General features: G+C 60.4%; 43 protein-coding genes (1 of these 43 only partly in view). 25 read left to right on the top strand and 18 right to left on the bottom strand.

What is annotated here, in order from left to right:
• The 4 genes from QSK43_RS21460 to QSK43_RS21475 all read left to right on the top strand — a co-directional run.
• Positions 1-845 carry the 3' portion of a choline ABC transporter substrate-binding protein gene (locus QSK43_RS21460; protein WP_045019123.1) on the top strand. The gene continues 106 nt to the left of window position 1, outside the view, so the window shows 845 of its 951 coding nt (coding positions 107-951); the start codon falls outside the window, past its left edge; the stop codon is at positions 843-845.
• A 289-nt stretch (positions 846-1,134) separates the two neighbouring features.
• Positions 1,135-1,986 (top strand): choline ABC transporter permease subunit, encoded by an 852-nt coding sequence (gene choW, locus QSK43_RS21465; protein ID WP_045019121.1) that lies wholly within the window; start codon positions 1,135-1,137, stop codon positions 1,984-1,986.
• Positions 1,983-3,029: a choline ABC transporter ATP-binding protein gene (choV, locus tag QSK43_RS21470; protein WP_045019119.1), complete on the top strand. Its 1,047-nt coding sequence runs from the start codon at positions 1,983-1,985 to the stop codon at positions 3,027-3,029. The genes choW and choV overlap by 4 nt, the downstream gene beginning before the upstream one ends.
• 531 nt (positions 3,030-3,560) lie before the next feature.
• Entirely contained in the window at positions 3,561-3,881 is a 321-nt protein-coding gene (locus QSK43_RS21475) for an ArsR/SmtB family transcription factor (RefSeq protein ID WP_045019117.1), read from the top strand.
• A gap of 120 nt (positions 3,882-4,001) precedes the next feature.
• Here QSK43_RS21475 and QSK43_RS21480 read toward each other — a convergent pair whose 3' ends face one another.
• Positions 4,002-5,177 carry a DUF3095 domain-containing protein gene (locus QSK43_RS21480; protein ID WP_332305184.1) on the bottom strand — a complete coding sequence of 392 codons (1,176 nt, stop codon included), beginning with the start codon at positions 5,175-5,177 and terminating at the stop codon, positions 4,002-4,004.
• Between the two features lie 288 nt (positions 5,178-5,465).
• On the opposite strand from QSK43_RS21480, the gene QSK43_RS21485 reads away from it, so the two are divergent.
• From QSK43_RS21485 to queF, 4 genes are all read left to right on the top strand, one after another.
• A complete protein-coding gene (locus QSK43_RS21485; protein ID WP_045019113.1) occupies positions 5,466-6,572 on the top strand; it encodes a branched-chain amino acid ABC transporter substrate-binding protein in 1,107 nt (368 codons plus the stop codon).
• Between the two features lie 68 nt (positions 6,573-6,640).
• The gene (locus tag QSK43_RS21490) at positions 6,641-7,069 is read left to right on the top strand and encodes a glyoxalase superfamily protein (RefSeq protein WP_332305185.1); all 429 of its coding nucleotides are present in this window, start codon (positions 6,641-6,643) and stop codon (positions 7,067-7,069) included.
• Positions 7,070-7,224: 155 nt separating this feature from the next.
• The gene (locus tag QSK43_RS21495) at positions 7,225-8,127 is read left to right on the top strand and encodes a cation diffusion facilitator family transporter (protein WP_332305186.1); all 903 of its coding nucleotides are present in this window, start codon (positions 7,225-7,227) and stop codon (positions 8,125-8,127) included.
• 16 nt (positions 8,128-8,143) lie between these two features.
• Positions 8,144-8,608: a preQ(1) synthase gene (gene queF, locus QSK43_RS21500; protein WP_003494539.1), complete on the top strand. Its 465-nt coding sequence runs from the start codon at positions 8,144-8,146 to the stop codon at positions 8,606-8,608.
• Between the two features lie 25 nt (positions 8,609-8,633).
• Here the strand turns inward: queF and QSK43_RS21505 are convergent, their stop codons facing one another.
• Together QSK43_RS21505 and QSK43_RS21510 are read right to left on the bottom strand one after the other, a co-directional pair.
• Complete coding sequence (locus QSK43_RS21505) at positions 8,634-9,395, bottom strand: DUF2076 domain-containing protein (RefSeq protein ID WP_045019105.1); 762 nt, start codon at positions 9,393-9,395, stop codon at positions 8,634-8,636.
• A gap of 100 nt (positions 9,396-9,495) precedes the next feature.
• On the bottom strand, positions 9,496-10,086 hold the full coding sequence (locus QSK43_RS21510; protein WP_045019103.1) for a HupE/UreJ family protein: 591 nt from the start codon (positions 10,084-10,086) through the stop codon (positions 9,496-9,498).
• Between the two features lie 233 nt (positions 10,087-10,319).
• Here QSK43_RS21510 and QSK43_RS21515 point away from each other — a divergent pair, with 233 nt between their 5' ends.
• The gene (locus tag QSK43_RS21515; RefSeq protein ID WP_045019101.1) at positions 10,320-10,901 is read left to right on the top strand and encodes an ATP-dependent Clp protease proteolytic subunit; all 582 of its coding nucleotides are present in this window, start codon (positions 10,320-10,322) and stop codon (positions 10,899-10,901) included.
• 71 nt (positions 10,902-10,972) lie between these two features.
• On the opposite strand, the gene QSK43_RS27215 is transcribed toward QSK43_RS21515, so the two are convergent.
• The gene (locus QSK43_RS27215) at positions 10,973-11,170 is read right to left on the bottom strand and encodes a hypothetical protein (protein ID WP_234704235.1); all 198 of its coding nucleotides are present in this window, start codon (positions 11,168-11,170) and stop codon (positions 10,973-10,975) included.
• A 178-nt stretch (positions 11,171-11,348) separates the two neighbouring features.
• Between QSK43_RS27215 and QSK43_RS21525 the strand changes: the two genes are divergently transcribed.
• Entirely contained in the window at positions 11,349-11,864 is a 516-nt protein-coding gene (locus QSK43_RS21525) for a sigma-70 family RNA polymerase sigma factor (RefSeq protein ID WP_045019097.1), read from the top strand.
• On the top strand, positions 11,861-12,505 hold the full coding sequence (locus QSK43_RS21530) for an NrsF family protein (RefSeq protein ID WP_332305187.1): 645 nt from the start codon (positions 11,861-11,863) through the stop codon (positions 12,503-12,505). Before QSK43_RS21525 ends, QSK43_RS21530 begins: the two co-directional genes overlap by 4 nt.
• An 83-nt stretch (positions 12,506-12,588) precedes the next feature.
• Here QSK43_RS21530 and QSK43_RS21535 read toward each other — a convergent pair whose 3' ends face one another.
• Entirely contained in the window at positions 12,589-13,671 is a 1,083-nt protein-coding gene (locus QSK43_RS21535) for an esterase-like activity of phytase family protein (protein ID WP_332305188.1), read from the bottom strand.
• A 287-nt stretch (positions 13,672-13,958) separates the two neighbouring features.
• Here QSK43_RS21535 and QSK43_RS21540 point away from each other — a divergent pair, with 287 nt between their 5' ends.
• The 4 genes from QSK43_RS21540 (at position 13,959) to leuA (ending at position 17,687) form a co-directional block, all read left to right on the top strand.
• On the top strand, positions 13,959-15,137 hold the full coding sequence (locus QSK43_RS21540; RefSeq protein ID WP_332305189.1) for a benzoate/H(+) symporter BenE family transporter: 1,179 nt from the start codon (positions 13,959-13,961) through the stop codon (positions 15,135-15,137).
• Between the two features lie 34 nt (positions 15,138-15,171).
• Complete coding sequence (locus QSK43_RS21545; protein WP_332305190.1) at positions 15,172-15,438, top strand: BrnT family toxin; 267 nt, start codon at positions 15,172-15,174, stop codon at positions 15,436-15,438.
• Positions 15,419-15,661 carry a type II toxin-antitoxin system BrnA family antitoxin gene (gene brnA / locus QSK43_RS21550; protein WP_332305191.1) on the top strand — a complete coding sequence of 81 codons (243 nt, stop codon included), beginning with the start codon at positions 15,419-15,421 and terminating at the stop codon, positions 15,659-15,661. The genes QSK43_RS21545 and brnA overlap by 20 nt, the downstream gene beginning before the upstream one ends.
• Before the next feature lie 316 nt (positions 15,662-15,977).
• Entirely contained in the window at positions 15,978-17,687 is a 1,710-nt protein-coding gene (gene leuA, locus QSK43_RS21555) for a 2-isopropylmalate synthase (protein ID WP_332305192.1), read from the top strand.
• 207 nt (positions 17,688-17,894) lie between these two features.
• Here leuA and QSK43_RS21560 read toward each other — a convergent pair whose 3' ends face one another.
• Entirely contained in the window at positions 17,895-18,845 is a 951-nt protein-coding gene (locus QSK43_RS21560; RefSeq protein ID WP_332305193.1) for a metallophosphoesterase family protein, read from the bottom strand.
• Positions 18,846-18,911: 66 nt separating this feature from the next.
• On the opposite strand from QSK43_RS21560, the gene QSK43_RS21565 reads away from it, so the two are divergent.
• Complete coding sequence (locus QSK43_RS21565; RefSeq protein WP_332305194.1) at positions 18,912-19,403, top strand: NUDIX domain-containing protein; 492 nt, start codon at positions 18,912-18,914, stop codon at positions 19,401-19,403.
• A 17-nt stretch (positions 19,404-19,420) separates the two neighbouring features.
• Here QSK43_RS21565 and QSK43_RS21570 read toward each other — a convergent pair whose 3' ends face one another.
• The gene (locus QSK43_RS21570) at positions 19,421-20,413 is read right to left on the bottom strand and encodes a glutathione S-transferase family protein (protein WP_332305216.1); all 993 of its coding nucleotides are present in this window, start codon (positions 20,411-20,413) and stop codon (positions 19,421-19,423) included.
• Between the two features lie 298 nt (positions 20,414-20,711).
• Between QSK43_RS21570 and QSK43_RS21575 the strand changes: the two genes are divergently transcribed.
• Both QSK43_RS21575 and QSK43_RS21580 read left to right on the top strand, forming a co-directional pair.
• Positions 20,712-21,284, top strand: coding sequence for a GNAT family N-acetyltransferase (locus tag QSK43_RS21575; RefSeq protein WP_332305195.1), 573 nt, complete (start codon positions 20,712-20,714; stop codon positions 21,282-21,284).
• A gap of 246 nt (positions 21,285-21,530) precedes the next feature.
• Positions 21,531-22,844 carry an MFS transporter gene (locus QSK43_RS21580; protein ID WP_332305196.1) on the top strand — a complete coding sequence of 438 codons (1,314 nt, stop codon included), beginning with the start codon at positions 21,531-21,533 and terminating at the stop codon, positions 22,842-22,844.
• 58 nt (positions 22,845-22,902) lie between these two features.
• On the opposite strand, the gene QSK43_RS21585 is transcribed toward QSK43_RS21580, so the two are convergent.
• Complete coding sequence (locus QSK43_RS21585) at positions 22,903-23,868, bottom strand: MBL fold metallo-hydrolase (protein ID WP_332305197.1); 966 nt, start codon at positions 23,866-23,868, stop codon at positions 22,903-22,905.
• Positions 23,869-23,955: 87 nt separating this feature from the next.
• Between QSK43_RS21585 and QSK43_RS21590 the strand changes: the two genes are divergently transcribed.
• Positions 23,956-24,915, top strand: a complete 960-nt coding sequence (locus QSK43_RS21590) for a LysR substrate-binding domain-containing protein (RefSeq protein WP_332305198.1) — start codon at positions 23,956-23,958, stop codon at positions 24,913-24,915.
• Here the strand turns inward: QSK43_RS21590 and QSK43_RS21595 are convergent.
• The 5 genes from QSK43_RS21595 to QSK43_RS21615 all read right to left on the bottom strand — a co-directional run bounded on the left by QSK43_RS21595 (position 24,912) and on the right by QSK43_RS21615 (position 32,270).
• Positions 24,912-25,325: a GNAT family N-acetyltransferase gene (locus QSK43_RS21595; RefSeq protein WP_332305199.1), complete on the bottom strand. Its 414-nt coding sequence runs from the start codon at positions 25,323-25,325 to the stop codon at positions 24,912-24,914. The two genes, QSK43_RS21590 and QSK43_RS21595, sit on opposite strands and share 4 nt — an antisense overlap.
• Positions 25,326-25,415: 90 nt before the next feature.
• Positions 25,416-27,500: a hypothetical protein gene (locus QSK43_RS21600; RefSeq protein ID WP_332305200.1), complete on the bottom strand. Its 2,085-nt coding sequence runs from the start codon at positions 27,498-27,500 to the stop codon at positions 25,416-25,418.
• Position 27,501: 1 nt separating this feature from the next.
• A complete protein-coding gene (locus tag QSK43_RS21605) occupies positions 27,502-30,312 on the bottom strand; it encodes a DUF4159 domain-containing protein (protein ID WP_332305201.1) in 2,811 nt (936 codons plus the stop codon).
• Positions 30,309-31,223 (bottom strand): DUF58 domain-containing protein, encoded by a 915-nt coding sequence (locus tag QSK43_RS21610; RefSeq protein WP_045019062.1) that lies wholly within the window; start codon positions 31,221-31,223, stop codon positions 30,309-30,311. The genes QSK43_RS21605 and QSK43_RS21610 overlap by 4 nt, the downstream gene beginning before the upstream one ends.
• Before the next feature lie 36 nt (positions 31,224-31,259).
• Positions 31,260-32,270, bottom strand: a complete 1,011-nt coding sequence (locus tag QSK43_RS21615; RefSeq protein WP_332305202.1) for an AAA family ATPase — start codon at positions 32,268-32,270, stop codon at positions 31,260-31,262.
• A gap of 175 nt (positions 32,271-32,445) precedes the next feature.
• Between QSK43_RS21615 and QSK43_RS21620 the strand changes: the two genes are divergently transcribed.
• The 3 genes from QSK43_RS21620 to QSK43_RS21630 are packed head-to-tail and all read left to right on the top strand — an operon-like array spanning position 32,446 to position 34,963.
• Complete coding sequence (locus QSK43_RS21620) at positions 32,446-33,075, top strand: DUF1285 domain-containing protein (protein WP_045019058.1); 630 nt, start codon at positions 32,446-32,448, stop codon at positions 33,073-33,075.
• A complete protein-coding gene (locus QSK43_RS21625) occupies positions 33,072-33,710 on the top strand; it encodes an NUDIX hydrolase (RefSeq protein WP_332305203.1) in 639 nt (212 codons plus the stop codon). The genes QSK43_RS21620 and QSK43_RS21625 overlap by 4 nt, the downstream gene beginning before the upstream one ends.
• On the top strand, positions 33,707-34,963 hold the full coding sequence (locus QSK43_RS21630; protein WP_332305204.1) for a CCA tRNA nucleotidyltransferase: 1,257 nt from the start codon (positions 33,707-33,709) through the stop codon (positions 34,961-34,963). Before QSK43_RS21625 ends, QSK43_RS21630 begins: the two co-directional genes overlap by 4 nt.
• Positions 34,964-34,989: 26 nt before the next feature.
• On the opposite strand, the gene QSK43_RS21635 is transcribed toward QSK43_RS21630, so the two are convergent.
• The 3 genes from QSK43_RS21635 to hemF form a co-directional block, all read right to left on the bottom strand.
• Positions 34,990-35,175: a DUF1059 domain-containing protein gene (locus QSK43_RS21635; RefSeq protein ID WP_332305205.1), complete on the bottom strand. Its 186-nt coding sequence runs from the start codon at positions 35,173-35,175 to the stop codon at positions 34,990-34,992.
• A gap of 120 nt (positions 35,176-35,295) precedes the next feature.
• Positions 35,296-35,562 carry a hypothetical protein gene (locus tag QSK43_RS21640; RefSeq protein ID WP_332305206.1) on the bottom strand — a complete coding sequence of 89 codons (267 nt, stop codon included), beginning with the start codon at positions 35,560-35,562 and terminating at the stop codon, positions 35,296-35,298.
• A 122-nt stretch (positions 35,563-35,684) separates the two neighbouring features.
• Entirely contained in the window at positions 35,685-36,596 is a 912-nt protein-coding gene (hemF, locus tag QSK43_RS21645; protein ID WP_332305207.1) for an oxygen-dependent coproporphyrinogen oxidase, read from the bottom strand.
• A 129-nt stretch (positions 36,597-36,725) separates the two neighbouring features.
• On the opposite strand from hemF, the gene QSK43_RS21650 reads away from it, so the two are divergent.
• The gene (locus QSK43_RS21650) at positions 36,726-37,001 is read left to right on the top strand and encodes a hypothetical protein (protein WP_045019198.1); all 276 of its coding nucleotides are present in this window, start codon (positions 36,726-36,728) and stop codon (positions 36,999-37,001) included.
• A 3-nt stretch (positions 37,002-37,004) separates the two neighbouring features.
• Here QSK43_RS21650 and QSK43_RS21655 read toward each other — a convergent pair whose 3' ends face one another.
• Both QSK43_RS21655 and QSK43_RS21660 read right to left on the bottom strand, forming a co-directional pair.
• Entirely contained in the window at positions 37,005-38,657 is a 1,653-nt protein-coding gene (locus tag QSK43_RS21655) for a Na/Pi cotransporter family protein (protein ID WP_332305208.1), read from the bottom strand.
• Between the two features lie 172 nt (positions 38,658-38,829).
• On the bottom strand, positions 38,830-39,303 hold the full coding sequence (locus tag QSK43_RS21660) for a tRNA (cytidine(34)-2'-O)-methyltransferase (RefSeq protein ID WP_332305209.1): 474 nt from the start codon (positions 39,301-39,303) through the stop codon (positions 38,830-38,832).
• Positions 39,304-39,529: 226 nt separating this feature from the next.
• Between QSK43_RS21660 and QSK43_RS21665 the strand changes: the two genes are divergently transcribed.
• Entirely contained in the window at positions 39,530-40,405 is an 876-nt protein-coding gene (locus QSK43_RS21665; protein WP_332305210.1) for a phosphodiesterase, read from the top strand.
• A 381-nt stretch (positions 40,406-40,786) separates the two neighbouring features.
• Positions 40,787-42,637 carry an ABC transporter ATP-binding protein gene (locus QSK43_RS21670; protein WP_045019041.1) on the top strand — a complete coding sequence of 617 codons (1,851 nt, stop codon included), beginning with the start codon at positions 40,787-40,789 and terminating at the stop codon, positions 42,635-42,637.
• Positions 42,638-42,827: the final 190 nt, after the last annotated feature.

Raw genomic sequence — 42,827 nt, forward strand, 5'->3', positions numbered from 1 at the left:
TCTCCGACGTGGGCTGGACCGACATCACCGCCACGACGGCCACCGCCACAGTGTTGCTGAAGAGCCTCGGTTACGAAACCGACGTCAAGCTTCTTTCGGTGCCAGTTACCTATACATCGCTGAAAAACAAGGACATCGATGTCTTCCTTGGCAACTGGATGCCGACAATGGAAGGCGACCTCGCGCCTTACCGCGACGACAAGTCGGTTGAAACCCTGCGTGCAAACCTGACCGGTGCGAAATATACACTGGCGACCAATGCCAAGGGCGCCGAACTCGGCATCAAGGACTTCAAGGATATCGCGGCCCATAGCGACGATCTCGGCGGCAAGATCTACGGCATCGAACCCGGCAATGACGGCAACCGCCTGATCCTCGACATGGTAGCGAAGGACACCTTCGGGCTGAAGAGTTTCGAAGTGGTCGAGTCTTCCGAGCAGGGCATGCTGTCGCAGGTCGCCCGCGCGGGGAAATCCGGCGAACCGATCGTCTTCCTTGGCTGGGAACCGCATCCCATGAATGCGAATTTCAAGCTGACCTATCTGACCGGCGGCGACGAGGTCTTCGGCCCCAATCTCGGCGGCGCGACGATCTACACCAATGTCCGCAAGGGTTACACCGAGGAATGCCCGAATGTCGGCGTTCTTCTCAAGAACCTGGAATTTACCCTGCCCATGGAAAACGAAATCATGGGCAAGATCCTGAATGACGGCATGGAAGGCGAGGCGGCCGCGACCGCCTGGCTGAAGGCCAACCCGGCTGCGATCGAGCCCTGGCTCGCCAACGTCAAGACCAAGGACGGCACTGACGCCTTGCCCGCCGCCAAGAAGGCGCTGGGCCTCTAAACCGCAAACAGTGCATGACTGCACCCGGCCTGTCGTTGGCAGACCGGGTGCAGCGGAAATTTACGATGCCCCGCATGCCCCGGTCAGCGAATTTTTCTCGCATCCGGGTCGCGCGCCATCCCGGTGTCCGGCAATTCCTTGCCGGCCGTCGTTTCTGCATCAGCGGCATTTGCGGTGAAACGGGATCACCGTGAATGCTTCATCTCCTTGTTTTTTTGCAATTCCGGACCCCAAACCGCTACGCATTTTTACTGGAATTGCTCTCGTTCACGAAAGGTCTTGTCTTACCGTGGAATGGCTCAGCGCTCCTGAAAACCGCCTGCCCGTCGGCCGATATGCCAAGGAGGCCATCGACTGGCTGACCGGCAATCTTGCTTTTTTCTTCGATTGGCTTTCCTTCATTTTCCAAAGCGTCATCAACGCCCTACTTTATGTTTTGCAGGCGCCGCATCCGCTGATCATCGTCGCGATCCTGACGGCTCTTTCGGCCTGGACGCGCCGCTCCGTCGGCATGCCCGTCTTCACGGCGCTCGGTCTCCTGTTCATCATCAATCTGGGGTACTGGAAGGCGACCACGGAAACGCTGGCGCTTGTTCTCGCCTCCAGCGCGGTGTGCATGATCATCGGCATACCGCTTGGAATATTGGCGGCACGGCGCAGGTGGATCTATGCCGGCATGCGCCCGGTGCTGGATCTGATGCAGACGATCCCGACTTTCGTTTATCTCATTCCGGCGCTGGTGCTTTTCGGCCTCGGCATGGTTCCGGGGCTGATCGCCACCGTCATTTTCGCCATTCCAGCGCCCGTGCGCCTGACGCGCCTCGGCATCGTCTCGACGCCGCCGGCGCTGGTGGAGGCGGCCATTGCCTTCGGTGCGACGCCGTCGCAGGTTTTGCGCAAGGTGGAGCTTCCCTTCGCCGCGCCGCAGATCATGGCGGGTCTCACCCAGACGATCATGCTTTCGCTGTCGATGGTGGTCATTTCCGCCCTCGTCGGCGCAAATGGCCTCGGTGTGCCGGTGGTGCGCGCATTGAATACCGTCAACATCGCCATGGGCTTCGAAGCGGGGTTGTGCATCGTCATCCTGGCGATCGTTCTCGACCGGCTTTTCCGCCTTCCCGGCACGGAGCATGATCTATGAGTGACGCAATCATCTTCGGAAATGTCGATATCGTCTTCGGCGACCGGCCTGACGCTGCGCTGGCGCTGATCGACAAGGGCAGCACGCGCGACGAGATCAACGAGCAGACCGGACTGGTCCTCGGCGTTGCGAATGCCTCGCTGTCGGTCAATGAGGGCGAGATACTCGTGCTCATGGGGCTTTCCGGCTCCGGCAAGTCGACGCTGCTCAGGGCCGTCAATGGTCTGGCGCCCGTGGTGCGCGGCAATGTCAGCGTGAAGACGGCGACCGGATTTGTCGATCCCTATCGGGCGACGGCGAAATCGCTGCGCGACCTGCGCATGCACACGGTTTCGATGGTCTTCCAGCAATTCGGCCTTTTGCCCTGGCGCAACGTGGCCGACAATGTCGGTTTCGGACTGGAGCTTTCCGGCACCCCGGAAGTCGAGCGCAAGCGCATGGTGGCCGAGCAGCTGGAGCTGGTAAACCTGTCCGCCTGGGCCGACCGCAAGGTGGGAGAGCTTTCCGGTGGCATGCAGCAGCGCGTGGGGCTGGCACGGGCTTTCGCCACCGGCGCGCCGATTCTTTTGATGGACGAGCCGTTCTCCGCGCTCGACCCCCTCATCAGAAGCCGCCTTCAGGACGAACTTCTGGAGTTCCAGAGCCGGCTGAAGAAAACCATTCTCTTCGTCAGTCACGATCTGGACGAGGCGTTCCGCATCGGCAACCGCATCGCCATGATGGAAGGCGGACGCATCATCCAGTGCGGCACGCCACAGCAGATCGTCAAACAGCCGGCCACGCAATATGTTGCGGATTTCGTGCAGAACATGAATCCGATCTCCATGCTGACGGCCGCCGACGTGATGAAGCAGGGCGTGGACGAACGGAACGGCCGGTTAACGGTTGCCGCCACCGCCCGTCCGTCATCGCCGCTGATCGACATCCTAGATGCGCTTGCGAAACATTCCGGCGCGATCGGCATCGTCGAGAATGGCGCGATTATAGGCACTATTTCCGCAGATGAAATCGTGACCGGACTGACACGCCACCGAAAAAGATAAGAAACGCCCGAATTAGAAAACGAAAGGCCTTCCTCTCCGGAAGGCCTTTTCACATGAGTTTTAGCTGGAAGTCATGGCTGGTATAATAAAAAAGAATATTCTTATTATTATAAGTTATGCATTAAAATAATTACGTATAAAAATTATATTGCAAACTTAGAAAAAATTGCGCAAGGTTAAACTAGATTCTGTACCTCCCTGCGAAATTTAAGGTGGCGGAAGATTACGGTCATCGAGCCGGACATTGAAAAGCGAAATTTTGGTGCTCAATTTTTGATTGTTTATTTGTGAGAATACTCCTGCGAATACATGAGTTTATTGCGGAAATGATAAAAAACAGGCAGAAAGCTGAAAAATTGATCAAGGTGTCTTAAGCTAATGATCAATGAAGAATAGTCTTTGAAAGGGCCACGATATAAGCAAGATTTAGGTATATACAACGTAGCAACAGAATTATAAAAACACCTTTTTAGAACACCTATAATAGCCACCATGACCGTCTTTCCGACTGTCATCAGGAGACTTGAGCGTATGGATAACCAATCTCTGTCGGAACATAGCATCGCCGCTGCAGACTTGCTGTCAGCGATGGCGAATCCCAAGCGCCTGATGATCTTGTGCACGCTGGTGGATACGGAAGTGCCGGTCGGTGTTCTCGCCTCCCAAGTTGGTCTCAGCCAGTCCGCGCTCTCGCAGCATCTTTCGAAATTGCGTGCCCAGCGGCTGGTGAAGACACGAAGGGATGCACAGACCATCTATTATTCCAGCAATTCCGAATCCGTCAAAAAGATCCTCGCTTCTCTCGAGGAAATTTATTGCCAGGTGCAGAAGAGCAGCAAGACCGCCGCCTGATCCCACGGCCCCCCCACAGGCCCGGCGGTACCATTCCATTAAAACCGGCGCACGACGCCGGTTTTTCTTTGTCCGGTGCCTTGCCGATATCTGTTCCGGCAAAGGCGCATGGGCTCGGTTTCAGGGCGATGACGCGGCCTGCATCTGCTGCTTGAGCCGACTTGCCGCAGCCGCATATCCGCCATCGGCGCCATCCACGAAATGCATATGGTCCTTCGAGAGCGGGGAGGGCACGATACAGGTCATCAATGCGGCGTCCTGCTCGTGCAGACCGAAATAACAGGTTTTGGAGGCACGACCCAATTCCAGCCGCACGCGGATCTTTTCGAGCCTCCCGGCATCGATATCCACCGTCATCTTCAGGCCGTCGTCGAATTTCCTGAAATCGGTGTTGCTGGCGACTGCGCGCCGGTAGCGCTCGGCATTGAAGCGTCCGAGCGACAATCCCGTTATGCCGAGAAGAGTGATGAGCAGGCTTTCGCCGAGGATGCGCAGGGAACGGCGCATTTTGCCCCAGCTGTCGCGATATGCTGCGCCGGCCCGGGCTTCGAGACCAAGCCCTTCCTGCACGAAGCCGAGTTGCGGTCCATCCTCCGGCACGGGGTGGCCGTGTCTTGTGTCCTGCGCAGCCAGATCGACGAGATCGATGACGAGCTGGCGGAATGCCGGCATATCCCGCGAAGGTCCCGGCACGGCGATGATCGACACTACCTTGCCGTGGGTTGTGGGAATGGGGTTCCAACGGCACGACAGGCCAGTCAGATCCGGCCGCCCGCCTGTCGCGACTGCGGGCAGGGCGTATTGCCCCTCCTTCATCCGCGCTTCCGCCCAGCTGTTGCCGCCGCCAGAAAACATGGCGTAGGAAACATCCTCGCTCGCCTGAAAGCGCGCGACGCGAATATCGAAGCCGTTCTCGCGGATGTCCTCTATCGGAACCAGCGCCACGCGCATCGACAGGTCGAGATCATCCTTTACCCAGCACTGCACGTTCGAAAGGGCGACGCCCGCAAGAGGCAGTCCGCCTGGCGGCACGGCGACGGCGGCGCCATCGCCACCGAACACGAAGGGCAAATCGTGACGCCCGAGACTGTTCGATATGCCTGATATGACCGCAGCGCCCGCCATGTTGACGGCCTTGTATCTGCCGGCCCCGATCGCCCCCGTCGAATCGACGATATCGGCGATGGCCAGCCCCCATCCCGGCGGCAGGGCGCGATAGAGCGCCGGGTCGGCCACATCCTCAAAATGCCGGAAGACGGGCAGGCCCGTCAGAAACTCGTCGTCTGCTGTGTTCATGCCCGCTATTATCCTCCAGCGGCACCCAAACGCCAAGCATTTACGCCGTATCTTCGCCGGTTGAGATGAATGCAATCATCGCCAGCCTGACGGTTGATTTACCGGGAATAGACCTTATCCAGCAAAGGTGACTTGCATAAGTCATCAAACCTTCCGTATGAGTTGAATTGGAGGCTCGGAATTCAAACATGGAACGAGTTTTCGCCGGGAGGCGTCCGATAAGTTTCATTCGGTCGACGCCCAAGGCGCTCACCGGGTCTGCGACCCTCTTTTAAAGGAGACACCAGGATGAAACTGAAGACATTGACCAGCGTGACGCTCGCAGCGTCCTTCGCATTCGCACCGCTTGCCCACGCCGAAATCATCATCGGCCTGATTGCGCCGCTTACCGGTCCGGTCGCCGCCTATGGCGATCAGGTCAAGAACGGCGCGCAGACGGCAGTGAATGAAATCAACAAAAAGGGCGGCATCCTCGGAGAGCAGGTCGTGCTCAAGCTTGCCGACGATGGCGGCGAACCGAAGCAGGGCGTTTCTGCGGCAAACCAGCTCGTTGCCGAAGGCATCCATTTCGTCGTCGGTCCGGTGACATCCGGCGTCGCCATTCCGGCATCGGATGTTTTTGCTGAAAACGGCGTTCTGATGATCACGCCAACGGCGACCGCGCCTGATCTGACCAACCGTGGCCTTTCCAACGTCTTCCGCACCTGCGGTCGTGACGACCAGCAGGCCGAGGTTGCGGCGAAATACGTTCTTGGCAACCTCAAGGACAAGAAGATCGCCATCATTCATGACAAGGGCGCTTACGGCAAGGGGCTGGCGGATTCCTTCAAGACGACGCTGAATGCCGGCGGCGTTACCGAAGTTCTCTACGATGCGCTGACACCAGGCGAAAAGGATCTCGGCGCGCTGACGGCCCGCCTGAAATCCGAAAATGTCGACATCGTCTATTTCGGCGGTTACCATCCCGAGGCCGGTCTTCTGGTGCGCCAGCTGAACGACGTCGGCGCCAAGGCTGCGGTTATCGGCGGTGACGGCCTTTCGAACAGCGAGTTCTGGAACATCGGTGCGAAGGCCGGCGAAGGCACGATCTTCACCAACGCTTCCGACGCCCTGAAGAACGACGATTCCAAGGCTGCTGCCGAAGCGCTGAAGGCCGCCAACATCCCGGCGGAAGCCTTCACCCTTAACGCTTATGCCGCCGTCGAAGTGCTGAAAGCCGGCATCGAGAAGGCTGGAAGCGCCAAGGATTCGGAAGCCGTCGTCAAGGCTCTGAAGAGCGGCGATGCTTTCGCCACCGCAATCGGCAAGGTCACCTATGGCGAGAATGGCGACCTGACGTCGCAGGCCTTCTCGCTCTACAAGTGGCAGGACGGCAAGATCGTCGCAGCCGAATAAGATCGAGCGTACCGGCCGCATCCGTTGCGGCCGGTACCATTTCCATCGCCTGAAAAGGGGCATGCAGAATGGGCAACGACCTCGATGCCCGGGATGCGCACGCGGACGGACAGGAAAACCTTCCTGAAATCGGCTTTGCGCGGATATTCCCGATCCTCAGAATTTTCGATGAGGCCAAGGCGCGAGAATTCTACGTCGATTTTCTCGGTTTCGAGATCGACTGGGAACATCGCTTCGGCGAAAATTTCCCGCTCTACATGCAGGTTTCGCGGGCCGGAATGGGGCTTCACCTCAGCGGTCATCACGGCGATGCGACGCCGGGTTCCAATATCTTCGCCACCATGCATGGTGTTCACGCCTATCAGAGAGAGCTGGCGGGCAAAGACTACCGGTTCCTGAAGCCGGGCGTTGAAGAATTGCCCTGGGGCGATGTCATGGAAGTCACCGATCCGTTCGGCAACCGTATCCGTTTCTGCGAGCAGAAAAGCGAGAGGTGACGTTTTGCCGTGACCTTGCGGGGTCTTGACCTCGGCTGCGGTTTGAACGATAGAAAACGGAAATAGTGAACCGCGTGCAGGGAACCCCCCTGCGCGCGGTTCATGCGTTTTGGCAGTCGGTTCTGCAATTGGTTCGCATCCGCACGGGGGCAAAAATGAACAGTGAAGGCAATGCACTGGTAAGGAAGCTTGCATTCTGGGGCATTCCGCTTTCTTTCGGCGTGCTGGGCCTGAAGCTTGTGGCCTGGTGGGTCACGGGGTCGGTAGCGCTGCTGTCGGACGGTCTGGAATCGACCGTCAATGTGGTTGCGGCCTTCATTGCCTATTTCGTCATCCGGTATGCGCAAAAGCCCGCCGATGACGACCACCAGTTCGGCCACCACAAGGCGGAATACATTTCCGCTGTCGTGGAAGGCGTGCTGATCGTCGTTGCCGCGCTCCTCATCGTGCAGGAGGCCTGGGGCGGTCTTTTCAATCCGAGGTTGCCGGAAGCGCCGGTTCTGGGTCTCGCCATCAACGCGGCGGCGGGCCTCGTCAACGCCGTCTGGGCGACGATCCTGATCCGTACCGGCAAGAAATACGCGTCGCCGGCGCTTGCGGCCGATGGTCATCACATCATGTCGGATGTCGTGACATCCGTGGGCGTTCTCGTCGGTCTCGTTCTGGCGCTTCTGACGGGTTACGCCATCCTCGATCCGCTGCTTGCCATTCTGGTGGCCATCAACATCCTGTTTCAGGGATCGAAGGTCATTTTGAATTCGCTCGGCGGGCTGATGGACCGGGCCGTGGAGCCGGAGGAAGAGGAGGCGATCAAGAAGGCGATCGCCGACCATTCGGGTGGCGTGATCGGGGTGCATGACCTGCGGACCCGCCGCGCCGGTTCGGCCGCCTTCATCGATTTCCACGTTGTCGTTCCCGCTCCGATGACGGTGCGGGAGGCGCATGATATTTGCGACCGCCTTGAAGATGCCATAAGGGACGTCATACCGGGCGCCAGCCTTGCCATTCACGTCGAGCCGGAAGGCGAAAAGGCGCATGGCGTCAAAGTGATTGTTTGAATAACAGGAGTTTTCCATGTCCGTGACGGATGTTTCCGGCCTGTCGCAGCTGGGCACGAAGGTCGATACGCCCGAGAGCCCGGAAAAGGCCATTCTCGAAAAGGTGCCGAACGGCAATGCTGGCACCGATTACGTGGTGCGGTTCACCGCGCCCGAATTCACCTCGCTTTGCCCGATGACCGGCCAGCCGGACTTCGCCCATATCGTCATCGATTATATTGCCGGTGATTTTCTGGTGGAATCGAAGTCGCTGAAGCTGTTCCTGCAATCCTTCCGCAACCACGGCGCATTCCACGAGGATTGCTCGGTCTATATCGCCAGGCGGCTGGTGGAGCTGCTGCAGCCGAAATGGCTGAGAATCGGCGCTTACTGGTATCCGCGCGGCGGCATTCCGATCGACGTCTTCTGGCAGACCGGACCGGTGCCCGAGGGTGTGTGGTTGCCGGATCAGGGTGTCCCGACCTATCGCGGTCGCGGCTGATCCGGCTTTTCAGAACGGTGGAGGCTCAGGCGAACGAACTGTCGTCGCCTGAATCCATATCCGCGTCATCGGCGCTGTTATCGTAGTCGGCCTGCTGGATATCGTCGTCGTCGTTGTTTTGCGGGTTAGCGCTGTCCCCGTAATAGTTGTTGATGACGGTTTCCTCGGCAGGTGCGTTACCGGCAGGATTGCTGCCGCCGAAGGGCGATCCCAACCCTGACGACGACGCGTGGTTGCCGAAAATACCGCTCAACGAATTGGCGAGCAGCATGCCGCCGGCAACACCGGCGGCTGCGCCGAGCGCGCCTTGCAGGAAACCGCCACCTGATGAACGTCCGGCCGCTCCGGGCTGCTGGCTCCATAGGCCGCCGGGCTGCTGATCGGGTGCGCGGCCTGGGGGTGATCCCCATGGACCGGCCGTCTGGCCTGCCGTGTCGTTGCGCCACGAGGCCTGAGGCGGCGGTGGTGCGGGTGTCGGCGCGGGCGGTTGTGGCTGGCCGGTGCCGAAGATCGAACTCAGAAAGCCGCCCTGTGCGGCGGCTTGCGGAGCGGCATTGCCGCTTTCCAGCGCGTGGATGCGGTCTTCGAGCTGCTTGATGTGCGCTGCCGCCGCTTCCAGGCCCTTTTCCTGAACGATCACCGCCTGGGCGAGATAATAGGGGGCTGCGGGCTGATCGCGCACGGCGTCCGCGATCAATGTTTCCGCCTCGCGGTCACGCGGGGCGGCGGATGCGGTTTTGGTCCTGTCGAACAGGGCCGTGAGAAGCTGGCTTTCTTCCGGTGACATATGATGCCTCCTTACCGTGAAGCGAAAATCCACGATAAGGAGGTAGGGCCGAATTCAGGCTTTTCAAAGCGGCCGAAACTTTAAATTTCGGTAATGATGGTCAGCCGCCGAATGCGAGCGAAAGACCCGCTATTGCCGTCAGCGCACCGGCGGTGCGGCTTGCAGCGGAGCCGAAGCGGGCGATGCGAAGGCCGAGCACGATACCGGCAAGATGCAGAACAGCGGTTGCGATCATGAAGCCGATACCGAATTGCCAGACGCCGGCGCTGCCGAGTTCACCGCCATGGGCGTGGCCGTGGAAAAGGGCGAAAGCGCCGACCACGGCGGCGGCGGCTGCCGTCGGGAGCCTTGCCGCGATAGTGACCAGCAGGCCGAGGCCGATGACGGAGGCGAGAATGGCCGGCTCGACGAAGGGAAGGCCGATGCCGTAAACCGCCATCAGGAAACCGACGGCCATGGTGCCGACGAATGCGGAAGGCACGATCCAAAGTGCCTTGCGGTCGTTCTGCGCCAAGGCGATCTGCGAGGCCCAGAGACCGACTGCCACCATCGCCAGAATGTGGTCGGCACCGAAGAAGGGGTGGGAGACGCCGGCCATGAACGAGCCGTGTTCTTCCGGGTTCAAATGGGCAAAGGCGGGCAGGGTGGTAGCGCCGAGTGCTGCGGCAGCAAGGCTTAGTCTTTTCAGCATGGTTCCCTCTTTAGATTGTCGCCGCCTGCGAGGGGATCTTGGGGTTCCCGCAGCGGGCGGCACTGCAATGAGAAACCGACGATATCGCGAAGGCCGCGAAGCTGTCCATGCGTCATCTGCCGGGGGTGCTGTTTATTGTTCGGGCGCAAACCTTGCCTTTTTTGCTCATTGCCTTACGTAACAAGTCGCACTATGTCCGAAGGGCATGCATGAATTACGCTGGAGAGCCGTTGATGAACGAAGACGAAGACGACAAGAGCAAGGAACTGCCGATCGGCAAGGAAACGGAAGCGAATCTTTTCAAGTCGCGTTCGATCTTCATCTATGGTGGCATCACGCAGGAACTGGCGCAGAAGGTCTGCACGCAGCTCGTGGCGCTGGCCGCCGCCAGCGACGACGACATTCGCGTCTACGTCAATTCGCCGGGCGGTCATGTGGAATCGGGTGATTCCATCCATGACATGATCAAGTTCATCAAGCCGAAGGTCTACATCATCGGTACGGGCTGGGTCGCTTCCGCCGGCGCGCTGATCTATGTTTCGGTTCCGAAGGAACGCCGCCTTTGCCTGCCGAACACCCGCTTCCTGCTGCACCAACCCTCCGGCGGTACGCGCGGCATGGCGTCCGACATCGAAATCCAGGCCCGCGAAATCATCAAGATGAACCAGCGCCTGATCAAGATCTTCTCCAAGGCCACCGGCCAGAGCGAAGAAAAGATCGCCAAGGATATCGATCGCGATTACTGGCTCGGCGCGGAAGAGGCCAAGACCTACGGCCTCGTCGGCAAGATCGTAGAGAGCCAGTCGGAACTTTGAATTTCTGACTTTCTGTTGAAAAAGCCCGTGCCGGTGAAAACCGGCGCGGGCTTTTTCCATTCGGGCTGGCGTCATTTCATGGTGTTGCAGGACTTCATCATGCCGTCCTTTTTCATCGTTTCCGTCTTCATTGTGTCACTGTGCATCTTCATCGTATCGGTCTTCATGCTGTCGGCATGGGCGATTCCCGCGAGGAAGCGGTGGTGATGGCGGTAAAAATGCGGGTCATGAAAAGTCTCCTCTGGACGTCGTTGAATGTCCGCCAGCATCTTGCAAGGGCCCACGAATATCCATTCGGCCGGAAACGCCGTGCCGTTACACCCTCACGCGTTTGTGACGGGATATTCGGGCGAGATTTTTTTAAAGCCATTATGTAACAATATCCTGCGGAGCGCGAATAACCCGATAGTGACGATGACAGGCAGCCTTTCGGAAGAAACATTAAAAATGCTGATGCTGCGTTCCCTCGACGGGGACGAAAGTGCCTACAGGCATTTGCTCCATGCCTTGCGCAGGCTGCTGATCGCCTATTTCGACCGGCGCATGGCCGCTGCTTCACGGGGCGATGTGGAGGATCTCGTTCAGGATACGCTGTTGTCGCTTCATGCCAAACGCGAGACCTATGATCGCGCAAGACCCTTTACGGCCTGGTTCTTTTCGATAGCGCGCTACAAGCTCGTTGACCACTATCGGGGCAGGGGCGCGCGTGCGCTGGCGGAAGTCGAGCTTGACGAGACGCTGGAGGCCCGCACCTCCGTCGATGCGGTCACGGCACGCATGGATGTGGAACGGCTGCTCGACGATTTGCCGGAGCGGCAACGCGACCTCATCCGCAGGGTGAAGATCGAAGGTCAGTCAATCGCCGAAGCGGCGGAAAAATCCGGCCAGACCGAGCTTGCGGCAAGGGTCGGCATTCACAGGACGTTGAAAATCCTGGCGGCAAAGTTGCGGGGAGACACGTGAGAAAGACGGATAACATCATTGACCAACTGGCGGGTGATCTGAAGCCCGTGCCCGCTTTTGCGCTGGAGCGCAGGCTGGCGCTTGCAGCCTTGCCGGCGATGGGCATTTCGCTGTTGCTGATGCTCGTCATTCTCGGGCTGCGCGGCGATATGAACGATGCCCTGACCGAAGTCGGCTTCTGGATCAAATCCGCCTACAACGCCTTGCTGGCCCTGACTGCGTTTCTCGCGGTCAACCGTCTTGCCCGGCCCGACGGGGACAGCGGCCGCATTTTCGTCTGGCTTGCGGTGATTTTCGCTGCGATGGCGGCGATCGCACTCGTCCAGCTGGGGTTTGCCTTTCCGGAGGATTACAGGGCGCTTATTCTGGGATCATCGGCGCTGCATTGCCCGTTTCTGATCGTTGCTTTCGCGCTTCCGGTGTTCCTGGCGAATTTCGCGGTTCTCAGGCGCTCCGCCCCCGCTGATCCGGCACTAGCGGGTTTTGTCGCGGGCATCGCAGCGGGTGCTGCCGGCGCCTGGGTCTATTCGTGGTTCTGCACCGAAAACGGCATGGCTTTCGTGCTGATCTGGTATTCGCTGGGTATTTTCCTGACCGGCCTGATCGGTGCTTTTGCCGGCTCACGCCTGCTTCGCTGGTGACCGGCGCAGGTTTTGCCGTATCGCTTCAGTTACCAATACCGGCCCGGACTTCGTCCCGAGCCGGCATCGTTCATTGAGGGTTTTCACTGACCCAAATTGGCGGGAATCGCGAATGCCGCGAACTGGGTGAACTGCTTGCCCGGATTGAAATTGTCGTCCGAGGCGACGATGAAAAGCTGTTTGCCATCCACCACCGGTCCGAATGCGAAACTTTCGATATTGTCGATATCGAGACCGTAATCGCCTTCGTTGATTTCGAACCACGGTGTTTTCGATACGCTGCGCACATTCGCCGCATCGATCTTGTCCTTGCCGAGGATGTTTTCCGCGCCCGAGAGATCGGCGATGAAAAAGCGGATATGGTTGCCGACGCCGGAGGCGAAATTACGCTCCACCGTGACGAAGCGGCCGTCCGGCAGGGCTTCCATGGCTGAAAGTCCGTTATCGTTATATTTCGGCTCGGCGGCGGTGGGTGTCTTGGAAATCGCTTCGGTGACGTAGACATGTTCGGCGACGGGTTTCAGCGTCGCCGTGTCGATCACGAGGATGCGCGCGGGGCTGCCGGCCTGTGGCGTCGCCTTTGGACCGTCCTGGATCAGCGCATTTTCCGTGGCTGCGATGAGCCGGCCGGATGCCAGCGTCAGCCCCTCGAAACCGAGATTGTTCTGCACGCCCTTCGTCTTCGCGTCATCGACGAGATAGGCGTCAGGCAGTTCCAGCCGCTTCACATTGCCGCCATCGAGGTCCGAGACGTAAAGTGCTGGCTGGTTTTTCAGGTCTCGTTCCGAGGACCAGTAAAGCTTGCCGCCCTTACGGTCGAGCGCGATGCCTTCCGCGTCGATGCCTTTTGGTGCGAAGGCCGTTCCGGTCTCGTCCTTCAATTCGTGCGTGGCTGCGATGTTCAGCGTGGCGGCGCCTTCCGTCACGGTCAGTTCCAGCTCGTAATAACGGGCCGGGCCTTTTTCGACCCGGTCATCGGAAATAGCAAGATAACGGCCGGTTTCGCTGTCAAAGGCGAGATCGGAAATGCCACCGAAGGCGACGCCATTGATGGAGAGGCCCGAGGGGACGACGATCTGGCCGAGCAAAGTCGGTGCTGGCGGGGTTTGCGCTGCAACCGGAAGGGCCGCAAGGCAGAAAGCGGCGATGGTGGCGATGCGAAGCATGGAGACGATCCCTCTTGTGGCGGATGCCCTGTTGTGGCGACTGCCGAGAGGATTAGCGCCCTGCCGCTAAACTTTGATGACGTTTGCCATGCCGCCGTACCTGAAGTCCGGTGGCTCATCTTGCCAAGCGGCTTCTTTTTTGATCCTGAATGGTATCAATGCTTCGTCCAGAGCGTGCGGCCATCCTCGGATTCGCGCTCCACGTTTCAAATTTTCGTTTTTTGCCTGTCACCAGTGCATAACGCTATGCGTCTGCCGCGACAGTCAGCAGACCGTAGAGTGCTTTTATGCTGAAAGATTTTTCCGTCCAGAGCCTGTTCATGGGATGCCTGACCGCCTTTGTCGGCTTCGCCAGCTCTTTCGCCGTCATCTTGCAGGGCCTGAAGGCCGTCGGGGCCACGGATTTTCAGGCGGCATCGGGACTGATGGCGCTTTCCGTGGCGATGGGTGTGTGCGCCGTCGTTCTTTCCGTCGCGACAAGGATGCCCATCAGCATGGCATGGTCGACACCCGGAGGTGCTCTGCTGGCGACCACGGGAGTGATCGAAGGTGGTTTTCCGGCGGCTGTCGGCGGCTTTCTCATCTGCGCCGTATTGATCGTTATTGCCGGCCTGTTCAGGCCGCTCGGAAGAGCCGTCGCCTCCATTCCCGCGCCGCTCGCCAACGCCATGTTGTCAGGGGTCATCATCGGTCTGTGTTACGCGCCGATCAAGGCGATCGGTTTTAACCCGGCGTTCGGCCTGCCGATCATTCTCGCCTGGATCGTGGTGGGGGCCTTCCGACGGCTTTTCGCCGTGCCTGCGGCGCTTGCCGCCTTCGTGCTGGTGATGATCTTCGGCGTCGATATTCCGGCAGGTGCTCTCGACAGCGTGGCGCAATCGCTGACGCCGCCGATGGAATGGGTAACGCCCGTCTTCAGCCTGCACGCGATCGTCTCCATCGCCCTGCCGCTCTTCATCGTCACCATGGCGTCGCAGAATATTCCCGGCATCGCGGTGCTGAAGGTCAACCATTACGATCCGCAGCCGGGGCCGCTTTTCGCCGCGAGCGGCTTTTTCTCGCTGCTTTCCGCGCCCTTTGGCGGCCATGCGGTCAATCTTGCCGCAATCACGGCGGCGATGTGCGCTGGCGAGGACGCCCACCCTGATCCAAAACGGCGCTACTGGGCGGCGATCATCGGCGGTGTCGGCTACATCATCTTCGGCCTTCTGGCGGGCGCAGTCACGGCCTTCGTGGCACTCGCGCCGCCGATCCTCATACAGGCGGTGGCGGGGCTTGCGCTGGTGGGCGCCTTTTCCGGCTCCGCCGTTGCCGCCTTCAAGGAGCCGGAAACGCGCGAGGCCGCCGCGATCACCTTCCTCATCACGGCCTCCGGCCTGTCCTTTGCCGGCATTTCCGGGGCCTTCTGGGGGCTGATCGGCGGCGGGCTGATGATGGCGTTGCAGCGGGTGGTGAAGCATGGTTAGATAGGGTGCTTATTGTTTTAAAAAAATACTATATATGGATTTTGAATTCGATCTGGCCAAGAGCGAAAGCAACAAAGACAAACACGGCATAGATTTCATAGAGGCGCAGGCGCTGTGGCTCGATGAGAAAAGACTTGTTGTACCTCTCGAAACCACTTCGGAAGAGCGGTATATTGTCGCTCAATTGCGCGGAAAGTGCTGGAGCGCCGTCTATACCAACAGAAATGACCGGTTGCGGATCATTTCCGTCAGGCGTTCCAGAGACAAGGAGAAGCATCGTTATGAAGACGATAAGCGCTGAAGATTTCGACAAAAAATTCGATGACGGCGAAGACATAGACGATTATCTCGACTGGTCCACGGCCACCTGCCCCGGGCTGGAAATGGTGCATGTCGATGTTGATCTTCCCGAAGATGTTTTGCGAAGAGTGGACGCAGAGGCGGCCCGGCTTGGCACAACGCGTCAATCCCTGATGGCTAAATGGATAGCCGAAAGGCTGGAAACCGGCCGGCACGCAAAATAGAGACAAGGATCACAAGATCACTTGTCAGACCGCCAGCCGCTGTTTATACACGTCACCATGAGCAACAGCATCGCAACCATTTTCGGCATGAGCGCGCAGATTTCTGCGATGGCCTCTCCGTGCGGTGCACTCTCGCTTCTTAGCCTCGACCTTACACGCGGTTGCCGGGTCCAGTGAGGAGCGCCCGGCGGCCGAAAGCCCGCTGGCATTAACGCTCCTCATCTCGAAATCTCATTTTATACTGGATTTAGGCCCTTGAGGCCGCGCATCCGCCGATGGCTCGAACAGCCCGCGGACTGCGCAAGGAGGAAGCGAAATGGACGCCAAGATCACCAATATTTCCAAGGGCATGTCGGACGCGAACGTCAAGTATCGGCCCTATCCGACCATCAATATTCCAGACCGCACATGGCCGGGCAAGGTCATCGATAAAGCGCCGATCTGGTGTTCGGTGGACCTGCGCGACGGTAACCAGTCGCTGGTCAACCCCATGGGCCACGACCGCAAAGCCCGTATGTTCAAGCTGCTGCTCGAAATGGGTTTCAAGGAAATCGAGATCGGTTTCCCTTCCGCCTCGCAGACGGATTTCGATTTCGCCCGCTGGTGTGTGGAGCAGGGCAATGTGCCTGACGACGTCTCCCTGCAGGTGCTGGTGCAGTGCCGTCCGGAACTGATCACCCGCACCTTCGAGGCGCTGGAAGGTGCCAACAAGCCGATCATCCACTTCTACAACTCCACCTCGGAATTGCAGCGTCGCGTGGTGTTCGGCAAGGATGTGCACGGCATCAAGCAGATTGCGGTCGATGCCGCCAAGATGATCACCGACATGGCGGCCAAGGCCGGCGGCGGTTTCCGCTTCGAATATTCGCCGGAAAGCTTTACCGGCACCGAGCTGGAAGTGGCGCTGGAAATCTGCAACGCCGTGGTTGAGGTGGTGAAGCCGACGGCGGATAACAAGCTGATCCTGAACCTGCCCTCGACGGTGGAAATGGCGACGCCGAACATCTATGCCGACCAGATCGAATGGATGTGCCGCAATATCGACAATCGCGAGAACGTCATCATCTCGCTGCATCCGCATAACGACCGCGGCACGGGTATCGCCGCGACCGAGCTGGCGCTGATGGCCGGTGCGGATCGTGTCGAAGGCACGCTGTTCGGCAATGGCGAGCGCACCGGCAACGTGGACGTCGTAACGCTGGCGCTGAACATGTATACGCAGGGCGTCGACCCCGAGCTGGATTGCCGCGATATCGAGCGTATCAAGGCTGTCTACGAATATTCCAACGAAATGACGATCCCCGAGCGCCATCCCTATGTCGGCGAGCTGGTCTATACGGCATTCTCCGGCTCGCATCAGGATGCGATTAACAAGGGCATGAAGGCGATCAAGGTCGCCAATCATCCGGTCTGGGAAGTGCCTTATCTGCCGATCGATCCGAAGGATGTCGGCCGCTCCTATGAGGCGATCATCCGTATCAACTCGCAATCCGGCAAGGGCGGCATCGCCTATATTTTGCAGCAGGATTACGGCATCAACCTGCCGCGCAACCTGCAGGTGGAATTCCGCGAGGAAATCCAGCGCATCACCGACGAAGAGGGCGTGGAACTTCCGGCCAAGCGTATCTACGAGCGCTTCATGGAGCGTTACGTGACGCAGCCGAATGCGCGCATCAAGTTCGTCGATCACCACACCTATCCGGCCGGCGATTTCAAGGGCGTGCGCATCGTCGCCGCCGAGATCACCGATAATGGCGAGGTGAAGCGTATCGAGGGCAAGGGGACCGGTCCAATCGACGGGTTCATCAATGCGCTGTCGGTCTATCTCGGTATTGACCTGTCGGTGAATGACTATTCCGAGCACTCGCTGCAGCACGGGTCGAATGCTTCGGCCATCGCTTATGTCGAGATGGAACATCCGGGCGGGAAGCTGTTCGGGGCGGGGGTCAATACGAATATTGTTGGCGCTTCGCTGGAGGCGATTGTTTCGGCGGCCAACCGGGTGTTGGAAGAGCGGGCGAAGTAAGCTCGCTTCGTGGGTGGGGCTTACCCCCCTCTGCCCTGCCGGGCATCTCCCCCTCAAGGGGGGAGATCGGCAGGAAGCTCTCCCACCACTTCATTCTCGCATTTCGAGATAGGCGAAAACCTCGCCGCAGGTCGATCTCCCCCCTTGAGGGGGAGATGCCCGGCAGGGCAGAGGGGGGTAAGCTCTCCTCCGCTCCAACACTGCGGATTATTCCCGCAGCCGGGAAAACCCCAACGGCCTACCATTCTCATAAAACACCCGCACATCCTCAAGCGCGACGGCCGTTCCCGTCTCGTTGAGGCTGTGGCGTTCGCAGGCGACGTTCCATGTGCCGGGGCCGCCGGAAATATGGAAGAGATTATAAGCCGCGCGCGGTTTTTCGCCGCCCGGTCCCTGACTGGCCGACGCAATGCCGACGACCGGAATATGGTCCTCCCCGTGGTGGGTGTTCAGCCAGTGGACCGTGTTCAGGTGGGTGTGGCCATGCAGCACGAGTTCCGCGCCGCCAACGCCGAGGGCGGCGGCGAAACGGCGGATGCCGATCATGCGCTTGTGGGTGGGGGAGGCGCCGCGGATCGGCGGGTGATGGATCATCACGACGCGGAACAGCCCCTGTTCACCGGCTTTTTTCAGGAGTTCCGCCGTTGCGCGCGCCTGTCGGTTGCCGAAATAACCGGTGGCCGAGAAGGGCGGTGTCGCAATCGAGGTGGAACAGCCGATCAGTGCGACGGGGCCGCGCACGCGCATATAGGGGAAAATCTTGCGGTCGTCGTCCCATTCGTCCGGGTCGCCATCGCCGCGCACGTAAGGATACCAGGCCTGCATGGCCTTGTCGTGCGCGCCGGAAACATAAGCATCGTGATTGCCGGGAACGACCGAGGTTCTTTCGGGATCGCCCACTTCCTCCAGCCAGTCGGCGGCGGCGCGAATTTCAATGCCTGTCGCAAGATTGACGAGATCGCCGGTAATAGCCAGATGATCCGGCGATTTGCTCTCCAGATCATCGAGCAGCTTTTCCAGCGTGTCGGTGAACAGGTGCTTGCGGCGGTTGCGGTGCCAGTTGACGAAACCGGTGATACGTTTGGATGCAAGTTCCCGGAAGGTGAGTTTTGGCAATGGTCCGAGATGGACGTCTGAAATATGCGCAAGTTTGAACATGGCGGCAGAGATAACCTATGATATGCGGCACGTCCAATAAAAGCCTGCCCGCGGGGAGAGACCAGGGTGAATGACGAGACAATCGAGCGGCGGGCCCGCCCGTTCCACACACGCGTTCTCATCCGTCTGCTTCATTTCGTTTTTCTGTTCACGCGGGGCGCGACGCTCGGCGTGCGTGCGGCCTGTTTCGATGACAGGGGCAGGATTTTTCTGGTGCGGCATACCTATCTGCCCGGCTGGTATCTGCCGGGTGGCGGGGTGGAACGTGGCGAGACCCTGCTGGTGGCGCTCCACAAGGAAATCCGCGAGGAAGGCAATCTCGAGGCGGTCTCGGCACCTCAGCTTTTCCATGTCTACCTCAATCTGGAAGGCAGCAACCGCGATCATGTGGCGCTCTACCGGCTGGACGTCACCCAGACCGAACTCAAAAAACCGGATCATGAAATTGCCGAAAGCGGCTTTTTCGATCTCTCCGATCTGCCGGAAAATGTGACGCCCGCCACCCATCGCCGCCTTGCCGAACTTGCTGGCAAAGCGGTGATTGCCGATTACTGGTAGCGGCGGCGTTCCTCCCGTCAGGCGAGCGCCTCGCGGCCGTGGGCCATGGTCAGGTCCAGTTCCGGGCCGACGGGCACGATGCCGGTCGGGTTGATGGTCAGGTGGCTGCGGTAATAATGTTCCTTGATATGGCGTATGTCGACAGTCTCCGGCACGCCTGATGTCTGGTAGAGATCGCGGATGTAACCCGTAAGATGCGGGTAATCGTGAATGCGGCGGATGTTGCATTTGAAGTGGCCGACATAAACAGGGTCGAACCGCACCAGCGTGGTGAACAGGCGCCAGTCGGCTTCCGTCTGCTGTGCGCCGAACAGGAAGCGCCGGTCTTTCAGCCGGTTTTCCAGCATGTCCAGCGTCTCGAACACCTTCACGGCATTCTGCTGATAGGCATCCTGCGTGGTGGCGAAACCGGCCTTGTAGACGCCGTTGTTGACGGTGTCGTAGATGATGCCGTTCAGCGCGTCGATGTCGGTACGCAGCGCCTCGGGGTAATAATCCGCCGTCGATCCGGTGAGATCGTTGAAGGCCACGTTGAACATGCGGATGATCTCCGCCGATTCATTGGAGACGATGGTGCCGCGCTGCTTGTCCCACAGCACCGGCACGGTGACGCGGCCGGAATAGCGGGGATCCGCCTTCGCATAGACCTGCCATAGCCTGGAGAAACCGAAGAGATGATCCTCGGTCGCATCAGGCGTGCGCTCACCTTGCGGTCTGAATTCCCAGCCGTTTTCCAGCATCAGCGGATCGACGACGGAGACGGTAATCAAGTCATCCAGCTTTTTCAGCTTGCGGAAAATCAGGGTACGATGCGCCCAGGGGCAGGCCAGCGAGACATAGAGGTGGTAACGATCCTTCTCGGCCCTGAAACCGCCTTCGCCGGACGCGCCGGGCTCGCCATCCGCTGTCACCCAGTTGCGGAATTGCGAGGCGCTGCGCTTGAAGTGCCCCTTGGCTTCCTTGGTGTCGTACCAGACGTCTTTCCATACGCCTTCCACCAGCATGCCCATGACGATCTCCTTGATTGTTTCCTTGGCCACGATCCTAACCGTTTAGCGCCGTGTCGCGAACCCGCATGGCGGTGAACAATGCGTTTCTGATAAGCTGCATCAGCAGAATGAGATGTTGCCGAGATTTGTTCTGGACGGTTGGGAATTTTCCTGATAATTGCGATTTTCACAAATCTGAGGAAATTGTCGATTATGATCGAAACACGGATGCTCCGACGACGCTGACGCTCCTGAACGCCCTTACCGGCGCAGCCGTCATCTATTGTCGCATCCGCATTCTGGAAGTTTCGGTCTCTTCATGTCCAAGCACGATCTTGTCTACCTCACCGAGGACGCGTCGCACGACGCCATCATCGAAATCATCAACGAAGAAGCATTCGGCCCCGGTAGGCACACCCGTGCGGCCGCGCGCATCCGCGAGCAGGGTCCGCATGACCGGTCGCTGTCCTTCGTCTGCGCCGACGATGGCGAGACGATCGCCTCGGTCGTCATGACGCCGGTTCTGGCCGGCGGCGTGAAGGGCCATATGCTCGGCCCGCTTGCCGTGCGGCCTTCGCACAAGAACATGGGCATCGGCCGTGAACTCGTCAGGATTGCCATCGCTGCCGCCCGGCGGAAGGGTTCGGAGGCCGTCATTCTGATTGGCGATCCGCCCTATTACATGCCGCTCGGTTTCGAAAAGGTCGCCTACGCCGCGCTTGATTTTCCAGGCCCGGTGGATCCGAACCGGGTGCTGGTCGTGCCTCTTGGTGACGACGTGCACCAGCGGCTGAAGGGCAAGATCGGCTGGCGCAAATGCGATGCCGCCGCCATGCCTGCAGCCCAGGCGGAAGACGACGGCTTCGAAGAGCCTCTTCGGGTTTACGGCTGACGGATTTCGTTACGTCGGATTTTCCGCCCCTCACCAGTGCGTCCTTTTCCCTCATTCCTGTGACAGGCACAGAAATGAGGGATGGGGCGTTGAGTTGACCATATTGGTACTGGCCGGTTATTTCGCTAAAGATGACGGGATGGTGTTCTGCCTTGAAACCATGCATCGTACTTCGCAAAATTCAATTCCGTTTCTTTCCCCTATGCGATAGCACTCGATAGTCGATTTCGGCACGGGGGCGAGCATATGACGGCAATCACCATGAACGATGCGCTGGAACGCGCAGGTGCGGGCGCCTATCAGCGGCGACTGATGGGTATTTTCGGCCTTGTCTGGGCCGCAGACGCCATGCAGGTTCTGGCGGTTGGTTTTACCGCCGCCTCGATTGCCGCGACTTTCGGGCTGACGGTGCCACAGGCCTTGCAGACCGGAACGGCGTTCTTTTTCGGCATGCTTCTCGGTGCGGCCGGTTTCGGGCGTCTGGCGGACCGTTACGGTCGCCGCCGCGTGCTGATCATCACCGTGGCTTGCGACGCCGTGTTCGGTGTGCTTTCCATCTTCGCGCCCAACTTTGCCATTCTTCTCGTCCTGCGTTTTCTGACGGGTGCAGCCGTGGGCGGCACTTTGCCGGTGGATTACGCGATGATGGCGGAATTCCTGCCGGCAAAAAATCGCGGCCGCTGGCTGGTCTTTCTGGAAGGCTTCTGGGCCATCGGAACCCTGATCGTGGCGCTTGCCGCCTGGGGTGCCAGCCTTGCCGGCGTGGCTGACGCCTGGCGTTACATCTTCGCGGTAACGGCCTTTCCCGCCGTTCTCGGTCTCGGCTTGCGGTTCCTTGTGCCGGAATCGCCGCTTTTCCTGATGCGGGCGGGTCGGTCGGAGGAGGCCAAGACCGTCGTCAATCGCATGCTGGTGGTGAATGGCCGCGCGCCTCTCGATGCCGGGACGGGGCTTTTCCAGCCGGAGGTCACAAAAGGGCAGGGGATATTTTCGCCGGCGCTCAGACAGCGCAGCATCATGATCCTTGTCATCTGGTTTCTCGTCTCCGTCTCCTATTACGGCGTCTTCACCTGGATGCCGGCGAAACTGGCGGGAGACGGTTTTGGCTTCGTGCGCGGTTACGGTTTTCTGGTGCTGGTGGCGCTGGCGCAGATTCCCGGTTATGCGCTTGCCGCCTATGGCGTTGAAAAATGGGGTCGCAAGCCGACGCTGATCGGTTTCTGCCTGCTGTCGGCACTCGGTTGCCTGCTCTTCACGCTCGCCACCGGCGGCGCAATGATTGCCACTTCGCTTCTCATCATGAGCTTTGCGCTGCTCGGCACGTGGGGCGCGCTTTATGCCTTTACGCCGGAATTGTACCCGACGGAATCGCGCGCGACCGGCATGGGGGCTGCGGGCGCCATGGCAAGGCTGGGCGGCCTTCTGGCGCCGTCGCTCCTCGGTTATGCCATCGCGCAGGGCTTCGGTTTCGCCATCGGTATCTTTGCCGGACTGCTGGTGCTTGCCGCCATTGCAGCAACGATGATCAATGCGGAAACGCGGCAGGTGGCGCTGACATAGGCATGTGTTTTCTGCCGATGGCCTGACCTCCGCAGGTCAGGCCATCGGTTTCACTGTCTTATAGTGCGGTGTAGTTGACCGGCAGCCAATCGTAATTGGTGCTGTCTGTGCGCAAGTGGCCTATGCCGGGGAAGGCGATGTGGGCGCCGGCCACGAGGTATTTGCCTTCAACGGCCTGCCTGAATGCCAGCGCGCGCGCCGTGACGGCGGCCTTCTGGTCGACGTCGAATTCGATGGCGACATCAGGCTCATCGAACTGGAGGACGTCGCCATGGGTGATGTCGCCCCAGAAGACGATCTTTTCCCCTTCGCTTTCGACCACAATACCGCTGTGGCCCGGCGTATGGCCGGCATAGAGGACAGAGCCGAGGCCGGGGACAGGCGCGGCGTTATCCGCGAATGTCTTGATCTTTCCGGCGTCGACATAGGGTTTGGTGCTTTCCCTTGCTTCGGCATAAGCCTTCTTCAGCGCTTCGGGTGCTGCCTTGGCCCTGGCTTCATCAAGCCAGAAGGCGGCCTCGCGCTCGTTGACGTGTAACGTCGCGTTGGTAAATACGCGCTTGCCATCCGCCGCCAGCCCGCCGGAGTGATCGGTGTGGATATGGGTCAGGATAACGTCGTCTATGTCCGCAGCCTTGTAACCGGACGCCTCGATATTGGCGACGAGCTTGCCGAGGGACGGGCCGAGATAGTCGCCCGTGCCGGCATCGATGAGGACCAGCCTGTCTCCGGTGTTGACGAGATAGGCATTGACCGAAGTGGGTATCTGTTCCGGCAGGAAGGCATCTTTCAAAACCTCGGCTGCGTGTTCCGGGGTGGTGTTGGTGTAGATTTTGGCGAGCGGCAGTGCGATGACGCCGTCCGAAACGGCGGTAACCTCCACTTTGCCGACCATCAGGCGATAGAATCCGGGCGCCTGGGTGGCGGCGAGCGGCGCCTTGGCGAATGCGAGCGAGGGTGCAACGAAGGGGGCGGCGATGATGGCGCTGGCTGCGCCTTTGAGAAGTGAGCGGCGTGATGGCATTTTGAGCTCCTGAGTTTTGCGGAAGCCTTGAAAGTTTCCTAACTCCAGCTAAGTGTAGGGAAGCCAGCAATCAAATCGATGTGACTTATGCAAACTATCGATCATTTCAATCTTCGTTCTTTCGACCTCAATCTTCTCATCGCCTTCGACGCGATGATGGAGGAGATGAGCGTCACGCGCGCCGCGCGTCGGCTGAAAATCCAGCAGCCGGCCATGAGCCACAATATCTCGACATTGCGGACCCTGTTTCAGGATGAGCTTTTCATCCGGGTGGGGCAGGAGATGAAGCCGACGGCGCGGGCGATCAATCTGTCGGGCCCGGTGAGGCAGGCCTTGCGGCAGGCGCAGGCGGCGGTGATGACGGCGGATGTGTTCGATCCGGCGACGGAGCGCCGCACGTTCCGGCTGGGAATGTCGAGTGAGGTGGAGCTGTTGCTATTGCCGGATCTGACCGCGCGGCTGCGCGAGATCGCGCCCGGCATCCGCCTTTTGGCGCGCAACGGGCAGGAGCAGGAAATCACGGCGATGTTGGATACGGGTGTGATCGACATGGCTGTGGGATGCACCTATTCGAAGGAACAGCGCCACCATTGCGAACCTCTCTATTCGTCCAGCGTTCTTTGCTGCTTCAACCCGGCTTTGCTCGACCTGCCCAATCCCGTGGGACTGGATGCCTATATGGAAGCCAAACACGCGGTCATATCGCAGACGGACAGCCTGCATGGCTGCATCAAGGATGCGCTGGAACTGAGCGGCATGGACATCGATGTCGTGGCCGCAGCGCCAGATTTCCTCTCGGTTCTGGCAACGGCGCGATCCTCGGCGGTGCTGGCAACCGTGTCCTCGCGCATCGCGCTGCGTTATGCGCCGATGCTGGGACTGGAAATAAGCCCTGTGCCCGTGACGCTGAATTTTCCGCCTGTCGCCATGGTCTGGACATTGCAGACCGATGCGGATGCCGGAGCCGTGTGGCTTCGCCAGCAAATCCGCGAGGCCATGGGGCGCACGGTGGAGGTGGACGGCGAGGTATCGGGAATTGCCGCCTAGAAGCGTTTCTCGAGCCATGTGATCGACTGGCCGCTGGAGAGGGGCGCAAGCGAGCCGATCTTCGTGAAACCGCAGCGTTCATAGAGCCGCAATGCATCCGGGTTCATCGTATCGATATAAGCGCCGATGCAGCCGCGCTTTTTGGCTTCTTCCTCCGCCATCGCAAGCAGCTTCGGGCCTGTGCCCTGACCGCGCATGGTTTCCGGCACGAAGAGAAGCTGCACATAAAGCCAGCCGCGGCCGGTATAGCCCACCAAGCCGCCGGTGACGGTATTCTCCTCATCGCGGATGGTGATGATGAGTTCGCGTTTGTCGCTTTCGCCGAAACGAGCGAGATTATAGGCCACCAGCGGATCGCGGATGGCCTTTTCGGCTTCTGCATCCGCGACATCGCTCAAAACGAAATTCATGTTCATCTTTCCCTGGACGCCCGGGCGGCGGCCGTTTCCCGTTTTCCAATCCGAGACGGGAAAGCGCCTTAAGCTTCCACCGGAAAGTTCCTACCGGCCCTCACGCCACCAGAGCGCGGAGAAGGCAAGGAGCAGGGCGGCAAGCCCGGCAAAACCGGCAAATAGCGGCAGGGTGTTGACACCTTTCAGCACCGTCTCGTCGGTCATGCGTATCAGCATGCGATCATCATCGGCAACCCTGATATCGCCTCTGACAGGCAGGATATCGGGGAGGGCGATGCGGCCGGAATTATCGGCGACACGGTGCACGCTGCCCTTGGTGGCGTCGGCCAGCGGCTTCAGCGTTTCGGTCGTCGAAATCATCGCCTTGAATTCCGGTGCATCCACCGCGCCGACATGGACGAGCGTGGTGAAATCGCCGTTCTTGATTTCGAACAGGCCGGTTTCGTCCATACGGCGCTCGATCTTGTAGAGACCCGGCTCCGTGGCGGTGAAGGCCATGTTTTCGGTTTTTCCGGAAGGGAAACGCACACTCGCCTGACCGGGATCGTCGCCGATGGTCTGGCGGGTGATTTCCAATGTGCGGCCATTGGCCCGCGCCGTCAGCGCCTCTTCCTCAAGCTCCGGTTCCTTCATCAGCCAGTGCGCGATGCGGCGGTAAAGCGCCACATGTGGGCCGCCGCCTTCGAAACCGCGCGCCCACAGCCAGCCCTGATCGGAAAGCAGCATGGCGACGCGACCTTCGCCCTGACGGTTCAGCACCAGCAGCGGGTCCTGTCCGTCACCCAGCATCACGGTCTGGCCCTGCGGCGGGTCGACGCTGACGGTGCGGAACCAGCGGCCCCAATGCGGCGGCTCGTCGCCCGATCCATCCAGCCCACGGGTGACGGGGTGTTTCTTGCCCGCTTCCGAAAGGCGGGGATAAAATGCGGCCTGATGCATCTGGCCCGTCGGCTGGGCCGGCAGCACGGATGCGAGCGGCGTCATGGCGATCGAATCCTGACCTGCATGTTCCGGACCGGCGGCGATCAGCAGCGCGCCGCCCTTTTCGACATATTGCGCGATGTAGTCGTAATAGAGGATCGGCAGCACACCACGATGCTGGTAGCGGTCGAAGATGATGAGGTCGAAATCCTCGATCTTCTCGACGAACAGCTCACGCGTCGGGAATGCGATCAGCGACAATTCGTTGATCGGCGTACCGTCCTGCTTTTCCGGCGGGCGCAGAATGGTGAAATGCACCAGATCGACCGAGGCGTCGGATTTCAGGAGGTTGCGCCAGGCGCGTTCGCCGGCATGCGGCTCGCCGGAGACCAGCAGCACACGCAGGTTCTGGCGGATGCCTTCGATCAGGTGAACCGCACGGTTGTTCGCAGCTGTCACTTCGCCGGGAAGCTCGGCAACGGAAAATTCCATGACATTGTTGCCGCCGCGCGGAACCTTGAAATTGAAAGGCGTCGGCTGGCCGGGTGTGGCCTGCAGGGTGGCGATTTCCTGCCCGTTCATCTTGACGGTGACTTCCGCCGAGCCGCCCCCTGTGGGGCGGCCGTCATCGAAGACCCGCAGGGTCAGCTGCTGTTCCTCGTTGACGATGCCGAAGCGGGGCGCGCGGACGATTTCGATGCGGCGGTCGAACTCATCGGCCTTGCCGGTGATCAGCCCGTGAACGGGCGCGCGAAAACCGAGCGCCTGCTCGGCATTGGGCAGCGCATTCGGAATATCGTGGATCTGGCCGTCGCTGAGGAAAATCGCACCGCCCACGCGGGAAGGCGAGACATCCGAGACGGCGGAGGAAAGTGCCGAGAAAAGCTGGGTCGAGGGCGAATCGCTCTCGCCGTCGTCGCGCACCTCCACGATGCGCGGTTCGATGCGCGGGAAACGGGACAGCCGGTCCTTCAGCGTTTCCAGTGCCGTATCGGTCATTTGCGGCCGGTCCTGCACATCCTGGCTCTGCGAGCGATCGACGATGACAGGCACGATGGTGGAGAGCGGTTCGCGTTCTTCCTGCGTGAGCAGCGGATTGGCGATGGCGGCAAGGAGAGCCGCAAGCGCCAGCCCGCGCAGCCAGGCGCCGCGCACGCCGCGCCAGAGGCCAATCAAGGAGAGCGCAAGGGCGGCAACGGCCAGAACGGCAATCACGATCCACGGCAGGAAAGGGGCGAATGTCAATGTCATGTCACTGCCCCAATCGTTCGAGAAGTGCGGGAACGTGGACCTGATCGGCCTTGTAGTTGCCGGTCAGCATATACATCATGATGTTGACGCCAGAGCGGAAGGCATGTTCGCGCTGCAACTCATCAGGCGGCACGGTCGGCAGAACCGGCGCGCCCTGCGGGTCGACCGCCCATGCGCCGGCAAAATCATTGCCGGTGATCATGATCGGCGTCACGCCATCACCGGAGGAGGAAAGGCCGGATGTGGTCTTGGCCGCGCCCTGTCGCGATTCCACCCAGAGCGGCGAGCCGTTGTAACGCCCGGGGAAATTGGTGAGCAGGTAGAAGGATCGCGTCAGGACATGGTCTTCCGGCACAGGTTCCAAGGGCGGAATATCGATATTGGCGAGGATCGCCTGTAAACGTTCGCCATTGGCGCTGGTCGCGCCTGCATCGAGCGATGTGAACTGGTCGCGCGTATCGAACAGGACGGTGCCTCCGGCGCGCATATAGGCATCGATGCGCGAAATGGCGGCGTTCGACGGCATGGGTGCCGAGGCCGAAACCGGCCAGTAGATGATCGGGTAAAACGACAATTCGTCCTTCGATATATCGAGACCGACCGGCTGGCCCGGCTCCAGCGTCGTGCGCCAGGTGAGAAATTCGCTCAAACCCTGCAAACCCTGTTCGGAAATGCGGTCGACATCGTCCTCGCCGGTGCGCACATAAGCGAGGTGCGTCGTATCCAGCCGCTCGAAAATCTGCTCGTCGCCGGGTTTGGGATCGTCGGCGCGGGCGTCGCTCGGAGACATCGCGGCAAAGGCGCCAAACGCCAGAAGCACGGCAGCGGCCGAGGCGCTGCGGGCTTTCGGCAGGCGCGCAAACGCGCCGTTCATGAACAATACGATAAGGCTGTCGGCGATCAACATCAGGAAGGCGGCGATGAAGAGAGCGGGACGCAGCGATTTCGCCGTTTCGCCGATCAGGGCTTCGCTGGTGGTGCTGACACCTGCGACCGACGTATCGAGCGGCCGCACAGTCGCGCCTGCTGGCAGAAGATTGAGAGCCACGAAACCGTCCTCTGTGCCGTAAAGGCCGGGGGGATTGTCAAAACCGGTGCGGGGCGGCTGGCCGGCGCGCATTTCCAGCGGGCGGGCGGTGCCGATTTCAGCAGACAGCGCGCCTTCGGCCGTCAGCAACCGGAAGGGCGGCAGGGCCGCAGCCGGAGCATTCGCGGAGGCGGAAGCGCCGCCAGCCTTCGACAATTGCACGATACGGCGCAGCATATCGACGAAATGGCCTGATATCGGCAGGTCGGACCAGCTTGCTTCGGCGCTGACATGGAACAGCACGATGCGGCCCGCCTCGACATTGCGGGTGGTGACGAGCGGCGTACCATCTGCGAGGCTTGCCCATGTACGTTCGGCAAGGTCAGGCGTCGGCTCGGCCAGAACCTGACGCTTGACGAGAATGCCGTCGGCCTTCGGCATGCCCGCGAAAGCGCCGAAAGCAGGAAAATCGGCAAGCGGCTGCGGTTCCGCCCAGGACAGCGCGCCGCCGAGTGCACGTTCGCCCTGCCGAAGCGTTACCGGCACGAGCGGATCGTCGGCGGGGGCTGCGGCAAGGCGCGGTCCGGCAAAACGGATCAGCGTGCCGCCGCCGGCCAGCCAGCGCTGCATCGGTTCATAGGTTTCCTGCGGCAGGCGTCCGATATCGGCCATGACGATGACGGAGGGGTTGGATTGCAGGATTTCCGGGATGGCCTGCGAAAGATCGGCTTGCCGCTGCGGGATCAGGTCCGCAAAAGGTTGCAAAGCGCGGCTGATGTAATAAAGCGGCTGCAACAGCGGCTGGAAATCATTGCCGGTTTCACCGGCCAGCAGCGCCACCCGGCGGCGGCGGAAACCGTCATCCAGAAGATGCACCGCACCCGCTGTCGACACCCCTTCGATGGAGAGGCGGGCGAAATCGTTGCGCAATTCGAACGGCGCTTCCACCGTGGCCGTTGTTTCGGCTTCGCCGGGGGCGAAACTGGCGGCGCCATTGGCGAGAATACGGCCCTGACTGTCCTGCGCATTCACGGTCAACCGGGCGGGTGAGGCCGTATCCAGCCGCGAGAGCGTGACGCTCATCGCATCGGCATTGTTGGTGGCGTCGGTAATGGCGGCGACGGACTTTCCGTCGCCCTTGACGATGCGGAATTCGGCGGGCGAGAGACTGGCGAGCGTTCGCATCGCGCTTTCATCCTGCGCGGTGGCAACTCCGTCGGCGATATAGGCGAGCGTGCCGGGGGCCGTGCCGTTCAGTGCTTCGGTGATGGCTTCGGCCGTGCGCACGCGGTCGGGCACAAGCGGCTTCGGCTTGGCGGCGGCAAGCTTGTCCAGCGCTACCGCCGTCGTTGCCGGCACGGCGTCATGTTCGGCATCGGCGGTGAAGCTGATGGAGACGGGGCGGTCGGCTCTTTCTGCATCACCGATCAGGGCCTGAGCGGTTTCGACGCGTCTCTCCCAGTCGGTTGCGGAGGCCCAGCTGTTATCGACCACCAGCACCAGTGGGCCGGTGCCGGCAATGCTGTTGTTGCGTGGGTTTACCACAGGATCAGCAAGCGCAAAAATCACGGCGGCGGCCAGCGCCATGCGCAGCAATGTCAACCACCACGGGCTTTTGGAGGGCGTTTCTTCGCGTTTCAGCACAGTCGCCAGAATTTTCAGCGGCGGAAACACTTCCGCCTTGGGGCGCGGCGGGGTGAGCCGCAGCAGCCACCAGATGGCGGGCAGCGCCAGAAGGCCGAAGAGAATGTAGGGGCTGGTGAACACGAAGGGCAATGCACTCATCGGCGGCCACCGCCTTGCGCTGGCGCGCCGGACAAATACATGTGAACGGCGACGAGCGCCTCGGAAGCGAGATGATCGGTGCGGTGGAACACGAAGTTCCAGCCGAGCCGGCGCAGCGAGGAAGACAGCGCCTCGCGCCGGGCGAGATAGGCGCGGGTATAATCCTCGCGAATGGTTTCAGCACGGCCGGAGACGAGTTTTTCGCCGGTTTCCGGGTCGGAAAATTCGGTGCGGCCGGAATAGGGGAAGGTTTCCTCGGCCGGATCGGCGATTTCGACCACATGGCCACGCAGGCCGCGCCGCGCGAGCGGCGAAATCTGCTCCATCACGTTTTTCGCATCATCGAGAAAATCGCCGATGAGGACGATGTCGCTTGCGCCGCGGATCATTCCCGTTTCAGGCATGCCGGTCGTCACTGGCGCATGCATGATGGCGGCGGCAAGCCGTTCGGCGGCGTTTCTGGCTGAAACCGGCTCCATGATGCCGGGGCAACCGATGCGTTCGCCCGAACGCGCAAGGATTTCCGCCAGCGCCAGCATCAGCACCAGCGCCCGGCTTTCCTTGGAGACGGAGCCGAGCGTGGACTTGAACATCATCGATGGCGACATGTCCGCCCATAGCCAGATGGTGTGGGCGGCTTCCCATTCGCGGTCGCGCACATAGGTATGATCGTCGCGGGCCGAGCGCCGCCAGTCGATGCGCGACAGGCTCTCGCCTTCGGCATAGGGGCGGAACTGCCAGAAATTTTCGCCGATGCCGCGCTTGCGGCGGCCGTGCCAGCCGGCGGTAACGGTGTTGGCGATGCGCTTTGCCTCGACCATGCAGTCCGGCACCAGTGCGGCACGCTGGCGCGCGCGCGCCAGAACTTCGCTTCCCGGCGTCTTGTCTACGATCTGGCCGATGGATGCCACAGGCACTCCTTTCGCGAAAGGTTAGGCACGCGTCTTTTAGTTCTTCGCCTGCTCCACGAGGGCGGCGATGACATCGCGCACCGACATGCCTTCGGCGCGGGCCGCAAAAGTCAGCGCCATGCGGTGTTCCAGCACCGGCTCGGCCAGCGCATAGACATCGTCCAGCGACGGGGCGAGCCTGCCCTCATAAAGCGCACGGGCGCGTGCCGTCAGCATCAGCGACTGGCCGGCGCGGGGACCCGGTCCCCAGACAACGTGTTTGTCGGTCAATTTGTTGCCGTGGCCGGGGCGGGCGGAGCGCACGAGCGACAGGATCGCGTCAACCACCTTGTCGCTGACCGGCATCTGGCGGATGAGGGTCTGGATTTCCATCATGCGTTCGGCGTCGATCACTTTGCGCGCCTCGCCCGATGCGGTGCCCGTCGTGTCGAGCAGGATCTGGCGTTCGGCGGCAAGCTCGGGATAACCGACATCCACCTGCAGCAGGAAGCGGTCGAGCTGGGCTTCGGGCAGCGGATAGGTGCCTTCCTGTTCCAGCGGGTTCTGGGTGGCGAGAACGTGGAAGGGCTTCGGCAGCTCGTAGTGTTGGCCGGCCATGGTGATGTGGTATTCCTGCATGGCCTGAAGCAGGGCGGACTGCGTGCGCGGGCTGGCGCGGTTGATTTCGTCAGCCATCAGCAATTGCGCGAAAACCGGTCCCTTGATGAAGCGGAAGGAGCGGCGGCCGTTTTCGTCCTGATCCATGACTTCGGAGCCGAGAATATCTGAAGGCATGAGGTCCGGCGTGAACTGGATGCGGTTTGCGTTGAGGCCGAGAACCGTGCCGAGCGTGGTGACCAGCTTGGTCTTGGCAAGGCCGGGAACGCCGACGAGCAGCGCGTGGCCGCCCGACAGAATGGCGAGCAGGGTATTCTCGACAACCGTTTCCTGGCCGAAGATGACCTTGGACACCTCCGCGCGGATGGCTGCGATATCCGCAAGCGCCTTTTCGGCCGAGGCGACGATGGCTTTTTCGTCCAGGGTTTCGCCGGTATTCATCACGCCCATGTCGCTCTCCTGATACCTTCGCCGCTGTCCCATCCCAACCCCGGTCTCCATGGCTGCCGGCCGGGTCGGATTTTGCGCTGCATATAGCTTATTGCTCTCTTGGCCGCTGACAAGCGCCATTCGAATGACTATGTCGTGACTTAGTATTTCCTTATCGGCAAAGCGAGACTCGAATATGGCAGCGGAGACGATAAATTCGGCAGGCGATGCGGCGGGGCTGGCGGCGATGATCTCCCGGGCCTCCGAGCAGACCGGTGACGCCAAACGTGGACCGGCCCCGGTGGAACGCTGGAATCCCCCCTTTTGCGGCGATCTCGACATGGAAATCCGCGCCGACGGCACATGGTTCTATCTCGGCACGCCCATCGGCAGGGCGCCGCTCGTGCGGTTGTTTTCCACGGTTCTGCGCAAGGACGAAGACGGCAGGACCTATCTCGTAACTCCTGTGGAAAAAGTCGGCATCCGGGTCGTGGATGCGCCTTTCGTCGCTGTGGAAATGAAGGTGACGGCGGGCGAAGAGGATGGCGAGCCGCTGCTGACCTTCCGCACCAATGTCGGCGATGTGGTGGAGGCGGGGCCGGAGCACCCGCTGCGCTTTGAGATTTTCGGTGAGAACCGCGAGTTGAAACCCTATCTGCTGGTGCGCGGCAGGCTGGAGGCATTGGTCTCGCGGGCGGTGATGTATGATCTCGCAGCACTCGGCGAAGTGATCGAAGTGGATGGTGTCGATATGTTCGCCGTGCGCTCGGGCGGGGTAATTTTTCCGGTGATGCCCGCCAATGAACTGGAACGGCTTTCGCAATGACTATGACGACAACGGGTCTCAAGGCTTTCACCGCCGCCGACTTCCGCCGCCGGGTGCTGGAGGAAGGCGAGGGCGTGGCGGAGCGCGAGAATGGCGACCATGTGCTCAATCCGGGCGTGGTGCTTTCGGGAAACGGGATCAGGCTGAAGGATGCCGCCGTGCTGGTGCCTGTCATCGACGACGGCAACGAAGCGCGGGTGATCTTTACCCAGCGCACCGCAACCCTGCGCAAGCATTCCGGCCAGATTTCCTTTCCAGGCGGTGGCATAGATGCCGAGGACCGCACGCCGGAAGAGGCGGCCCTGCGGGAGACGGAGGAGGAGATCGGGCTTTCGCGGTCTTTCGTGGAAACGGTCGGGCGTCTGCCGGACTATATTTCCGGGACGGGTTTTCGCATCAAGCCGGTATTGTCGGTCGTTCGTCCCGGATATGACCTGACGCTCAATCCCACTGAGGTCGATGAGGTTTTCGAGGTGCCGCTGTCCTTCCTGATGGACCCGGCCAACCACGGGCGCGGCAGCCGCATCTTTCAGGGGAAGGAGCGGTTTTTCTACGAAATGCCCTATGGCGAACGCTACATTTGGGGCATTACGGCGGGCATCGTGCGAACGATTTACGAGAGGTTTTATTCATGAGCAGCCTTGCCGGGCGGGACTGGTTCGAAAAACCGGCGCTGAAGCGCATCTTCGCGCTTCTGAACGCCGATGGCGGCGAGGTGCGGATCGTCGGCGGCGCGGTGCGCAACGCGCTGATGGACCTGCCGGTTGTCGATGTCGACATGGCGACGACGCTTACTCCCGATGTGGTGATTGAGCGCGCGAAGGCGGCGGGCATCAAGGCGGTGCCGACCGGCATCGAGCACGGCACGGTAACGCTGGTGATCGATGGCGAAGGCTTCGAGGTGACGACGCTGCGCCGCGATGTCGAAACCAATGGCCGCCATGCGCAGGTGGCTTTCGGCACCGACTGGCAAACCGATGCCGAGCGGCGGGATCTCACCATCAACGCCCTTTACGCGGATGAGAAAGGCGAGATCATCGACCTCATCGATGGTCTGCCGGACATCGAAACCGGCACGGTGCGCTTCATCGGCGATGCCGCGATGCGGATTTCGGAAGACTACCTGCGGATTCTGCGGTTCTTCCGCTTTTTTGCCCATTATGGTTCCGGTCGTCCCGATGCCGATGGCTTGCGCGCCAGCGCGCGGGCGAAGGACAAGCTCGGAACGCTTTCTGCCGAGCGGGTCTGGAGCGAGCTGAAAAAGCTGCTTTCCGCACGCGATCCTTCCCGCGCTCTCCTGTGGATGCGGCAATCGGGCGTTTTGACGGAAATCCTGCCCGAGACGGAAAAATGGGGTATCGACGCCATTCACGGGTTGGTGGCGACTGAACAGTCTCTAGGCTGGGCCGTGGACCCGATGTTGCGGCTTGCCGCCATGGTGCCGCCGGACAAGGACAGGCTGGCGGCGCTTGCCACGCGGCTGAGGTTGTCGAAGGCCGAAGCGAGTTCTCTCGCCCACTGGGCTTCCGCTCCGGTCATCGATCCCGAAATGAAGGAGACGGCGCTTGACCGGCTGCTTTACCGGCAGGGCGTTCAAGGTGTGAAGACGAGGCTGAAACTGGCGCTTGCCTCGGCCCGCGCCGACATTTCGGCTGGCGAGACAGCCATGCAGAAAGTTGCGCGTCTTTCGACCCTGCTGACGAGGGCGGAAAAATTCCACAAGCCGGGCTTCCCGCTGAGCGGCGCCGACGTGATGGCAGCCGGTATCGAGGCCGGTCCAAGGGTGGGCGAAGTGCTGAAAAGCCTTGAGGAAAAGTGGATCGACGTCAATTTCTCGCTCGACCGGGCAGCGCTGACCGCCCGGCTGAAGGATATGCTGGAGAATTGAGACCGCAGCGGCGGCGGCGTTGCGGCTCAGGCCGCATTTGCCTCGTCGCGGATGCGGGATTTGATGTTTTCGATCATGTTCTCGCGGATGATAGTTTCGCCGTGGGTCGATCGCATATGTTCCACAGTGCGGCGCACGACTTCCGCGTCATCATCTGCGCGGGTGTGCCAGGCGCAGCCGGGCACAAGCGTTCCGCATTCAAACAGTCTCATGGTCTTGCCTCCCTGTTTTAGAATGAGGGACAGCCTGCAATTGCCTGCTGTCCCTCCGACAAGAAACGAACGTTCGCCGCTTATGTTCCAGAGCGGCGTCCGTCTGACCTATTCAGGCCCCTATTCAGGCATTGCCCAGCACTGGAAAACAGAGGATGTGCCGGCTGCCGGAATTTTTGTACCGGGTATTTCGTCATTGTCCGCACGCTTTACCGTTTTTCCGGCAAGGACGCGTTTTACCTGTTCGACATAAAAGGAATGCGGCAGTTCGCGATCACCGGCGGCACGCATTTCCGCTGCCAGGCGGTCGATCAAATCAGGGGTATCTATGGAATGCAGCGCTTCCTGCGCGGAAGCAGATATAGGCATGCTGTTCGAAGTAATCATGACGATAGCTCCTCCAGTACGTCTGCAGGAGGAGACTATCATCGCCCCGATTTTTCGATAAGTCCTAATTTGCGCTATTTGCGACCAAATAGCCGATGTGCGTCAAATTTGCGTGAGGTCTTTCAAGGCCAGCGGACCACGGGCGGCAGGGAGGACAGGATCGATTCGACGTTGCCGCCGGTCTTGAGACCGAAGATCGTGCCGCGATCGTAAAGCAGGTTGAACTCCACGTAGCGGCCGCGCCGGATCAGCTGCTCGTCGCGATCTTCTTCCGTCCAGGGCTGGTTGAAATTGGACCGCACGATTTTCGGATAGACCAGATTGAAGGCCCGACCGACATCCTGCACGAAGGCGAAATTGGCGTCCCAGCCGCCTTTTTCTTCCTCGGGATGCAGCCAGTCGAAGAAGATGCCGCCGGTGCCGCGCGGCTCGTTGCGGTGCTTCAGGAAGAAATAGTCGTCGCACCACGTCTTGTATCGCGGATAATCGGCGACGGGGTGGCGGTTGCAGGTGATCTCGAAGGCGCGGTGGAAAAGCTGGGTATCCGGGTCCTGTTCCGTCCGCCGGCGACAGAGAACCGGTGTCAGATCCGCACCGCCGCCGAACCAGTGGCTGGTGGTGACGACCATGCGGGTGTTCATGTGCACGGCCGGTACGTTTGGATTGACGGGGTGGGCGATCAGCGAAATGCCCGAGGCCCAGAAACGCGGGTCTTCTTCCGCACCCGGTATCTGCTGGCGGAATTCCGGCGAGAATTCGCCATAGACGGTGGAGGTGTGGACGCCGACCTTTTCGAAGACGCGGCCTTCCATCATCGACATCCTGCCGCCGCCGCCCTCGCCATTGTCGCGCAGCCAGTCCTTCTGCACGAATCGTCCCGGCTCCTGATCGGCGAGCGGGCCGGTCAGTTCGTTTTCAAGGGTTTCGAAGGAGGCGACGATGGTGTCGCGCAGATGCTGGAACCATGCCTGGGCGGCGGCTTTCTTGTCTTCGATGTCCTCGGGCAAGCCCTTCGGCAAGGATGGCCGTTCCATGCATAGTCTCCTTAGGTGAAGTCGATTCACTGTCGCGTCTAGCAGGTGCAGGCCTTGCGCACAATTTCGACTCGCCAAGTTCACATGCGGACACTATCTTTATCGATGTAGGTGCCAGAGGTGAATATCATGACGAAATTTGCCGGACCGCCGCCCCTCGACGGGCTGAAGCGCAGGATAGCCAATCACCGCAGGGAGCGTGAAAGCGCTGGCGGCGACCAGAAACGCGACGGCATGTTCGTGCGGCAGACCTTCTGTCTCAGCCGTGACGAAGCCCGCGCCAAAGCGCGGGAATGGTTCGACAGCTTTCCCAAGGCCGCCTACTGGACGGAAGTGGAAAGCTGGCGACAGCTGGAAGGCGACCGCATCGAATTCACTATGCGGCGGCTTCCTTCGGCAGACTAGGTTTTAAGCACGCGGTTCGGCGTAACGCAGGCGGCTTTCGATCAGCACGCCGCTTTCGTCCAGAATGGGATGCGCCACCGAAACGATATGGGCGTTGATGCGCTTCAAATCGCGCAGCATGTCGAGATGCAGCGAGCTGGTCTGCATGCTTTCCGTCAGCCCGTCGCGCAGCCGCTCCAGATGGCGGTTGGAGGACTGTTTTTCGAGGCGGCGTATATCCACCTTGCTTTCCATCAGCCGCCGGGCGAGATCGAAATCTCCGGTTACCAGAATGCTCTGGGCCGCCCGCAGATTTTCGATGGTCATGTCGAACAGCGTCTTTAATTCCTCATAACCGTCGTCGGAAAATTTGAAGCTGTTCAGCACCTTCTTGCGGATCTGCTCGCAGATGCCTTTTTCGATGATGTCGCCGATATGTTCGAGATTGATCGCGTAATCGATGATGGCGATCGAGCGGCGTGCATCCTCGTCGGTGAGGCCCTTGCGGCCGAGCTGGGAGAGGTAGACCTTCACCTCCTGCTGGCGGCGGTCGACTTTCTTTTCAAGCAGGGTGATTTCGGCAAGCGGAGCGAGATCATTGTGCTTGAAGGCGTTTTCGGCGCGGATCAGCATGCGCTCGATGGCGTCGCCGACGCTCAATACCTCACGGGTGGCATTGGCCAGCGCCACAACAGGCGTCCCCAGCGCCTGCTGGTCGAGGAAATTCAGGTCGTCGTCGGTCTTCGGATCGCCCGGCACCAGTTTTGCCATCAGATCGGATATGAGGCCGGAGAACGGCCAGGCAAGCGCCGCCAGAATGACATTGAAGATGAGATGCGCATCAACAGGCAATTTCGCGGGCGAGAGCGGCAGTTGCTGCAACATGGTCGCGCCATAGGAGGCGAGCGGCATGGCGATGAGGCAGCCGATGGTGCGCACGACAAGGTTGCCGATGGTGATGCGCCGCGCCGAGGCCGGACCGGACAGCGTGGCGATGACCGGCGGAATGGCGCCGCCGAGATTGGCGCCCAGAATGAGGACGATGATGAGGCCGGCGGACAATGTGCCGGTGGCGGCAAGCGACAGGATCAGCACTACAACGGCGAGGCTGGAAGACGACACGAAGGCCAGCACGGCGGAGAAGATCAGCGCGACGGGCCATGCGCCGTCGAGCAGGCCGATGAAGACGCCGAGAGCGGGCGAGGCGCGCATCGGTTCGGTCGCGCCGCTCAACAGATGCAGCGACAGGAGCATCAGGCCGATGCCGATGAGCGCGGTTCCGCCGCCTTGTCTGGCATTGGAACTGCCCTTTTTGAGCACGATGCCCGACAGGATCAAAAGCGGTGACAGCCATTCCACGCCCGCCGCCACGATCCAGGCGGTGACGGCGGTGCCGACATTGGCACCAAGCAGCACCACCTGCGCCATGCGCGGCTTGATGAGATCACGTTCTGCGAAGGAGGCGACGGTCAGCGCCGTCGCCGTCGAACTTTGCAGCGCGACGGTGGCAAAGAAGCCGGAAAAGAAGGAACGGGGTCCATTCTGGGTGCCGGTCGCCAGCACGCTTCTGAGTTTCATGCCGAAGGCGCGGTTAACACCGTCCTTGACCTGCGACAGACCGAAGAGCAGCAGCGCGACCGCGCCGAGAAGGTTGACGATGACAATGGTGGATTGCATGCGACGTCTCCTCACACCCGCCAGCGGACGGTTCCGGCGAGCACGATTTTTATTGTCCGGCTAATCAGTATAGGAGCCTGAACGCCTCGGGTACAGGCCGAGTTGCGTCAGTTTTGAAGCAAAAACGGTCAATTTATGTATTTGCCGGAAAAAATGGCGTTAAAAATGGCGGTTAAGACCATGCCGTCTGGCGCAAAGCCTCGCCGGCGATCATCGCCGCCGACATGGCGACGTTGATGGAGCGTTGTCCCTCGACCATCGGGATGATGATTCGCTCATCCGCCTTTTCGTGCACATGGTCTGGCACACCCGCACTTTCGCGGCCGAACAGCAGGATATCGTCGTTGCGATAGGTGATTTTCGCATAGGGCAGGGCGGCCTTGGTGGAGGCGAGAACCAGACGGCGGCCGGTGGTTGCGCGCCATTCCTCGAACCGGTCCCAGCTGACATGGCGCGTCAACGCTGCCGCTGCGATATAATCCATGCCCGCCCGCTTCAGGTTACGGTCGGAAATATCGAAACCGGCCGGCTCGATAATATCGACGCCAAGGCCGAGACAGGCCGCCAGCCGCAGGATCGTGCCGGTATTGCCGGGGATATCGGGCTGGTAAAGGGCAATCCTGATGCTGGGCCTGATGTCGTGCATGGTCTTCCCGTCGCGTTTGGAATGCGGGACCGATTATCACGGGCGGGCGGGGCGCGACAGATGCGGCAGAGAAAACTCCGTTTAGAAGCGCGCCGTATTCATTCGGGTGACACACAGGCAGGCTACCCATTAACCAATGTGTTGTCAGGCCGTCCGAACATTCGGATGAGCCGCTATGGTGCGGTTTCATGACTGATATTCTGCGCAGCAAAAACAGGAAGATACCATGTCCGAACGGGTGAATTTCGTCCATCTGACCGATCTGCATGTGGGTAATCCGCAGGTGCAGGACGATGATCTTTATTCCGATACTTCGGCCACGCTCGCCGATACGCTGGTACAGATCAAGTCGCTCGTGCCGCAGCCCGAATTCATCGTTGTCAGCGGTGATCTGACCAACAGGGGCGATGCCGGAAGCTATGAGGAACTCAAGCGCCTGCTGGATGAGGCGCAGCTTGATATGCCTGTGCTCTTTGCGCTCGGCAATCATGACCGCCGCGACGGCTTTTATCCTGTCATGCTCGGCCGCACCGAGGATATGGATGTCCCTTACGACCACGCCCAGGTGATTGCCGATATCCATGTCATCGTGCTGGATACCAGCGTTCCCGGCAAGGTCGGCGGCGCTTTCGAGCCGGGGCAGATCGAATGGCTCGCGGAAGAAATCGAAAACCACCCCGAACTGCCGAAGCTTCTGGTGATGCACCATGCACCGGCGCTCGATTTCGACCGCCCCGACGCAGAATGGGAATCCCTGTCCTTCGCCGATACCGAGGCTCTGGACGAGGTGCTGTTCGAGTATGATGTCATCGGCATTCTGGCGGGTCACATTCATTATGATTGTGTGTCGCACTGGCAGGGCATTCCCGTCGTGGTCGGCATCGGCCAGCATTTCGCCACCGATCCGCTGTGGCTGCACGAGGGCGTGCGCATGTTGTCCGGCGCGTCCTTTGCCATCGGCACGGTGCGGGATACGGGTCTGAGCGTTACTTTCGCGCCCCAGCCCAGCGATCGCCGCGAGATCAAGCGCCATACGCAGGATGGCATGGCCCAGTTGGTTGCCGAATATGAGCGCGGGCAGGCGCAGGACGCCGCCGAGTAAGCTGCGAATCCACGCTCTTTGACCGGCGGAGACCTTCGCGGGTAATCTCCGCCCGTTCGGCCTTATTGGTCGCAATCGGGAGCTTTTCTGACGCGTTCGGTGTCTTTCCGGCTGGTCAACGATTAATTTTTGCGCTACAAGGCGACATCTTCAACACCAGCTAGGGAGGTTCTGATGCAAAATGACATTCGTATTCGCCTCCCGGCCCCAGTAGTGCCACTGCTGGCCTAGGTGTTACCTGCGGTTCGACCGCGTTTCCCATATTCCGATTCGTCATGTGGCTGTCACGGCCATATCCAGATACTTTTTCGTTCCGTTGTGAGCTATATTTGCGTTTGCTCACCTTTCACGATGGGACGATTGATTGCCGGAGCTTGGCCTATGTTTGGCTGGTTTGAAAAACGTCTTGATCCTTTTCCCTCTTCGACGCCCTCCGTGCCGCCGAAGACGCTTTTGCGGTTCGTGTGGCATTATGTGCAGCCCGCATGGCCGTGGCTGCTGCTGCTCGGCCTGATGTCGATGGGCATCGCCATTGCGGAAGCCATGCTCTACAAATTCCTCGGCAATATCGTCGACTGGCTTTCCACGGCCGACCGCGCGACGTTTTTTGCCGAGGAGGGCTGGCATCTGATCGTCATGGCCGGGCTGGTGCTCTTCGTGCTGCCTTTGATGGGCGCGATCCACACCATGACGATGCACCAGACGCTTGCCGGCAATTTCGGCATGATCGCGCGCTGGAAGATGCATCGCTTCCTGCTGCGCCATTCCATGAACTTTTTCGCCAACGAGTTTGCCGGCCGGGTTTCGACCAAGGTGATGCAGACGGCGCTGGCGATCCGCGAAGTGGCGCTGAAGGTCATCGACGTGTTCGTCTACGCCATCAGCTTCGTCGTCTCCATGCTGTTCATGGTTGCAGCGGCGGATTGGCGGCTGGTCATTCCGTTGCTGGTGTGGCTCGGCATCTATATGGGCATCCTCACCTATTTCGTGCCGAAACTCGGCCGGCTGGCGCAGGAGCAGGCCGATGCGCGCTCGATGATGACGGGGCGGATCGTCGACAGCTATACCAATATCTCGACGATCAAGCTGTTTTCCCATGCGGGGCGCGAGGAAAGATATGCGCGGGAGGGGATGAACGTGTTTCTCGGAACCGTTCACCGCCAGATGCGCAAGATTTCCGGCTTCAACATCCTGATCGATCTTAACAACGCCGTCGTGCTGTTTTCCACGGCGACGCTTGGTCTGTATTTCTGGATGCAGGGTTCGGTCACGGCCGGTTCGGTCGCCATCGCCATCAGCCTTGCCATGCGCGTCAACGGCATGTCGCAGTGGATCATGTGGGAGGTCACCTCGCTGTTCGAAAACATCGGCACTGTCTATGACGGTATGTCGATGATGACGAAGCCGCACGATATCGTTGACGCTCCGAAGGCGCCGCAGCTTGCGGCACCGCAGGGTGCGATCCGTTATGACAACGTCCGATTCCACTATGGCAAGGCCAAGGGCGTTATCGACGGGCTGACGCTCGACATCAAGCCGGGCGAGAAGGTCGGGCTGGTCGGGCGTTCGGGTGCGGGCAAGACGACGCTGATGAACCTGCTGCTGCGCTTCTACGATCTGGAAGCGGGCAAGATCACCATCGACGGGCAGGACATCTCCAAGGTGTCGCAGGACAGCCTGCGCGAGCTGATCGGCGTCGTGACGCAGGATACTTCGCTGCTGCACCGTTCGATCCGCGACAACATCGCCTATGGCCATCCCGAGGCCACTGACGAGCAGGTGATTGCGGCGGCAAAGCGGGCAAACGCCTGGGACTTCGTCGAAACGCTTGTCGATATGCATGGCCGCCAGGGCCTCGATGCCCAGGTGGGCGAACGCGGTGTGAAATTGTCCGGTGGCCAGCGCCAGCGTATCGCGATTGCCCGCGTGTTCCTCAAGAATGCGCCGATCCTGGTGCTGGACGAGGCGACCTCTGCGCTCGACAGTGAAGTCGAGGCGGCGATCCAGGAAAACCTGTTCTCGCTGATGGAAGGCAAGACGGTGATCGCGATCGCCCACCGCCTGTCGACGCTGACCGAAATGGACCGGCTCATCATCCTCGACAAGGGCCAGATCGTGGAATCGGGCAGCCATGCGGAACTGGCGGCGATGGGCGGCATCTATGCCGACCTGTGGCGACGCCAGTCCGGCGGCTTCATCGCCGACCACGAGGTGGAAGTGGCCGCGGAATAAGGAAGACTTGAGGGCGGGGAACATTCCCCGCCCTCACGGCAAATTCAACGTCATCCTCGGGCTCGACCCGAGGATCCATGTCTCCGACTGCGAGTGGATCCTCGCCTCAAGGGCACTACTGTCCGGTTTAAATCGGCTCCCAGTTGAACTGCATCTGGCGGAGGTCTTTTGTTGTTTCGGGCGGTGGTTT

Source organism: Rhizobium sp. GR12, from assembly GCF_036596185.1.
Taxonomy (GTDB): domain Bacteria; phylum Pseudomonadota; class Alphaproteobacteria; order Rhizobiales; family Rhizobiaceae; genus Agrobacterium; species Agrobacterium nepotum.

Coding starts and splice junctions, on each gene's coding strand:
- choV (WP_045019119.1), top strand. CDS start 1,983: ATGAGTGACGCAATCATCTTCGGAAATGTCGATATCGTCTTCGGCGAC.
- QSK43_RS21475 (WP_045019117.1), top strand. CDS start 3,561: ATGGATAACCAATCTCTGTCGGAACATAGCATCGCCGCTGCAGACTTG.
- QSK43_RS21480 (WP_332305184.1), bottom strand. CDS start 5,177: ATGAACACAGCAGACGACGAGTTTCTGACGGGCCTGCCCGTCTTCCGG.
- QSK43_RS21485 (WP_045019113.1), top strand. CDS start 5,466: ATGAAACTGAAGACATTGACCAGCGTGACGCTCGCAGCGTCCTTCGCA.
- QSK43_RS21490 (WP_332305185.1), top strand. CDS start 6,641: ATGGGCAACGACCTCGATGCCCGGGATGCGCACGCGGACGGACAGGAA.
- QSK43_RS21495 (WP_332305186.1), top strand. CDS start 7,225: ATGAACAGTGAAGGCAATGCACTGGTAAGGAAGCTTGCATTCTGGGGC.
- queF (WP_003494539.1), top strand. CDS start 8,144: ATGTCCGTGACGGATGTTTCCGGCCTGTCGCAGCTGGGCACGAAGGTC.
- QSK43_RS21505 (WP_045019105.1), bottom strand. CDS start 9,395: ATGTCACCGGAAGAAAGCCAGCTTCTCACGGCCCTGTTCGACAGGACC.
- QSK43_RS21510 (WP_045019103.1), bottom strand. CDS start 10,086: ATGCTGAAAAGACTAAGCCTTGCTGCCGCAGCACTCGGCGCTACCACC.
- QSK43_RS21515 (WP_045019101.1), top strand. CDS start 10,320: ATGAACGAAGACGAAGACGACAAGAGCAAGGAACTGCCGATCGGCAAG.
- QSK43_RS27215 (WP_234704235.1), bottom strand. CDS start 11,170: ATGCTGGCGGACATTCAACGACGTCCAGAGGAGACTTTTCATGACCCG.
- QSK43_RS21525 (WP_045019097.1), top strand. CDS start 11,349: ATGCTGATGCTGCGTTCCCTCGACGGGGACGAAAGTGCCTACAGGCAT.
- QSK43_RS21535 (WP_332305188.1), bottom strand. CDS start 13,671: ATGCTTCGCATCGCCACCATCGCCGCTTTCTGCCTTGCGGCCCTTCCG.
- QSK43_RS21540 (WP_332305189.1), top strand. CDS start 13,959: ATGCTGAAAGATTTTTCCGTCCAGAGCCTGTTCATGGGATGCCTGACC.
- QSK43_RS21545 (WP_332305190.1), top strand. CDS start 15,172: ATGGATTTTGAATTCGATCTGGCCAAGAGCGAAAGCAACAAAGACAAA.
- brnA (WP_332305191.1), top strand. CDS start 15,419: ATGAAGACGATAAGCGCTGAAGATTTCGACAAAAAATTCGATGACGGC.
- leuA (WP_332305192.1), top strand. CDS start 15,978: ATGGACGCCAAGATCACCAATATTTCCAAGGGCATGTCGGACGCGAAC.
- QSK43_RS21560 (WP_332305193.1), bottom strand. CDS start 18,845: ATGTTCAAACTTGCGCATATTTCAGACGTCCATCTCGGACCATTGCCA.
- QSK43_RS21570 (WP_332305216.1), bottom strand. CDS start 20,413: ATGGGCATGCTGGTGGAAGGCGTATGGAAAGACGTCTGGTACGACACC.
- QSK43_RS21575 (WP_332305195.1), top strand. CDS start 20,712: ATGTCCAAGCACGATCTTGTCTACCTCACCGAGGACGCGTCGCACGAC.
- QSK43_RS21580 (WP_332305196.1), top strand. CDS start 21,531: ATGACGGCAATCACCATGAACGATGCGCTGGAACGCGCAGGTGCGGGC.
- QSK43_RS21585 (WP_332305197.1), bottom strand. CDS start 23,868: ATGCCATCACGCCGCTCACTTCTCAAAGGCGCAGCCAGCGCCATCATC.
- QSK43_RS21590 (WP_332305198.1), top strand. CDS start 23,956: ATGCAAACTATCGATCATTTCAATCTTCGTTCTTTCGACCTCAATCTT.
- QSK43_RS21595 (WP_332305199.1), bottom strand. CDS start 25,325: ATGAATTTCGTTTTGAGCGATGTCGCGGATGCAGAAGCCGAAAAGGCC.
- QSK43_RS21600 (WP_332305200.1), bottom strand. CDS start 27,500: ATGACATTGACATTCGCCCCTTTCCTGCCGTGGATCGTGATTGCCGTT.
- QSK43_RS21605 (WP_332305201.1), bottom strand. CDS start 30,312: ATGAGTGCATTGCCCTTCGTGTTCACCAGCCCCTACATTCTCTTCGGC.
- QSK43_RS21615 (WP_332305202.1), bottom strand. CDS start 32,270: ATGGGCGTGATGAATACCGGCGAAACCCTGGACGAAAAAGCCATCGTC.
- QSK43_RS21620 (WP_045019058.1), top strand. CDS start 32,446: ATGGCAGCGGAGACGATAAATTCGGCAGGCGATGCGGCGGGGCTGGCG.
- QSK43_RS21625 (WP_332305203.1), top strand. CDS start 33,072: ATGACTATGACGACAACGGGTCTCAAGGCTTTCACCGCCGCCGACTTC.
- QSK43_RS21630 (WP_332305204.1), top strand. CDS start 33,707: ATGAGCAGCCTTGCCGGGCGGGACTGGTTCGAAAAACCGGCGCTGAAG.
- QSK43_RS21635 (WP_332305205.1), bottom strand. CDS start 35,175: ATGAGACTGTTTGAATGCGGAACGCTTGTGCCCGGCTGCGCCTGGCAC.
- QSK43_RS21640 (WP_332305206.1), bottom strand. CDS start 35,562: ATGATTACTTCGAACAGCATGCCTATATCTGCTTCCGCGCAGGAAGCG.
- hemF (WP_332305207.1), bottom strand. CDS start 36,596: ATGGAACGGCCATCCTTGCCGAAGGGCTTGCCCGAGGACATCGAAGAC.
- QSK43_RS21650 (WP_045019198.1), top strand. CDS start 36,726: ATGACGAAATTTGCCGGACCGCCGCCCCTCGACGGGCTGAAGCGCAGG.
- QSK43_RS21655 (WP_332305208.1), bottom strand. CDS start 38,657: ATGCAATCCACCATTGTCATCGTCAACCTTCTCGGCGCGGTCGCGCTG.
- QSK43_RS21660 (WP_332305209.1), bottom strand. CDS start 39,303: ATGCACGACATCAGGCCCAGCATCAGGATTGCCCTTTACCAGCCCGAT.
- QSK43_RS21665 (WP_332305210.1), top strand. CDS start 39,530: ATGTCCGAACGGGTGAATTTCGTCCATCTGACCGATCTGCATGTGGGT.
- QSK43_RS21670 (WP_045019041.1), top strand. CDS start 40,787: ATGTTTGGCTGGTTTGAAAAACGTCTTGATCCTTTTCCCTCTTCGACG.